Source organism: Neorhizobium sp. T25_13 (assembly GCF_002968675.1).
Taxonomy (GTDB): Bacteria; Pseudomonadota; Alphaproteobacteria; order Rhizobiales; family Rhizobiaceae; genus Neorhizobium; species Neorhizobium tomejilense.
The window spans coordinates 1-57,501 of sequence record NZ_PVBI01000008.1; the positions used below are offsets into that span (position 1 = coordinate 1).

General features: G+C 61.8%; 49 protein-coding genes (1 of these 49 only partly in view). 18 read left to right on the forward strand and 31 right to left on the reverse strand.

What is annotated here, in order from left to right:
- Positions 1-285 precede the first annotated feature (285 nt).
- From C5J22_RS19185 to C5J22_RS19205, 4 genes are all read right to left on the reverse strand, one after another.
- Positions 286-1,338, reverse strand: a complete 1,053-nt coding sequence (locus C5J22_RS19185; RefSeq protein WP_105439527.1) for a sugar phosphate isomerase/epimerase — start codon at positions 1,336-1,338, stop codon at positions 286-288.
- A gap of 212 nt (positions 1,339-1,550) precedes the next feature.
- Entirely contained in the window at positions 1,551-2,501 is a 951-nt protein-coding gene (locus tag C5J22_RS19195) for a substrate-binding domain-containing protein (RefSeq protein WP_046634539.1), read from the reverse strand.
- A gap of 112 nt (positions 2,502-2,613) precedes the next feature.
- A complete protein-coding gene (locus C5J22_RS19200) occupies positions 2,614-3,615 on the reverse strand; it encodes an ABC transporter permease (RefSeq protein ID WP_105419680.1) in 1,002 nt (333 codons plus the stop codon).
- On the reverse strand, positions 3,615-5,138 hold the full coding sequence (locus C5J22_RS19205; protein ID WP_105439528.1) for a sugar ABC transporter ATP-binding protein: 1,524 nt from the start codon (positions 5,136-5,138) through the stop codon (positions 3,615-3,617). Before C5J22_RS19205 ends, C5J22_RS19200 begins: the two co-directional genes overlap by 1 nt.
- Positions 5,139-5,651: 513 nt before the next feature.
- Between C5J22_RS19205 and C5J22_RS31295 the strand changes: the two genes are divergently transcribed.
- Positions 5,652-9,824, forward strand: a complete 4,173-nt coding sequence (locus C5J22_RS31295) for a peptidoglycan-binding protein (protein ID WP_172746710.1) — start codon at positions 5,652-5,654, stop codon at positions 9,822-9,824.
- Between the two features lie 133 nt (positions 9,825-9,957).
- On the opposite strand, the gene xylA is transcribed toward C5J22_RS31295, so the two are convergent.
- The 5 genes from xylA to C5J22_RS19235 form a co-directional block, all read right to left on the reverse strand.
- Entirely contained in the window at positions 9,958-11,268 is a 1,311-nt protein-coding gene (gene xylA, locus C5J22_RS19215; protein ID WP_105439529.1) for a xylose isomerase, read from the reverse strand.
- Between the two features lie 197 nt (positions 11,269-11,465).
- The gene (gene xylB / locus C5J22_RS19220; RefSeq protein ID WP_105439530.1) at positions 11,466-12,920 is read right to left on the reverse strand and encodes a xylulokinase; all 1,455 of its coding nucleotides are present in this window, start codon (positions 12,918-12,920) and stop codon (positions 11,466-11,468) included.
- Positions 12,921-12,945: 25 nt separating this feature from the next.
- The gene (locus C5J22_RS19225; RefSeq protein ID WP_105439531.1) at positions 12,946-13,986 is read right to left on the reverse strand and encodes a LacI family DNA-binding transcriptional regulator; all 1,041 of its coding nucleotides are present in this window, start codon (positions 13,984-13,986) and stop codon (positions 12,946-12,948) included.
- 144 nt (positions 13,987-14,130) lie between these two features.
- A complete protein-coding gene (locus C5J22_RS19230; protein ID WP_105439532.1) occupies positions 14,131-15,723 on the reverse strand; it encodes a DHA2 family efflux MFS transporter permease subunit in 1,593 nt (530 codons plus the stop codon).
- A 21-nt stretch (positions 15,724-15,744) separates the two neighbouring features.
- Entirely contained in the window at positions 15,745-16,959 is a 1,215-nt protein-coding gene (locus C5J22_RS19235) for an HlyD family secretion protein (RefSeq protein WP_105439533.1), read from the reverse strand.
- Positions 16,960-17,094: 135 nt separating this feature from the next.
- On the opposite strand from C5J22_RS19235, the gene C5J22_RS19240 reads away from it, so the two are divergent.
- The 4 genes from C5J22_RS19240 to C5J22_RS19255 all read left to right on the forward strand — a co-directional run bounded on the left by C5J22_RS19240 (position 17,095) and on the right by C5J22_RS19255 (position 19,382).
- On the forward strand, positions 17,095-17,796 hold the full coding sequence (locus C5J22_RS19240; RefSeq protein WP_105439534.1) for a TetR/AcrR family transcriptional regulator: 702 nt from the start codon (positions 17,095-17,097) through the stop codon (positions 17,794-17,796).
- 98 nt (positions 17,797-17,894) lie between these two features.
- Complete coding sequence (locus C5J22_RS19245) at positions 17,895-18,662, forward strand: TerC family protein (protein WP_105439760.1); 768 nt, start codon at positions 17,895-17,897, stop codon at positions 18,660-18,662.
- 73 nt (positions 18,663-18,735) lie between these two features.
- A complete protein-coding gene (locus C5J22_RS19250) occupies positions 18,736-19,023 on the forward strand; it encodes a DUF6516 family protein (RefSeq protein ID WP_105439535.1) in 288 nt (95 codons plus the stop codon).
- Positions 19,020-19,382: a hypothetical protein gene (locus C5J22_RS19255; protein ID WP_172724028.1), complete on the forward strand. Its 363-nt coding sequence runs from the start codon at positions 19,020-19,022 to the stop codon at positions 19,380-19,382. Before C5J22_RS19250 ends, C5J22_RS19255 begins: the two co-directional genes overlap by 4 nt.
- A gap of 38 nt (positions 19,383-19,420) precedes the next feature.
- Here the strand turns inward: C5J22_RS19255 and C5J22_RS19260 are convergent, their stop codons facing one another.
- Entirely contained in the window at positions 19,421-19,963 is a 543-nt protein-coding gene (locus tag C5J22_RS19260; RefSeq protein WP_105439536.1) for a glutathione peroxidase, read from the reverse strand.
- A 206-nt stretch (positions 19,964-20,169) separates the two neighbouring features.
- Between C5J22_RS19260 and C5J22_RS19265 the strand changes: the two genes are divergently transcribed.
- From C5J22_RS19265 to lysS, 3 genes are all read left to right on the forward strand, one after another.
- The gene (locus C5J22_RS19265; protein WP_105439537.1) at positions 20,170-21,942 is read left to right on the forward strand and encodes an SLC13 family permease; all 1,773 of its coding nucleotides are present in this window, start codon (positions 20,170-20,172) and stop codon (positions 21,940-21,942) included.
- A 129-nt stretch (positions 21,943-22,071) separates the two neighbouring features.
- Positions 22,072-23,529 (forward strand): glutamate--tRNA ligase, encoded by a 1,458-nt coding sequence (gene gltX / locus C5J22_RS19270; protein ID WP_105439538.1) that lies wholly within the window; start codon positions 22,072-22,074, stop codon positions 23,527-23,529.
- 180 nt (positions 23,530-23,709) lie between these two features.
- Positions 23,710-25,206: a lysine--tRNA ligase gene (gene lysS / locus C5J22_RS19275; protein WP_105439539.1), complete on the forward strand. Its 1,497-nt coding sequence runs from the start codon at positions 23,710-23,712 to the stop codon at positions 25,204-25,206.
- Between the two features lie 132 nt (positions 25,207-25,338).
- Here the strand turns inward: lysS and C5J22_RS19280 are convergent, their stop codons facing one another.
- Positions 25,339-26,715, reverse strand: a complete 1,377-nt coding sequence (locus tag C5J22_RS19280) for a hypothetical protein (RefSeq protein ID WP_105439540.1) — start codon at positions 26,713-26,715, stop codon at positions 25,339-25,341.
- A 218-nt stretch (positions 26,716-26,933) separates the two neighbouring features.
- Here C5J22_RS19280 and C5J22_RS19285 point away from each other — a divergent pair, with 218 nt between their 5' ends.
- Positions 26,934-27,335 (forward strand): MarR family winged helix-turn-helix transcriptional regulator, encoded by a 402-nt coding sequence (locus tag C5J22_RS19285; RefSeq protein ID WP_105439541.1) that lies wholly within the window; start codon positions 26,934-26,936, stop codon positions 27,333-27,335.
- Between the two features lie 76 nt (positions 27,336-27,411).
- A complete protein-coding gene (locus C5J22_RS19290; RefSeq protein ID WP_105439542.1) occupies positions 27,412-28,707 on the forward strand; it encodes an MFS transporter in 1,296 nt (431 codons plus the stop codon).
- A 110-nt stretch (positions 28,708-28,817) separates the two neighbouring features.
- On the opposite strand, the gene tal is transcribed toward C5J22_RS19290, so the two are convergent.
- On the reverse strand, positions 28,818-29,783 hold the full coding sequence (tal, locus tag C5J22_RS19295; RefSeq protein ID WP_105439543.1) for a transaldolase: 966 nt from the start codon (positions 29,781-29,783) through the stop codon (positions 28,818-28,820).
- A 234-nt stretch (positions 29,784-30,017) separates the two neighbouring features.
- Here tal and C5J22_RS19300 point away from each other — a divergent pair, with 234 nt between their 5' ends.
- Positions 30,018-30,971: a sugar-binding transcriptional regulator gene (locus C5J22_RS19300; protein ID WP_371412651.1), complete on the forward strand. Its 954-nt coding sequence runs from the start codon at positions 30,018-30,020 to the stop codon at positions 30,969-30,971.
- Between the two features lie 41 nt (positions 30,972-31,012).
- Here the strand turns inward: C5J22_RS19300 and C5J22_RS19305 are convergent, their stop codons facing one another.
- The 3 genes from C5J22_RS19305 to C5J22_RS19315 all read right to left on the reverse strand — a co-directional run bounded on the left by C5J22_RS19305 (position 31,013) and on the right by C5J22_RS19315 (position 32,935).
- On the reverse strand, positions 31,013-31,261 hold the full coding sequence (locus C5J22_RS19305) for a PilZ domain-containing protein (protein ID WP_105400081.1): 249 nt from the start codon (positions 31,259-31,261) through the stop codon (positions 31,013-31,015).
- A gap of 162 nt (positions 31,262-31,423) precedes the next feature.
- On the reverse strand, positions 31,424-32,305 hold the full coding sequence (locus tag C5J22_RS19310) for a bifunctional helix-turn-helix domain-containing protein/methylated-DNA--[protein]-cysteine S-methyltransferase (RefSeq protein ID WP_105439545.1): 882 nt from the start codon (positions 32,303-32,305) through the stop codon (positions 31,424-31,426).
- A 147-nt stretch (positions 32,306-32,452) separates the two neighbouring features.
- A complete protein-coding gene (locus C5J22_RS19315) occupies positions 32,453-32,935 on the reverse strand; it encodes a DUF2244 domain-containing protein (protein ID WP_105419718.1) in 483 nt (160 codons plus the stop codon).
- Positions 32,936-32,971: 36 nt separating this feature from the next.
- On the opposite strand from C5J22_RS19315, the gene nth reads away from it, so the two are divergent.
- Entirely contained in the window at positions 32,972-33,775 is an 804-nt protein-coding gene (nth, locus tag C5J22_RS19320) for an endonuclease III (RefSeq protein ID WP_105439546.1), read from the forward strand.
- Between the two features lie 33 nt (positions 33,776-33,808).
- Here nth and C5J22_RS19325 read toward each other — a convergent pair whose 3' ends face one another.
- Entirely contained in the window at positions 33,809-34,522 is a 714-nt protein-coding gene (locus C5J22_RS19325) for a sulfate transporter family protein (RefSeq protein WP_105439547.1), read from the reverse strand.
- A gap of 192 nt (positions 34,523-34,714) precedes the next feature.
- Here C5J22_RS19325 and C5J22_RS19330 point away from each other — a divergent pair, with 192 nt between their 5' ends.
- The 3 genes from C5J22_RS19330 to C5J22_RS19340 all read left to right on the forward strand — a co-directional run bounded on the left by C5J22_RS19330 (position 34,715) and on the right by C5J22_RS19340 (position 38,141).
- On the forward strand, positions 34,715-35,182 hold the full coding sequence (locus C5J22_RS19330) for a carboxymuconolactone decarboxylase family protein (RefSeq protein WP_105439548.1): 468 nt from the start codon (positions 34,715-34,717) through the stop codon (positions 35,180-35,182).
- A complete protein-coding gene (locus C5J22_RS19335; protein WP_105439549.1) occupies positions 35,182-36,039 on the forward strand; it encodes a sigma-70 family RNA polymerase sigma factor in 858 nt (285 codons plus the stop codon). Before C5J22_RS19330 ends, C5J22_RS19335 begins: the two co-directional genes overlap by 1 nt.
- A gap of 347 nt (positions 36,040-36,386) precedes the next feature.
- Positions 36,387-38,141, forward strand: coding sequence for a penicillin-binding protein 2 (locus C5J22_RS19340; protein ID WP_105439550.1), 1,755 nt, complete (start codon positions 36,387-36,389; stop codon positions 38,139-38,141).
- A gap of 69 nt (positions 38,142-38,210) precedes the next feature.
- Here the strand turns inward: C5J22_RS19340 and C5J22_RS19345 are convergent, their stop codons facing one another.
- From C5J22_RS19345 to C5J22_RS19400, 12 genes are all read right to left on the reverse strand, one after another.
- Entirely contained in the window at positions 38,211-39,803 is a 1,593-nt protein-coding gene (locus C5J22_RS19345) for an FGGY-family carbohydrate kinase (protein WP_105439551.1), read from the reverse strand.
- A 48-nt stretch (positions 39,804-39,851) separates the two neighbouring features.
- Positions 39,852-40,568, reverse strand: a complete 717-nt coding sequence (locus C5J22_RS19350) for an HAD family phosphatase (RefSeq protein ID WP_105439552.1) — start codon at positions 40,566-40,568, stop codon at positions 39,852-39,854.
- 6 nt (positions 40,569-40,574) lie between these two features.
- A complete protein-coding gene (locus C5J22_RS19355; protein WP_105439553.1) occupies positions 40,575-42,056 on the reverse strand; it encodes a mannitol dehydrogenase family protein in 1,482 nt (493 codons plus the stop codon).
- A 23-nt stretch (positions 42,057-42,079) separates the two neighbouring features.
- Positions 42,080-43,084, reverse strand: coding sequence for an ABC transporter ATP-binding protein (locus C5J22_RS19360; protein WP_105439554.1), 1,005 nt, complete (start codon positions 43,082-43,084; stop codon positions 42,080-42,082).
- A gap of 11 nt (positions 43,085-43,095) precedes the next feature.
- Positions 43,096-43,920: a carbohydrate ABC transporter permease gene (locus C5J22_RS19365; RefSeq protein ID WP_105400072.1), complete on the reverse strand. Its 825-nt coding sequence runs from the start codon at positions 43,918-43,920 to the stop codon at positions 43,096-43,098.
- A 9-nt stretch (positions 43,921-43,929) separates the two neighbouring features.
- On the reverse strand, positions 43,930-44,802 hold the full coding sequence (locus C5J22_RS19370; RefSeq protein WP_105400071.1) for a carbohydrate ABC transporter permease: 873 nt from the start codon (positions 44,800-44,802) through the stop codon (positions 43,930-43,932).
- Positions 44,803-45,020: 218 nt separating this feature from the next.
- The gene (locus C5J22_RS19375; RefSeq protein WP_046634479.1) at positions 45,021-46,346 is read right to left on the reverse strand and encodes a sugar ABC transporter substrate-binding protein; all 1,326 of its coding nucleotides are present in this window, start codon (positions 46,344-46,346) and stop codon (positions 45,021-45,023) included.
- A 146-nt stretch (positions 46,347-46,492) separates the two neighbouring features.
- Positions 46,493-47,446, reverse strand: a complete 954-nt coding sequence (locus tag C5J22_RS19380; protein ID WP_046668339.1) for a sugar-binding transcriptional regulator — start codon at positions 47,444-47,446, stop codon at positions 46,493-46,495.
- Positions 47,447-47,573: 127 nt separating this feature from the next.
- On the reverse strand, positions 47,574-48,143 hold the full coding sequence (locus C5J22_RS19385) for a Fic family protein (protein WP_105439555.1): 570 nt from the start codon (positions 48,141-48,143) through the stop codon (positions 47,574-47,576).
- A complete protein-coding gene (locus C5J22_RS19390; RefSeq protein WP_105400068.1) occupies positions 48,140-48,334 on the reverse strand; it encodes a hypothetical protein in 195 nt (64 codons plus the stop codon). Before C5J22_RS19390 ends, C5J22_RS19385 begins: the two co-directional genes overlap by 4 nt.
- A gap of 114 nt (positions 48,335-48,448) precedes the next feature.
- Positions 48,449-50,296 (reverse strand): ABC transporter ATP-binding protein, encoded by a 1,848-nt coding sequence (locus tag C5J22_RS19395; RefSeq protein ID WP_105439556.1) that lies wholly within the window; start codon positions 50,294-50,296, stop codon positions 48,449-48,451.
- 16 nt (positions 50,297-50,312) lie between these two features.
- Complete coding sequence (locus tag C5J22_RS19400) at positions 50,313-51,476, reverse strand: M20 aminoacylase family protein (RefSeq protein WP_105439557.1); 1,164 nt, start codon at positions 51,474-51,476, stop codon at positions 50,313-50,315.
- A 325-nt stretch (positions 51,477-51,801) separates the two neighbouring features.
- Here C5J22_RS19400 and C5J22_RS19405 point away from each other — a divergent pair, with 325 nt between their 5' ends.
- The 3 genes from C5J22_RS19405 to C5J22_RS19415 all read left to right on the forward strand — a co-directional run bounded on the left by C5J22_RS19405 (position 51,802) and on the right by C5J22_RS19415 (position 55,518).
- Positions 51,802-53,511, forward strand: a complete 1,710-nt coding sequence (locus tag C5J22_RS19405) for a peptide ABC transporter substrate-binding protein (RefSeq protein WP_105439558.1) — start codon at positions 51,802-51,804, stop codon at positions 53,509-53,511.
- 77 nt (positions 53,512-53,588) lie between these two features.
- Complete coding sequence (locus tag C5J22_RS19410) at positions 53,589-54,599, forward strand: ABC transporter permease (protein ID WP_046634464.1); 1,011 nt, start codon at positions 53,589-53,591, stop codon at positions 54,597-54,599.
- A complete protein-coding gene (locus C5J22_RS19415) occupies positions 54,592-55,518 on the forward strand; it encodes an ABC transporter permease (RefSeq protein WP_046668344.1) in 927 nt (308 codons plus the stop codon). Before C5J22_RS19410 ends, C5J22_RS19415 begins: the two co-directional genes overlap by 8 nt.
- Positions 55,519-55,879: 361 nt before the next feature.
- On the opposite strand, the gene C5J22_RS19420 is transcribed toward C5J22_RS19415, so the two are convergent.
- The 3 genes from C5J22_RS19420 to C5J22_RS19430 all read right to left on the reverse strand — a co-directional run.
- Positions 55,880-56,821, reverse strand: a complete 942-nt coding sequence (locus C5J22_RS19420; protein ID WP_245437366.1) for a sensor histidine kinase — start codon at positions 56,819-56,821, stop codon at positions 55,880-55,882.
- A gap of 163 nt (positions 56,822-56,984) precedes the next feature.
- Positions 56,985-57,149 (reverse strand): DUF1328 domain-containing protein, encoded by a 165-nt coding sequence (locus C5J22_RS19425; protein ID WP_105400063.1) that lies wholly within the window; start codon positions 57,147-57,149, stop codon positions 56,985-56,987.
- Positions 57,150-57,230: 81 nt separating this feature from the next.
- Positions 57,231-57,501: the final stretch of a response regulator gene (locus C5J22_RS19430; protein ID WP_105400062.1), read on the reverse strand. The gene runs 524 nt beyond the window's last position; the window shows 271 of its 795 coding nt (coding positions 525-795); the start codon falls outside the window, past its right edge; its stop codon occupies positions 57,231-57,233.

The following is a 57,501-nucleotide window of genomic DNA, read 5'->3' on the forward strand; positions in this document are numbered from 1 at the left end:
GCCCCGATGAACGCCCCCGCCCCGCCGCCGACCATGCCAAGCCGGATGCGCGGCTCCCGCGCCTGTTCGTCCTTGCCTTCGATTGCCATCTATCTCTCCTGAAAAATTGCCTGCAGTGGAATGCCCCTCATCCGCCCTGCCGGGCACCTTCTCCCCGCTTGCGGGGAGAAGGACGCAAGACGCCGCCTCCCGGTCCCTCAACGGCCTCGTGGGGCACGTCCCCTCTCCCCGTTTTGACGGGGAGAGGGTGAGGGTGAGGGGCAATGCCCCGGCGCGCGTTATCGCTCAAAGCCCGAGCATCCGCCTATTCGCCGCCTCGTCCGTTCCGCCGCTGGCAAAGTCGTCGAATGCCTTTTCCGTGACGCGGATGATGTGCGCCTTCACGAATTCAGCCCCTTCACGGGCTCCGTCCTCGGAGTTCTTCAGCGCGCATTCCCATTCGACCACGGCCCAGCCGTCGAAATCGTTGGCGGCCATTTTCGAGAAGATCGAACCGAAGTCCACCTGGCCGTCGCCGGGCGAGCGGAAGCGGCCGGCGCGGCCGACCCAGCCCTGGTAGCCGCCGTAAACACCCTGCCGGCCGGTCGGGTTGAATTCCGCGTCCTTGACGTGGAACATCTTGATCCGGTCCTTGTAGATGTCGATGTTGTCGAGATAGTCGAGGCATTGCAGCACGTAATGCGACGGGTCGTAGAGCATGTTGGCGCGCGGATGGTTCTTCACCCGCTCCAGGAACATCTCGAAGGTGACGCCGTCATGCAGGTCTTCGCCGGGATGGATCTCGTAACATACGTCGACGCCGCAGGAATCGGCATGGTCGAGGATCGGCGTCCAGCGCTTGGCGAGCTCGTCGAAGGCGGTCTCGACCAGGCCGGCCGGGCGTTGCGGCCACGGGTAGATGAACGGCCAGGCGAGCGCGCCGGAAAAGGTCGCATGCGCCTTGATGCCGAGATGTTTCGACGCCGTCAGCGCCATTTTCACCTGCTCGACCGCCCAGGCCTGGCGTGCCTTCGGATTGCCGCGCACTTCGGGTGCGGCAAACCCGTCGAAGGCTTCGTCATAGGCCGGATGCACGGCGACGAGCTGGCCCTGGAGATGGGTGGAAAGCTCCGTCACCTCGACGCCGTTCGCCCGCGCCACGCCGGCAAATTCGTCGCAATAATCCTTGGAGGAGGCAGCTTTTTTGAGGTCGATGAGTTGGCCGGCCCAGGTCGGCACCTGCACGCCGACATAACCCTTGTCCGCCGCCCATTTGGTGATCCCGTCCCAGCTATTGAACGGTGCCGCATCGCCCGCGAACTGGCCGAGAAAGATGGCCGGGCCCTTGATCGTCTTCATGATGTTTCCTCTTCGGCTATGTGCAGTTGGTCGGGAACAACCCTCGCCCCTCATTCCTGTGCTTGTCACAGGAATCCAGCCACGGCGCGTCTGCGCCGTGAGAAGAGTCTTTAGCACCCAAGGACTTGGGTGCGCTGGATCCCTGTGCCAAGCACAGGGATGAGGGAGACTGAGGCTGACGGCGCCCGCCAAAACGGGCGCCGCGTTGGTTATCAGAACGGCGAATCCGGGAAGTAGAAGTTCTTGGCATTGTCCTTCGTCACCAGCGTGGCGTCGAGGATGTAGGTGCCGCTGACCGGGACCTTGTCGTAGAAATTGCCGGCGGTGAGTTCCATGGCGGTCGCCACCATTGCCGGCGGATAGAGCACGTCGACCGGGATCATCTTGTCGCCGTCCATGACCTTCTTGACCATGTCCTTGGAGCCCGCGCCGCCGACCACATACTTGATGTCCGTGCGCTTGGACTGAGCGATGGCTTCGAGAACGCCGACGGCCATGTCGTCGTCCTGGCACCACACGACGTCGATCTTCTGGTGCTTGGTCAGGAAGTCCTGCATGACCTTGAACGCGTCGTCGCGGTTCCAGTTGCCGAACTGGCGATCGAGCACCTTCACCTTGGAGCCGGCAATGCCCTTGTCGAAACCGTCCTGGCGCTGCTGGTCGATCGGGATCGGCAGGCCGCGGATGACGACGACCTGCGCGTCCGGCGTGGTCTTCTTGATGTATTCGCCGGCGACCTGGCCGAGCGCCGGGTTGTTGCCGGCAACGTAGAGGTCACGGATGGTGCTGTCGTTGACGGAGGGCGCGCGGTCGACGAGTGCTACGAACGTACCCTTGTCCTTGACCTGCTGGATGGCGTTGACGAGCGGATCCGGATCGGACGGCAGGATGACCAGCGCGTCGAGACCCTGGACCGCGAGATCCTGCACGGCGTTCGCCTGGCTTGCCGCGTCCGGCGAGGTCTTGACGATGACGTTGAGGCCCGGATGCTCCTTCATCAGCAGCTTGGCGACGCGTTCGGCATGGAACACGACGCCGGCAGTCCAGCCATGGTCGGCGGCCGGAATGGAAACGCCGATCGTCACCTTCTTGTCCTGTGCGAAGGCGGTGCCGGCGAGAAGCGCCAGCGACGCCACGGCCAGTCCCAAAATTTGTCTGCGCATTGTTTCTCTCTCCCACAATATCAGGGTCTTTAATATTTCAGGACCGGGCGCGACCCATCAGCCCGGTCAGTTCTCGTTGGCCTGCTTTCGCGGGCTAATCCGCTTCAGCGGCCTACCTCCGCATCAGCGACCTTTGGACCAGCATGGCGATGATGATGATCGCGCCCTGGATGGCGCCGATCAGGTATTCGCTGACGAAGTTGGACAACAGCATGATGTTGCCGACGATTTCCAGAATGAAGGCGCCGCAGATCGTGCCCCAGATGCGGCCGACCCCGCCCCGCAGCGCCGTGCCGCCGACGACGACGGCGGTAATCGCCTGCAGTTCCCAGAAGCTGCCGGTCGTGGCGGATGTCGAGCCGAGGCGCGGCACGTAGAGCAGCACAGCGACAGCGACGCAGAGCCCTTGGATGACATAGGTGACGGTGCGCACCCGGTTGATCGAAATGCCGGAATAACGCGCGACGTCCTCGTTCGAGCCGACCGCGGTGACATGCCGGCCGTAGCGGGTGCGATAGAGCACGAAGGCGGCGATGGCGGCGGTGACGAAGATGACGATGATCGGGATCGGCACGCCGACGAATGAGCCGGAATAGACCGGCCGGTAGAGCGCCAGAATATCGCGATCGCGCACGGTGATGGCACCGCCCTGGCTGAGCCAGGTGGTGAGGCCGCGATAGATGCCCATCGTGCCGAGCGTGGCGATGAAGGGTTCGATCCGGCCGACAGTGGTGATCAGGCCGTTGGCGAGCCCGCAGACGGCGCCGATCGCGATCGCCAGCGCCATCCCGGCAACCAGCGCCAGCGCCGGGTCGGCGACCGTTCCCGAGTTCAGGAACAAGATCATCAGGCTGGCGACGAAGGCGAGCATCGCGCCGACCGAAAGATCGAGCCCGCCCGAAGTGATCACATAGGTCGCACCGAGAGCGATGACGGCGATGAAGGAACTGCGCGTCACGACGTTCAGAAGGTTGGCGGACGTCATGAAGTTCGGGTTGGCGAAGTAGCCGAGCACCAGGAGAAGGGCGAGCGCGATGAACGGCGCGATCGCCGCCATGTCCCAGTCCTTGGAGGTCTTCGGTGCCTTGGCCGGCTCTGTAGCGACATTCGCCATCACGCGGCCTCCTCTTTGTTGACGCCTGTCGCCAGCACGACGATTTCGTTTTCGTTCATATGGTCCCCCGTCACCTCGCCGACGATCCGGCCGGAGCGCATGACGAGGATGCGGTCGCAGATACCGATCAGTTCCGGCATTTCGGAGGAGACGACGATGATCGAACGCCCCTCCTCTGCCAGTTTGGCGATAAATTTGTAGATCTGTTCCTTGTTGCCGATATCGATGCCGCGCGTCGGCTCGTCGATGATGACGATCGACGGATCGAGCAGCATCATCTTGGCGAGCAGCAGTTTCTGCTGATTGCCGCCGGAAAGCTGGCCGGCGAGGATGTCCTTGCGGCCGGTGCGAATGTCGAAATCGCGGATCGCCTTGTCGAGCGCCTCGCTTTCGCGCTTGCGGTCGATCTGGAGCGCGCCGATGAACTTGCCGAGCGAGGCGAGCGTCAGGTTGACGATCAGGTCCTTGGTGAGCAGCAGGCCCTTGCCCTTGCGGTCTTCGGACAGGTAGACGATGCCGGCCTTGAGGCTCGCATGCACGTCCCTGAAATTGACCGGCTTGCCGAGATGGCGGACCGTGCCGCGGCTGGTGCGAAGGCCGACCATGCCCTCCATCAGCTCGGTGCGGCCGGCACCGACGAGGCCGGCGAAACCGAGGATCTCGCCCTTTTTCAACTGGAACGAGGCATCCTGCGCATAACCGGGAACGTTGAGATGCTCGACTTCGAGCACCGTCTCGCGCGCCTCGGCCGCGTGACGGTCCGGATAGAGTTTTGCGACGTCGCGACCGACCATCAGCCGCGCCATGTCGGCCGGCTGCAGCTCGCTGACGTCATGGCTGGCGACGAGCTTTCCGTCGCGTAAGACCGTCACCCGGTCGGCAATCTCCTTCACCTCGGGCAGGCGGTGGGAAATGTAAAGAACGCCGACGCCCTTGGCGCGGATCTGCCGGATGACCTTCAGCAACGCGTCGGTCTCGTGCGGCGTCAGCGACGCAGTCGGCTCGTCAAAGATGACGATCCGGTGCGGCACGAGCAGCACGCGGGCGATCTGCACCAGCTGGCGCTGGGCGATCGACAGGCGGCTGACGATGGTGTTCGGATCGATGTCGCTGCCGAGACCACGGACAGCCTTGGCTGCACCTTCGTTCATGGCGCGGTCGTCGATGAAGACGCCCTTGTGCAGCTCGCGGCCGAGATAGATGTTCTGGGCGACGGTCAGGTCCGGCGCCAGCAGGATTTCCTGGTGCACCAGCACGATGCCGCGATGTTCCGCATCGACCGGGCCGGAAAAGGTGACGGCCTCGCCGTCTATCCTCATCTCGCCGCGGGTCGGCGGCTGATTACCGGCAATGATCTTCATCAAGGTGGACTTGCCGGCGCCGTTCTCGCCGATGATCGCGTGGACCTCGCCGGCCCGCACGTTGAGATTGATGTCCTTGAGGACCTCGACGATGCCGAATGTCTTGGAAAGGCCGGCCGCTTCGAAGAGCGGCACGGCGGGGCTCGCCTCCACAGAACTCATCGCACAGCACCCATGACCATCGGGCAACGCACGGCCCGACAGCGAACCGCTGCGTTACCGACAGCACGCCTGTATATGATAATCTGCACCCAAGCTCCTCCCATGAGAACGCTAGCCCAGATTCTGAGGTACGTAAAGCAGATTTGCCGTAAACCAAGCGGGAAAGGTTCGTGCAAATCATCTTCCGGTTGGCGTTTGGTACTCAATCGTAAGAATGCTGCGGTTCCGGCCGGCTACGGCACTTAATGTGAGATTCCTTAAAGCGATTTCCGGCGCTTAACGCCCTCAGATGCGGAAATAACCTTTTGTGATATTTGCGATTTGCTGATGAAGATCCCCGAAGAGAGTCATTTTATTCACAGCGACGATTCTCACATTAAGTGCCACGCTATCTCATTGAAACTATTGCAGCGAGAGTCTTACGGTTAAATGCAAACAACTGCTGACGGATGTACCAAAGGCTAAACCATTTGGTGAAGTTTCGCAGCAAGTTGATCTACGTTAAATTTGCTCATGAGAACCAGGGATTTTCTGTCAATTGTTCTGCTGTGGGCCATCAACGTCACCCCCCTGCATGCGCAGGTGAATGGGCAGGACCTGATGCGGCTTGGGGTTGAGCTGCTCGGGGGTGCTGCGCAAGGACCCGACCGGGATAATCGACGTCTTGACGCGCCTAGCAACTCCTCCCAGCAGGATGAGAACGTTCGATCGCCTGCGGTTGCTGAGATACAGCGACGATTGAATGCGCTCGGCTACCCGGTTGGAACCGCCGATGGCGAAACAGGTCCACGTACCCGGCAGGCGATCGCGAATTTCCAGCGTGACAATGGCCTGCCACCGACCGGCCTAGCAGACGATAGGCTTCGCTCCGCGCTTCGCGTTGCCCAGCCGTCGGGTTCTCCGGCAACGACATCGCGTGACGTCGGAAACCCGAGGCCGAGCTTTGATTGCCGTGCAGCCAGCCAGGCGACCGAGCACGCAATCTGCTCGTCGCAGCTTCTCGCTGAGCTCGATCGCAGACTGGTGAATATCTACACGGCGGCGGTGGCTTCCGGAATCACGCATGCCGGAGCGCAGGCCGAATGGATCTCCCGCCGCAACCGTTGCAAATCTGATACTGCCTGCATTGAGAACGCTTACAGGGAGCGGTTGTCGATACTTGGTGCGAACAACGGTGGACTTGTGCAAGCTCCGGCAGTCGCGCGATCGAATACGTTCACGCTTCTCGAAGGTTTCGACCTTCCTTACGGCGACTATCGTTCAGGCCTCACCGATCCGTCTCTGGCGGGCATCGGATCCCAATCCTGCCAACAGATCTGTGCCGCTGACGCACAATGCCGTGGATTTACATATAACCAAAGAGGCAATGTCTGCATCCTCAAGAACGCCGTCAATCAGCGTTCTCGATTTGCCGGCGCTGTTTCCGGTATCAAAAACATAGGCAGCCCGACAGGCGTGGGAGGCAGTGAGGAATTCGCAAAACCCGGCATTTTGCCCGGTCCCGCCGATTTTGTGCACATGGCGTTGATGTCCGACGCCGATGCTTATCTTGAGCAGGCAGGCGCAACCGGAGTTGCCTACATACGCGCCACGGGAACAGAGGCCCAGTGCCGCGAACTCTACCAAGTCCAACGCGGCGACGAGTTCGCCCGCCGCGATTATCTTGCGCAGTCTGCCATCCTTGCGCGCCAGGTCATTGCTTCGCTGCCGGCGCGATCGCGCCGCTTTTCCATTTCCGTCGAAGCGCAATATACGCTCGGCCAATACGATTTTGACCGCCAGGGTTTTCCAGTTCTCACTTCCCAGAACGCTCGGCCTCCCATTCTGGAGGCTGGAACCGTAGCGCTGCTCCAGCAAAAACGCCCGCCATCCTGTTTGAGCGGCCTTGGTGGTTTCGATTTCGATAGTCAAAATTTTCCGAATTTCATTGACCCCAGCGCAGAGCATGCCGCGGTTGAAAACATCGATTTCCTTCCCATGCCGGAAAGAGAGGCGCGCCTGCTCCGTGATGCCGGGGTGGCAAAGGTTCTGCTCAGGGCAGCGATGACAGTCGAACCACGCCTTCAGGGGCGTGGCCCTCTAAGGGGTCAGATCACGGCGGTTGCCGCACACGACCCGGTCGATGGCCGCCTGATTCACACGTGGGATATCGATAGCGCCCTCCCAACTGCCGCACCGGATGAGCAAGGCACATCATGGACAGGCGAGCTGATGGCGTCGCTCATCGGTCCAATCCTCGAACCAAACCTCGATCGGCAAGCGTTCGACGGTGCTGCGACACAATACTTCAGCCGCTACATGCAGACTATCCTGGCCGGCAATCTTCCGCCTCAATCGCCTTTGCCAATCGAGGCGATGCGTGGACGCCAAGCCGAGGTAGTCACCGCCCTCAATCGTGATCGGCTGCGGGCCGCGCTTCGACAAGGCTCGACCAGAGTTCCGATCAACGTCACGATCGATGAAATGATCAGCCCGTTCTTCGAGGAAGGCAGAGGGATATATTTCAACAAGCTGGAGAACAGCCCGCAGAATGGAGGCGAAGCGCCGCTTTCAAGCGTCAATCTTTCCGACCGGGATTTGCCCCTCTATCGCCAGCTGTCGTTTCTGCGGCCCTGGCGAAATTCCCGGGATGCGGGGTTCAGAGAATTCATTGTTGCCGGGCAGCCTATCCCGATTTCGCTCGAGCTTGACCGGATCGTCAGTCTTGAGCCGGTTGCCATGGGGATAGAGGCCGCCGCCGCCCGCGGGCTGGTCGGTTACAACTCCTCAGGCCGGCGGGATAATGTGAATGTTCGCTGGGACCTGTCGGTGAGCGAAGTGCGTTTCGAAAAGGGCGCCGTCATTATCAGCGCTTCGTTGCGCGGTCTTTCCTATCGATGGGCGAGCGACAACCGGGGGATCGCCAGCTTTGCACCGGACACCTTTACCACAGTCGCGGCCTTACGCGGACAGATCGAAGCGGCGCTTCCGGCTCGGGCAACGGTCGCCAATATCGCGCCACCGCCGGCCGGTGCTCCCTACGGCGCTGAAATGATGGATCTGCTGCAGTTGCGCTATCAGCCTGCGACGGTAAACAACCAGATCGTCCAGCGAATGATGATCACACGCTTCGCCTATGAGGCATCCAGCGCAAAAAAACCTCCTCTCTGGGGCAGTTTCTTCCGCGACATCACCAAGTGGCCCGAGGCGACGGAATATACGAATCGTCTTGCGGAGTTTCGCGCCTGGTCGGAGGCACGTGCGGCGGCGCTTCCAGCAACCTTGACGATCTCTTTGCCCTTGTCCGAAACAGCTGATGGCAAGTTTGCACCGTTCGAAAGCCGAGGCCGGCATCCCTATGACAACTCCTGCCGTTCGTCTCTCTCCAGGCCGGGGAAGGAACAAAGCGAGAAGGATGTATCAGCCGCCAAGATATGCGAATTTCTGAACACGGCATGGCAACTGCCTGAGCCACAGCTCTTCCACCGCAGCCAAGGCGGCTCCTCCGAGCGGGGCAACAACTGTGCCGCTGATCCGTATTGCACCTCGATGCGGGATGCGCGGATTGCGATGAAGCTGCCGCTTCAGAGCCAAGATTTTATCGAAATCGATCGTCTGCCCCAGCTCGATGCCGCTCACCGGCGGATGCAGGGCAAGCTTGCGATCGAGATCGACGTCAAGCCTACCGGCGTCGCCGTTTCCCCCGTTTTGCCGGAAAGCGTTTGGGGAGCTGCATTAAAAACTGCTTTCGAGTTCGACAAATTGCAAGGTTTGAACATCGTCCGCCTGGATGACGATGCGGCGCCTTCAACGCAAGTCCTCATCTACAAGGCATCCGCCGTGGCAGCCCGGCTCGTCGATCTGAGCACAGGGGCAGTGGTTTCGGAACTTGTGCTTGCAACCATATCGAGGCCCCCGCTCGACAAGATTACCATCGCTGATTCCAAGCTGAGGGGACTTGATCTGCTCGAGATCCGCCTAGGCATGTCGTTTGACGACGCGGATAAACTCATTCGCGAACATATGTCGGTGAGCAAGGTGCTGACTGCCGACCGCAAGAGGCAGCTCGGTTCGATAAGCGGCGATCTTCTGCCTTATACATCCGGCCGGATCTACGCTTCGTCCGCCAATAACGAACTTATTGCTATCTTCGACGAACCGCCGGCATCTCCTGGACGAGTTCTGGGGATCTGGCGGATTCTGCGTCTACCGCAGGGCAGCACCAATGCGGCAACGGTCAAGGCCACACTTGTGGAGCGATATGGTGAACCCAGAGCCGTCCAGGAGGTCTCGCTTCCAATGATGCACAAGGGCGTCGCGTTCCTGTGGACCGACTACGCCGATCCGGGCTGCAGGGTAATCGATTTCGGTTTTCAGGCCAATCTCTGGCAGGACGAGAACAACGCGAGCTGGCTGCCGCCCTTCATGCCTCGGCCCCTGTTTCCAATTCTCGCGCATCCCATAACATTTGGCGTCGGCACCGGAGATAAGCTGCGCCAGCGCCCGCTTTCCGAATTCTGCCCACCTTTCCTGGGGGTGCGTTACGCGACCCACGACGGCCGCAATGCGGATTCACCCGCGGCGGACGAACTCGTCAGTTGGCTGAGCGACCACCGGAGTTATGCCAAATCGTATTATGAAAGCCGCACCGCCCCCGTTGCCGCCCCCTCGGCGCAGGAGATAACCGGACCAAAGATAAAGTTCTAGTGTCCGTTTGATGTTTGGATATGCCGCACCGTAACCGTTCGATCTCTAACGCCGCTCGGGGCACGTCCCCTCTCCCCGCAAGCGGGGAGAGGTTAGGGTGAGGGGCAGCGCGAGCCCATCAAAAGCAAAGGTGTCAAACGTAACGATTGACGACGTTTTCCAGGTATTCTTGGCGGCCGGACTTCGGTTCCGGGTTGATGTCCTGCTTTTCGACCCAGGAGGCGATGTCGTCGAGCTTGTATTCGCCGCGCAGCATCTTGCTGTATTCGGGGCTATCCCACTTCTCGTAGCGGGCATCGAGCGGCGCCTTCAATGCACCGTCGTCGAGCATCTTCGCCGCCGCCTTGATGCCGCGGGCGCAGCAGTCCATGCCGCCGATATGGCCGATCAGCAGATCTTCCGGATCGAGCGACTGGCGGCGCAGTTTCGCGTCGAAATTGGTGCCGCCGTTGTGGAAGCCGCCACCGGCGAGCACGTGGTAGTAGGCGAGCGCCATTTCCGGCACGTTGTTGGGGAACTGGTCGGTATCCCAACCGGACTGCATGTCGTTGCGGTTCATGTCGATCGAACCGAAAATGCCGAAGGCATTCGCCATGGCAATTTCGTGTTCGAAGGAATGGCCGGCAAGGATCGCATGGCCCTGCTCGATATTGACCTTTACCTCTTTCTCAAGTCCATTCTTCTGCAGGAAGGCATAAACGGTCGAGACGTCGTAGTCGTACTGATGCTTGGTCGGCTCCTGCGGCTTCGGCTCGATCAGGATCGTACCTTCGAAACCGATCTTGTACTTGTATTCGACCACCAGATTGAGGAAGCGGCCCATCTGGTCGAGTTCGCGCGACAGGTCGGTGTTGAGCAGCGTCTCGTAACCTTCGCGGCCGCCCCAGAGCACGTAGTTGGAACCGCCGAGGCGCTTGGTGGCGTCGAGGCAGGTCTTTACCGTCGCAGCGGCAAACGCAAAGACGTCCGGATCCGGATTGGTGGCGGCACCCGACATGTAGCGGCGGTTTGAGAAGAGGTTCGCCGTGCCCCAGAGAAGCTTGACGCCGGTCGCGGCCTGCTTCTTCTCGAAATAGTCGACGATCTCGTTGAGGTTCTTCGTGTTCTCGGCGAAGTTATTGCCTTCCGGACGCACGTCGGCATCGTGGAAGCAGTAGAAGGGCGAACCGAGCAGCTGGAAGAATTCGAAGGCGACATCGGCCTTCATCTTCGCCGCTTCCATCGTGTCGGAGAACCACGGGCGCTGGAAGGTCTGGCCGCCGAAGGGGTCACCGCCCGGCCAGGTGAATGTGTGCCAGTAGGCGACGGCAAAGCGAAGGTGATCCTCCATGCGCTTGCCGGCGACGATCTCGTCCGGATTGTAGTGGCGGAAGGCGAGCGGATTGGTGCTGTCCGGGCCTTCGTATTTGATCTTCTGGATGTCTCCGAAAAAGCCTGTGCTCATGGTCGTTTCCTCCTATCGAGTATTGAGAGCGACAAAGATCCCCTTCTGCCTGCCGGCATCTCCCCCACAAGGGGGAGAACGCTGGTGGCACCGCCCTGCCTAATCGGAAAAGCGGAATTCGGGGCAATAAAGCCCCTCCCCCTTGTGGGGAGGGGTTGGGGAGGGGTCTTTCAACGCACCTCTACGTGTAAGCATATTCAATGCGCCAGCGACCTGATCGCCGGATAGAGCGTCCGGTACCGGGCGTATGCGGTGTCGTATGCTTCCGAGAGTGATCCGACCGGCTCGATGGTCTCGTCGGTCTTCGGTGCCGAGCAGACGGAAAGCGGGTCGGCGCCGGTGGCAGCGATGAGGCCGAGGCGTGCGGCGCCGAAGGCAGCTCCGAAATCGCCGTCGGCCGGAATATCCACCGGCACGCCGAGAGACGTGGCGATCGACTGCAGCCAGTAGCGCGAGCGCGAACCGCCGCCGATGGCGGTAACGCGGGAAATCGAGGTGCCGGCGGATTTCAAGGCTTCGAGATTGTCCCTGATCGCAAAGGTCACCCCTTCGAGCACCGCCTGGGTCAGCACCGACCGGCTGCTTTCGTGTTCGAGGCCGATGAAGGCGCCGCGGATGGCCGCATCGTTATGCGGCGTGCGCTCGCCGGAAAGATAGGGCAGGAAGGTGACGTTGGAGGGAGCCTTCAGCGTATCGCCGAGTTCCTGGGTAAGCTCGGCGGCGGTCTTGCCGGTGATGAGCGAATGCCAGTTGAGCGCGTCGGTCGCCGACAGGATGACGCCCATCTGGTGCCAGGTTTTCGGCAGTGCGTGGCAGAAGGCATGTACCGCGCTTTCCGGCTTCGGCAGGTAGGAGGAGTTGGCGGCAAACAGCACGCCGGATGTGCCGAGCGAGACGAAGGCCTGGCCTTCCGCGACGGTGCCCATGCCGCAGGCGGACGCCGCATTGTCCCCTGCCCCGCCGGCAATCACGACGCCCTCGCCCATGCCCCATTTGTAGGAGAGTTCGCCGCGCAGCTTGCCCGCCTCTTCGGTGCCCTCGACCAGCGACGGCATCTGGCTTTCGGTAAGGCCCGTCGCGGCGAGCAGTTCGGACGACCATTTGCGGGCGCCGGTATCGAGCCAGGACGTGCCGGCCGAATCCGACATTTCGGAGATGTGCTCGCCGGTCAGCCAGAGGCGCAGGTAATCCTTCGGAAGCAGCACCTTGGCGACTTTGGCGAAGACGTCAGGCTCGTTTTTCGCGACCCAGACGAGCTTCGGGGCGGTGAAGCCCGGGAAGACGATATTGCCGGTGAGCTTGCGGAAGATGGGGTTCGCATCGAGGGCTGCGGCTTCCTGATGCGAACGGGTGTCGTTCCAGAGGATGCAGGGGCGCAGCACCTTGTCTTCGCTGTCCAGCAGCGTCGCACCGTGCATTTGGCCGGAAAGGCCGATGCCCTTCACGGCCGCCAGCTCCTTCGGGAATTTTGCGTTGAGGCCAGCGACCGCTTCTTCGGTGGCGCGTATCCAGTGGGCCGGATCCTGCTCCGACCAGCCGGAATGCGGACGTGAAACATCGAGCGAGCCGCTCGCCGAACCGATGATCTTCTGATCGCCGTCGATCAGCATCGCCTTGACGCCCGAGGTGCCGAGATCGAGACCGAGATACATGGTGTTTCTCCTAATGCTCCGCCCTTCAGGGCAGATTGTCTTTCAAGAATATGTCGATACGGATGCGTTCCTGGGCGGCGAGCACCGGCAGTCCGTCCGCCTTGGCCTTCAGCACGCGGATCGCGCTTCTGACCTCGTGGCCCGCGTCCTGGTTCAGAACCGCGTCGATGACACCGTTTGAAAGTGCTGCGCGGGTCGAGGCGGTGAGTTCGTGGGCGATGACGAGCGGCCGGCGGGGGCCGTGCGCCATCTGCAGCGCGCGGATCAGACCGCGGTTGCCGGCACCGAGACTGTAGATGCCGGCAATGTCCGCATTGCGGCGCAGCGCCTCCGCGACCATCGTCTCGGAGAGCGCCGGATCGTCGCGGCCTTCGAGGACGGGCAGGATATGGACGTTCGGATAGGCGTTTGCGATGACGGTCGAAAACCCTTCCAGCCGCTCGCGGTGGTCGCGCACCAGCATGGAGCCGGCAAGCACCGCGACGGTCGCCCCTCGTTCGCCCATGAGCGGGCCGCTGAGGAACCGTCCCATCAGGCTGCCGGCAGTGCGCCCGGCGGCTATATTGTCGATGCCCGCATAATGATCGCGCGAGGACTCCGGCAGGTCCGACACGAGCGTCACCATCGGGATGCCGGCCTCGCTCAGGCGTCGGGCGGCCGCACGGACTTCCGGCGCGTCGATGGCGACGAAGGCGACCCCAGCCGGCTTTTCGGCAAGCACCGCCTCGAGTGATGCGACCAGCGCGCCCGGATCGAAGGGCGGCACGTCGACAATGCGGATGTCGGTGCGCTCCGAGCTGGAGCGGGCAACGGCGCCACGGACTTCCTCATGCAAGCCGATCATGAAGGAGTTGTCGTTGGCCGGCAGGATGAAGACGAAGGAATAGGTCCGGCTTTTCGCAAGATTGGCGGCGGCGAGATCGCGCACGTAACCGAGCGAAATGATCGCATCCTCGACCTTGCCGCGGGTGACGGAACGCACGCCCGGCCGGCCGTTGAGAACCCGGTCGACAGTCGCAAGGCTGACGCCGGCGATCTTCGCGATGTCGTGGACTGTGGGCTTCATGAATTCCTCCGCCGACCGTGTTAGCGGAAATTCTGAGGTACGTAAATCAAAATTTGAGGTACGTGTTTCACGCAAGCTCGAACACCCAAAGAAAAAGGCCGTCACTCGCGTGGCGGCCCCCTTCCCGGCGGTGGAATGCTGCAATCAATGCCCGCCGCCACCGGCGCCCGCGGGGCGGGCCGGCTTGGCGATCAGGAAGACGAAGAAGATCAGGCTGCCGAACAGCCCCGTCAGGATGAAGAAGACATCCATGAAGGAAAGCAGCAGAGCCTGCTGAGTGATGATGCCGGAGAGCCTCTGGAGCGCCACGGCGCTGCCGTCGAGGCCGAAGGAATTGTAGTTGGCGCCGACGCTGTCCAGCCAGTTGAGCGCTGCCGGATTGCCGTAGTTGACGTGCTCGGAAAGCCGGGCGTAGTGCTCGTCGGAACGCTGGGTCAGCGCCGTGTTGATGACGGCAAGGCCGACCGCACCGCCAAGATTGCGGGTCAGGTTGAAAAGGCCGGACGCGCCCTGGATGCGTTGCGGCGCGAGCGTCCCGAGCGCGATATTGCTGATCGGCACCATGCACATCATCATCCCGAACCCGCGCAGGATCTGCGGCAGCAGCAGTTCGTAGAAATCCCAATCGGCGGTGATGCCGGTCATCAGCCAGGTACCAGCCGCAAACGAGCCGAAACCGACCGCCATCAGGATGCGCAGGTCGACACTGTTCGACAGCCGTCCGACGAGCGGTGCCGAGACGAACATCGCGATGCCGGAAACGAACATCGTCTCCCCGATCATCAGCGAATCGTAATGGCGGATGCGCCCGAGATAGAGCGGATAGAGATAGGTGAGCCCATAAAGCCCGACGCCCATGATGAACGAGAACAGCGAACCGAAGGCGAAATTGGCGTTGCCGAATGCCCTGAGATCGACGATCGGGAACTCGACCTTGAAGGCACGCCAGAAGAACACCACGGCGCCGATGACGATGAAGACGGTGCCTATGACGATCTTGTCGTCGCTGAACCAGTCCTTGTTGTTGCCTTCTTCCAGAACGTATTCCAGCGCGCCGAGGAAGACCGCCATGGAGGCGAGCCCCCACCAGTCGAACTTCTTCATCAGCTTAAGCTGCGGCTTATCGAAGTCGATCAGCGTGAAGGTGACGACGGTGACGATGATACCGGGGATGACGTTGACCAGGAACAGCCAGTGCCAGGAGAAGGAATTGGAAAGGTAACCGCCGACCGTCGGACCGATCGTCGGGGCGAGCGTGGCGACGAGGCCGATGATCGGCGACACGATGCTGCGCTTCGACGGCGGGAAAATGGTGAAGGCCGCCGCGAAGACGGACGGGATCATGCCGCCGCCGATGAAGCCCTGGATGGCGCGATAGACGATCATCTCGTCGATATTCGTGGCAGTGGCGCAAAGGATGCTGGCCAGCGTGAAACCCGCCGCGCACATGGAGAACAGGATGCGCGTCGACATGATGCGGGCAAGCGTTCCCGACAGCGGGATCATGATCACTTCGGCGATCAGGTAGGAGGTCTGCACCCAGGCGATTTCATCCGAGCCGGCGGAAAGGCCGGCCTGGATTTCCGCGAGCGAGGCCGAGACGATCTGGATGTCGAGGATCGACATGAACATGCCGAAGACCATCGCGAAGAAGGCGATGAGCTTGCGTCTGTCCATCGGCTGGTCGGCCGGCATCGCAATAGGGGGCGGACCCGCCGTGGCCGTTGCTCCTGCCATGGCCGCTCTCCTTGGTTCTCTTTACTTGGCAGCGACAGCGCTGATGCCGGGCGCGGTCCGGGTATCGACGTCGACGACGACGCTCAAGCCGGCACGAAGGCGCTGGCGTTCGAGGTCTTCCTTCGGGATCGAGATGCGAACCGGAACGCGCTGCACGACCTTGGTGAAGTTGCCGGTCGCATTTTCCGGCGGCAGCATCGAGAAGACGGCACCGGAAGCCGGCGCGATCGACACCACAGTGCCTGTGATGTTGTGATCCTCGTAGGCATCCACATGCACGCGAACCTTGGAACCCGGCTGCAGGTTGCCGAGCTGGGTTTCCTTGAAATTCGCCTCGATATAGAGCTCGGTCAGCGGCACCAGCGACGCGAGCCGCTTGCCGGTCGAGACGAGATCGCCCGTCTGGACCGAGAGGTTGCCGATGACGCCGTCATAAGGCGCCTTCAGGACCGTGAAGTTCAGATCGCGCTGGGCCTGGTCTCGGGCGAGATCCTGGGTATGGATCGTATTGACCGCCTCGTCGCGCTGGGCACGCAGGAGGCCGATATTGGCCTGGGCCGACGCGACCGCCGCCTGGCCGGCGACGAGATTGGCGCGGGCCTGTTCAAGCGCAATCTCCGCATTGTCGAGCGCCGCGGCGGTGCCGACCGCACTTGCCTGCAGGCTCGTCGCGCGCTTCTGGGTGATCTCGGCACCGCGAACCGCGGCTTCGAGAGCACCCTGCTGGGCCTGGGCCTGCTTCAGCGCCGCTTCGCCGCCGACGATCTGCGCGTCGATGCGGGAGACAGCGAGTTTGGCGGATTCGATAGCCGTCTGTGCCTTGCGAAGTGCAAGCTGATAATCGCCGTCGTCGAGCGTGACGAGCGGTTCGCCCGCCTTGACGGCCTGGTTCTCGACAACATTGACCTTGGCGACATAACCGGACACCTTTGGCGAGATCACCGCGATATCGCCTTCGACATACGCGTCGTCGGTGGAAACCAGGAACCGACCATCGATCCACCAGTTGTAACCATACCAGCCAGCGCCACCGAGGAGGGCAAGCGCGATGACAGGCAACAGCAGACTGCGGCGTTTCTTCTTTTCAGGCGCCTTGGCGACCGCGGGAACCGCAATCGCCTCGGCCGTCGCGGGCTGTTCCGCAGCCGGCGAGTCCTTAAGGGCCTCAACCTTGGCAAGGCCAGCGTTTTCCGTCGTCACGGCGCGCAGTGCGCCGGAATTCTGAGAGGACGTCATCTTGTATCTACCGTCTTGGGAGCGTCTTATTCCATCGAACCGATCGGTTCAGCGAGCTTGACATAGACCCATCGATGACACATATCAAGGGCAATCGAACCGCTCGGTTCGAAAAGGTTAAAAAAGGGCATCGAAATGGCCAGGCAGACAAGGAAACTGGAAAGGTGTGATCCGGTTCCCGCCGGACGTTTCGCAGCGGGCGAGGACCCGGCGAAACGGGAGCAGATTATCGACGGGGCGAAAAGCGTCTTCATGAAGCTCGGCTTCGACGCGGCAAGCATGAACGACATCACCCGCGAGGCAGGTGTTTCGAAAGGGACGATCTACGTCTACTTCCAGAACAAGGAAGACCTGTTCGGCGCGATTATCGCCCGTGAGCGCGAACGGATTACGCTGCGCATGCGCGACATCCTTGCAGGCAGCGAGGAGGTCGAGGACGGCCTCTACCGCTTCGGCATGGGTTTTGCGACGCACATCACCGCATCGCAGGTGATCGAGGCGATGCGTACGGTGATCGGCGTCGTTGATCGCCTGCCGAGCCTCTGTCGGCATTTTTTCAATTCGCCGACCCAGAACGTCCGCACCGTGCTTGAGGATTTCATCCGGCGCCACGTGGAGCTCGGCAATCTCAAGGTGGAAGATACGGATCTCGCAGCCCGTCAATTCGTCGACATGGTAAGCGGCACCTTCTTCAAGCTGCGCCTTTTCGGCGATCTCGACGACGTACCGCCGTTCAGCGAGATCGACCATGTCGTTACGGGCGCGATCCGTGTGTTCATGGCAGCCTACGGCGTCCATGACAATTCCGTGACCGCGAAAACGAAAGAACATGCCTGATTTCAGGAGGTTGTAGCGCAACCTCCTCTTGTCTTCCGCTCATCAGTCCTTAAATCGGTCAGGCAATTACGCCTTGAGATTGAAAGAAGGGAATGTTGATGCAGGATATCGTCGTGCTGGTTCAGGATCCGGCCGCCTGGGTGGCGCTTGTCACCCTCGTCGTCATGGAAGTCGTGCTCGGCATCGACAACCTCATCTTCATCTCCATCCTCACCAACAAGCTGCCGCCCGAAAACCGTGAGCGTGCCCGCAAGATCGGCATCGGCCTGGCGCTCGTCATGCGTCTCGCCCTGCTCGGTACCGTCGCTTGGATCGTCCAGCTCACCAACCCCCTCTTCGAGGCCTTCGGCCACGGCTTCTCGTGGAAGGACCTGATCCTGATCGCCGGCGGCCTTTTCCTCGTCTGGAAGGCGACCAAGGAAATCCACCACTCCGTCGATGTCGACGACCACAGGGAAGACCTGGTCGGCGCCGGCAAGGAAGTGGTCAGGATGAGCTTTGCGTCTGCGATCGGCCAGATCCTGCTGCTCGACCTGGTCTTTTCGATCGACAGTATCATCACCGCCGTCGGCATGACCCCGCACCTGCCGATCATGGTGGTCGCCGTCATCGCCGCCGTCACCGTGATGCTGATCGCCGCCACCCCGCTTGCAAACTTCATCGAGAAAAACCCGACCATCGTCATGCTGGCCCTCGCCTTCCTGCTGATGATCGGCGGCACCCTGATCGTCGAGGGTTTTGGCGTGCACGTGCCCAAGGGCTACATCTACGCCGCCATGGCCTTCTCCGCCGGCGTCGAGGTACTCAACATGGTGGCGCGCAACGCCCGCAAGAAGAAGAAGGCGGGCGGGCAGACGCTGCACTGATGGTGGCGTTTCCTTCCATCAAGTCGAGCATCACCTTGATGCCATATTCAGCATATGCTAGATAAAGCATCAAATGGCGCAAGCGACCCTAATCATGGATCGGAAATTTCATCTGGACGATGGAAGGATCATCCAGATGAAAGTCTGGCAGCTTCCCGATCCCAACGCGGAACGTCCACATGGATTGAAATATTCGCTTTTCTTCGGACGCCCGGGAGAGCGAATTATTGGCTACGACAACGAAGCTGGCAAAGGCGATCATCGCCATTATAGCGATCAAGAGGAACCCTATCGTTTCGAGAGCCTCGAACGGATGATCGGGGATTTCGAAGACGATGTGCGCCGGGAGTTGAAGGTATGAGCGAAGTTCGGATCCACGTTTCTAATATGGACGCGTTTTTCGAAAACGCGACAAGGGCTGGAGCGCGGATCGACGCCGGCGATTTCAGCCTGCAGCCGGGCGAGATCGCCTTCGAAAGCATGGATCTTCTCTTAAAGGTGCTGACCGCCAATCGCTGGCGGCTTCTGCGCGCCCTGAAAGCGGCTGGCACCTCCTCGATCCGCCAGCTCGCTCACTCCCTGAAGCGGGATTATCGCGGGGTCCATGCCGACGTGGTCGCCCTGGCCGAGGTCGGTCTAATCGAAAAGACCGCGGAGGGTCTGGTCAAGGTTCCCTGGGATCGCATCACGGCAGAAATGGCGATCACTGAAGCGGCCTAGTTGGAAGGCAAAGAATTGCTCCGGCTCTGCCGGGCCACTCAGTTCTTCGCCAGTTCCCGTTCGACCGCGTCGATCAGCCGGCTGTCCTGCGCATCGACATCGGGCGCGAAGCGGGCCTTGATCTCGCCGTCGCGGCCGATCAGGAATTTTTCGAAATTCCAGACGATCTCACCGTCTTCGACTTCCATGCCGAATCCCCGCAGCTTTTCCTTCATCGGGCCGTCGCCGGTGGTCGGCACGCCGGAGCCGGTGAGGCCCTGGTAGAGCGGGTGCTTGTCTTCGCCCTTGACGGAGATCTTCGAGAAGATCGGGAATTTTACATCGTAAGTGAGCTGGCAGAATTCGACGATCTCGGCGTCGGTGCCGGGCTCCTGGCCCTTGAAGTTGTTGGCCGGGAAGGCGGTGATGACGAAACCATCGCCGCGTTTGTCTTCGTAGAGTTTTTCGAGGCCTTCATACTGCTTGGTCAGGCCGCATTTCGAGGCGACGTTGACGACCAGCATCACCTTGCCTTTGTATTCGGCAAGCGTCGTCTCGCGGCCATCGGCCAGCTTCACCGGCACGTTCAAAACATCAGTCATCGACAAATCTCCATTCAAAACAATTCAATAGCCCCACGGCCATACCCTAGCGAAGCGACCTGCGTTGTCCAGTGGACAGGGTCCCTCTTGCGCCCACTGCGCTGGAACTTTAAGCCTCACCACATTGATCGGCTGCGCGACCGCACCATCTCCATCCTTCTGCCAGCGGTGATTCTCCCGCTGGACCTCTCGACGTCAAGGGCGGCATGACCACTCAGCAGATCCTCGCGTTTTCCGTCATCGCCATCATGATGGCGGTCTTTATCTGGGATCGGTTCCGCTACGATGTCGTCGCCTGCTGCGCGCTGGTGCTGGCCGTCGCGCTCGGCGTCGTGCCGGTCGGCAGGGCGTTTTCCGGCTTCTCGGACGACATCGTCATCATCGTCGGCAGCGCCCTGGTGGTCAGCGCCGGCGTGGCGCGGTCGGGCATCGTCGATACCGCCATCAAGAAATTCTTCCCGAACCTCAACACGCTGCACGCCCAGCTCGCGCTACTGATGATCGTCGTGGCGGTGCTTTCCGCCTTCATCAAGAATATCGGTGCTCTGGCGATCATGATGCCGGTCGCCTTCCAGTTCGCCCGGAAATCGGGGGCCTCCCCGTCGAAATACCTGATGCCTATGGCTTTCGCCGCCCTGCTCGGCGGGCTGATGACCCAGATCGGCACTTCGCCGAACATCGTCGTCTCGCGGCTGCGCGAAGAGCTGACCGGCACGTCTTTCACGATGTTCGACTTCACGCCGATGGGGGCGATCCTGACCGTCGTCGGCATCACTTTCCTGCTCTTCTTTCACTGGCTGGTGCCAAGCCGCACCCGGGAGAACAGCTCGATCGAAGAGGCGGTGGAGATCACCAACTACACGTCAGAGGTCTCCCTGACCGCCGACTCGACGATGCTGGGAAAACCGCTCAGCGACCTTCTGAGGCATGCCGACGGCGAAGTGCTGGCCACTGCCGTTTTGCGCGGGACGTCCCGCATGTCGCCCTTTCCGGACCTGACGTTGCGCGAAGGCGACGTAGTGATGCTGGAAGGCCCTTCGAAGGCGCTCGACCGGATCGTCTCCGGCGGCAGGCTGAAACTGTCCGGAAAACCGCTGAAGGAAAAAGGCCAGGCACAGACGGACGTGATCTCGGTCGAGGCGATCATCACCCAGGAATCGTCGCTTAAAGGTCTGTCCGCCAAGGAACTGGCGCTCTCCTATACGCGCGGCATCAATCTTCTGGCGATCAGTCGGGGCGGCGAACGGTTGACACAGCGGTTGGGCGAGCTGACGTTGATGGCCGGCGACGTGCTGGTGCTGCAGGGCAGCCGCAGGAACCTGCCCGCAGTGCTGCAGGATTTTTCCCTGCTGCCGCTCGCCCAGCGTGAAATCCTGCTTGGGACACAGCGGCGTGCCTTCATTCCACTGGTCATTCTGGCGCTTGCCATGGCCGCGACCGCAGTTGGCATCGCCCCGGTTCCCGTCGCCTTCTTCACCGCCGCCCTCGGCATGGTCGTCTTCCGGGCGATCCCGCTCAACGACTTCTACAAGTCTGTCGACGGGCCGATCCTCGTCATGCTGGCGGCGTTGATCCCCGTTTCGGATTCGCTGAGGACGACCGGCGGCAGCGAGCTGATCGCAGGCTGGCTCGGCCAGGTGGCCGCGACGCTTCCGGCCTGGGGTGCCCTGGGGCTGATCCTTGTCACTGCCATGGCGGTGACGCCGTTCCTTAACAATGCCGCGACGGTGCTCGTCATGGGGCCGATCGCCGCGAGCTTCGCCACCAGTCTCGGCTTTCGGCCGGAGGCGTTCCTGATGGCGGTGGCGATCGGCGCCGGCTGCGATTTCCTCACCCCCGTCGGCCACCAATGCAACACGCTGGTCTTCGGCCCCGGCGGCTATAAGTTCTCCGACTATCCGCGCCTCGGCCTGCCGCTTTCTTTCCTGATCATCCTCGTCAGTGTGCCGGCGCTGCTCTATGTCTGGCCGGTGAGGTAGGGCTGCGGCCAAGTACCTTGACGCCAAAAACCTTGACGCTTGCGGCTGAATATGGCCTAAGCCTGCGCCAATCCGCATTTCAAAAACAGGCTTGGCGCCTTCCCGGCCGCCACAGATAGAGCATTCTTCATGATCGCCACGAAGCCCCGCGTCCGCATCGCCCCCTCGCCGACCGGCGAGCCGCATGTCGGCACCGCCTATATCGCGCTCTTCAACTATCTCTTCGCCAAGAAACATGGCGGCGAATTCATCCTGCGCATCGAGGATACCGACGCGACGCGCTCGACGCAAGAATTCGAGCAGAAGGTTCTGGACGCGCTGCGCTGGACGGGCCTGACCTGGGCCGAAGGCCCGGATGTCGGCGGACCCTACGGTCCTTACCGCCAGTCCGACCGCAAGGACATGTACCAGCCCTATGCCCAGCAACTGCTCGACAAGGGCCACGCCTTCCGCTGCTTCTGCACGCCGGAACGTCTGGAGCAGATGCGCGAGGGCCAGCGCGCTAGCGGCAAGCCGCCGAAATACGATGGTCTTTGCCTGAACCTGACGGCCGAGGAAGTGACCTCCAAGATGGCGGCCGGCGAAGGCTCGGTCATCCGCATGAAGATCCCGACCGAAGGCTCCTGCGACTTCCATGACGGCGTTTACGGCGACGTCTCGATCCCGTGGGATTCGGTCGACATGCAGGTGCTGATCAAGGGCGACGGCATGCCGACCTATCACATGGCCAACGTCATCGACGACCATCTGATGAAGATCACCCACGTGGCGCGCGGCGAGGAATGGCTGGCATCGGTGCCGAAGCACATCCTGCTCTATCGTTATTTCGAGTGGGAACAGCCGGTGTTCATGCATCTCTCCCTGATGCGCAACGCCGACAAGTCGAAGCTGTCGAAGCGCAAGAACCCGACCTCGATCTCCTATTATTCCGCGCTCGGCTACCTGCCGGAAGCGCTGATGAACTTTTTGGGCCTGTTCTTCATCCAGATCGCCGAAGGCGAAGAGATGCTGACCATGGACGAGCTCATCGAGAAGTTCGATCCGGACAACCTCTCCAAGGCCGGCGCGATCTTCGACATCCAGAAGCTCGACTGGCTGAACGGCCGCTGGCTGCGCGAAAAGCTGTCTCCGGAGGAGTTCATCGCGCGGACGCTCGAATGGGCGATGGAAAACCAGCGCCTGACCGAAGGGTTGAAACTGTCGCAGAGCCGAATTTCCAGGCTCGGCGAGCTGCCGAACCTTGCCGGCTTCCTCCTGTCAAACGATGTCGGCCTGACGCCTGCTTCGTTTGCTGGCCTGAAGACGAGCCCGGCGGAAACGCTGGAGATCATCAATACGGTGCAGGCGGATTTCGAAAAGATGCTCGAGTTCAACACCGAAACGATCGACGCCGAGCTGCGCGCCATTTCCGACCGTCTCGGCAAGAAACTGCGCGTCGTCACCCCGCCGCTGTTCGTCGCCATGTCGGGTTCGTCCCGTTCACTGCCGCTGTTCGACTCGATGGCGTTGCTCGGCCGCTCGGTGGTTCGCCAGCGGCTGAAGGTGGCTGCAGGAGTAGTGGCCTCGATGGTAGGCGACGGAAAGTAAAGGTATACGCGACGGGTCCCCTCCCCCTTGTGGGGAGGGTTAGGGAGGGGCCTTTCTTCCTGAGTTCAAGAAAACCCCTCCCCGTCGCTTCGCTCCGACCTTCCCCACAAGGGGGAGGGTTACGCCGAGCCAGCCGCACCGGCGAAACAACATAAACCTGCCCGAAGAAGGCGAAACACGATGACCGAGAACACCACCGAAACCGCCCTCTCCTCCGATGCCACCCAGGTGCGCGCCCAAAAACTCGCTCTGCTTCGCGAAAAGATCGGCGACGTCTATCCGGCGCATTTCCACCGGACGATGACAAATGCGGAACTGGCCGAGAAATACAAGAACCTGGAAGCGGACGTCGAGACGCAGGATATCGTCACCGTCGCCGGCCGGGTCTATTCCTCGCGCAATTCCGGCATGTTCATGGATATCCATGACGCGTCCGGCAAGGTGCAGATCTTCTCCCACAAGGACACCACGCCGCAGGAAGCCCGTGACCTGTTGCCGATGGTCGATATCGGCGACATCATCGGCGTGACAGGCGTCGTGCGCCGCACCAAGCGCGGCGAGCTGACCATCAACGCCCAAAACATCACCATGCTCACCAAGTCGCTGCTCCCCATGCCGGAGAAGTGGCACGGCCTGTCGGATATCGAGCTGCGCTACCGCAAGCGCCATCTCGACATCATGACCAACGAAGAGTCCAAGCTCCGATTCCAGCAGCGCAGCCGCATCGTCTCGGGCATCCGCCGCTTCATGGAAAACGACGGCTTCATGGAAGTTGAGACCCCGATGCTGCAGGCGATCTACGGCGGCGCCACCGCGGAACCGTTCAAGACCCACCACAACACGCTGAAGCTCGACATGTATCTGCGCATCGCGCCGGAACTGTTCCTGAAGCGCACGCTGGTCTCGGGCCTGACCGACAAGGTGTTCGAGATCAACCGCAACTTCAGGAACGAAGGCGTCTCCACCCGGCACAATCCTGAATTCACGATGATGGAGTGCTACTGGGCCTATGCCGACTACGAGGACATGATGGACCTCGTCGAGCGCATGTTCTCGACGCTCGCCATGACCATCCACGGCACGACCGAAGTGAAGTTCGGCGACAAGGAACTGTCCTTCAAGGGCCCGTTCAAGCGCGTGCCGATGCCCGATGCCGTCAAGGAAGCGACCGGCATCGATTTCTTGAGCATGAAGACCGACGAGGAAGCCCGCACCGCCGCCAAGGCCGCCGGCTTTGCTGTCGAGAAGGATTGGACCTGGGGCGAATGCCTCGCCTTCATCTTCGAGGAAAAGGTCGAGGGCACGCTGATCCAGCCGAGCCACGTGACGCATTTCCCGAAGGATATCTCGCCGTTTGCCAAGGAAGTGCCGGGCGAACCGCGCCTCGTCGAACGTTTTGAAACCTATTGCAACGCCTGGGAACTGGGCAACGCCTTCTCCGAGCTCAACGACCCGGAAGAGCAGCGCAAGCGCATGGTCGAACAGCTCGAACAGGCGCATGCCCGCGGCGAAAAGGACAAGCAGCTCGATGACGAGTTCCTCGATGCGATCGACCAGGGCATGCCGCCCGCCGGCGGCCTCGGCATCGGCGTCGACCGCCTCGTCATGCTCCTGACGGACTCACCGTCGATCCGCGATGTGATCCTGTTCCCGGCGAGACGCGCCAAGGCGGATTGATAGGGTTCGCCTCCGCCACCACGGCCGTCATCCTCGGGCTCGACCCGAGGATCCCACCGGCTGGGCACTGCGGATGCTGGATTCTCGGGTCGAGCCCGAGGATGACGACGGAGAGCCCGGTTTACTCCCCTCTCAATGCACGACCTTCTGAGCCGGATCCTTCGCATCCGAAGCCGACGCCGCCTGGGCGGGTTTCGCGGGTGCAACTGGCGCCGGTTGGCCCCTGAGCTTTGCGAGCCATTCGGCGCCGGCGGCGTCCGCGTCCGTGGCGCCGGCGGTCTTGGCCGGAGCCGCTTCGGCATGCGCCGTTTCCGGCGGCTTGGCGTCGGAGCGAACGGCGTCGCCATCGGTCTGCTTCGACCAGCGCTTGCCGCCTTCAGCAGACGTGCGGGGCGCGGGCGCGGGTTCCGATGCCTTGGCGGCGACCGGGGCTGCAGCGGGTTTTTCCTGCTCCCCGCTGCCGGAGAACATGCCCATTATCGAGGCGAGAAAACCGCCCTCTTCCTTTTTCGGTTCGGCGGATGCGACCTGCGCGGGCGCTGCCGGCTTCTGGTTGCCCTGGCCCTGATTGGGGCCCTGATGGGCAACGGACTTGTTCGGTGCTGCGGGCGCCGGATGCGCGGCGGCGGCCGGGGCAGCGTGGGCGGCCGCAGCCGGGGCGGCATGGGTTTCAGAAGCGGCAGGATTGCCAGCGGGTTCATGGCCTTGCGCGGGGGCTTCCTGCCCGGAGCCGAAGATCATGCCGGTGACGGAACTGAAGAAGCCGCCGCTTTCCTTGGCCGCGACCTCGCCGCCATGCCCCTCGGCGGGAGCGCCGTGAGCGTCCGCAGGGGCGCCATGACTATTGGCGACCGGTTCGCCGTGGCCAGCAGGTGCGCTCGGCGCGCCGTGACCGTCAGCCTTCGGCTTCTGGCCGTGTTCGCCTTCCGGCGTGGCGACGACCGGGCCGACGCAATCGGCGTGGTCGGTCAGCCGGGCTGTAAGCGCCTCGACATCCTCGAGCGGCAGGTCGATGCGCATTCCGTAATATTCGCCGTTCGAATTGGCGGTACCATCGAGGTAATATGCTGAATAGGGCTGAGCGTCGGTGCCTTCGGGCGCCTTCTTGGGGTCCGGGATATAGACGACCTGGGCACCGATCGCACGGCCGCGCATCTGGGCGCGATCGCGGGGGCCCGCCTTGTCGATTATCGCCACCTGGACGAGATCGGCCTTTTCCTTCTCCTGGACAGCCTTGGCGACACGCAAGGCCGTCCGGATGCGCGCTAGCCCGTCACCGGCCTCGTCGCTCACCACATATTTGCGGATCCAGTAACGCTGGTCCCGCTTGATCTTGACCGTTTCGAGCGCGGTACATTCCAGCCCGTTGATCTCCAGATAGGAGGGGCCGAGGATCTTGTCTGCGCCGATGAGCACAGCCGCCGCGCCGCTGCCACCGCCGAGCACGACGATACTGCCCATGAGGATGAAGACGAGCTTCTTGGAAAACCGGAACTTCAGACCCTTCACTTGCCGAACTCCGGCATGCTCAACTCCATTTTTACGCAGAACAACAGGATGGAATAGTGCCGGGATAGTCGCCTATTCTTGTTGAGGAAGCTTTAAGCCGCAGGGTTCTTTTCGCCCTCCGGAGGTCTTTCTCGCAGACGGCGTGCTTCATTCCGGAACGGCCCTGCTTTTGATGCATCCCTCTTGCGCAAATCGAACCGCGGGTATATACCCGCTCCATGCCGAATGATACCTGCCACTGCATTCTGCTGCGCAAGGCCTCCCGAAAGGTCTCGTCCTACTACGACGAGGCCCTGGCGCCGCTCGGCGTCAACATCGGGCAGTTCAGCCTGCTGCGCAACATCAACCGGCTGGCGCCGATCTCGCTGACCGATCTCGCCGCCCAGGTGGAATTGGACCGGTCGACGGTCGGCCGCAATGCCAAAGTGCTGGAACGCATGGGTCTGGTGGCGATCGGCCATGGCGAGGATCAGCGGGAAGCGATGCTGACCGTCGCGCCGCAGGGCCATGCGATCTTGAAACAGGGCGCGCCGCTCTGGGACGGCGTCCAGGACGAAATCGAGGCCCGGCTTGGGGCCGAGAAAACCAGACAACTGCAGGAACTGCTTGCAGCCCTCTGATTTTTTACCAGAAGCGGGTATATACCCGATTTTTATCACGCTGCCGGTGCGGCAACGACCAGGAAAGGGACAGACCATGATCTCCAATCGCGCCGCCCAATGGATGGCGGCCAGAAATCTGCATTATGGATGGGTGGTCGCCATCACCACGTTCCTGACCATGCTGGCGACCGCCGGCGCCATGGGCTCGGCCGGCGTGATGATCCAGCCGCTGCATCAGGAGTTCGGCTGGGATATCGCCGACATCTCTTCGGCCATGGCCGTCCGCCTGGTGCTTTTCGGCCTTCTCGGACCGTTCGCCGCCGCCTTCATGAACCATTTCGGCGTCCGCCAGGTGGTCACCTTTGCCCTGGCTCTGATCATGAGCGGCATTGTCCTGTCGTTGTTCATGACCCAGGTCTGGCAGCTCGTGGCGCTCTGGGGCGTGGTGATCGGCGTCGGCACCGGAATGACCGCGCTGGTCCTCGGCGCAACGGTCGCGACTCGCTGGTTTTCCAAGAGCCGCGGCCTTGTCGTCGGCCTCATGACCGCCAGCAACGCCACTGGCCAGCTCGTCTTCCTGCCGCTGCTCGCCGCCATGACGGAAGCCTATGGCTGGCGCACAGCGCTCACCTTTACGGTCGTCGTCATCTCCGCCGCGATGTTGCTGGTCCTGCTCCTGATGCGCGACTATCCGTCCGATGTCGGCCTGCCGGCCTATGGCGAGACCGCGGTGACGCCGGCGCCGAAGCAGGACCACAAGTTCCTGGCGACGCTCTATTCGCCGATCGGCGCACTCCGCCACGCCTCGAAGAGCGGCACCTTCTGGGTCCTGTTCGGCACGTTCTTCGTCTGCGGCCTCTCGACAAACGGGCTTATCCAGACCCACTGGATCTCGATCTGCGGCGATTTCGGCATGGCAGCTGTCACCGCCGCCAGCACGCTCGCTGTAATCGGCATCTTCGACTTCTTCGGAACCATCTTCGCCGGCTGGCTGTCGGACCGCTACGACAATCGCTGGCTGCTGTTCTGGTTCTACGGCCTGCGCGGCCTGTCGCTGGTCTACCTGTCCCTCTCCGGCTTCAGCTTCGTCGAGCTGTCGGTCTTCGCGATCTTCTACGGCCTCGACTGGGTGGCGACCGTGCCGCCGACCGTAAAGCTCGCCGCTGCCGAATTCGGCCGCGAACGGGCCGGACTGATCTTCGGCTGGGTGTTTGCCGGCCATCAGATCGGCGCGGCCACCGCTGCCTTCGGTGCCGGGTTCCTCAAGAGCGACTTCAACACCTATATGCCGGCCCTGCAGATCGCCGGCGTGATGTGCATGATCGCCGCGGTTTCCGTCCTGCTGCTGCGCAAGCCGGGTACTGCCAAGCTGGTGCCGCAGCCGGCCTGATCTTCTCTCCGCCTGCCGGTGAGCTTGCCCCTCATCCGGCCGCCGCGAATGAATACAGAAAGGCCCGTCGCGAGACGGGCCTTTCTTCATGCCGGCGGTGGAAGCTGGTATCAGGCGGCGGCGAGGGTCAGTTCCTTCTTGACCATCTGGCGCAGCGACGCGAGGTCCTTGGCGAAGGCACGGATGCCTTCGGAGAGTTTTTCGGTCGCCATGGCGTCCTCGTTCATCATCCAGCGGAAGGACTTCTCGTCGAGCGACTGCAACGGCTCCGCATTGAAGGTTTCCGGCACGAGCTTGCGCTCCAGCTTGCCGGTGTCCTTGTCGAGCTCGTCGAGCAGCGCCGGGCTGATCGTCAGGCGGTCGCAGCCGGCCAGCGCTTCGATTTCGCCGGCATTGCGGAAGGAGGCGCCCATGACGATCGTCTTGATGCCGTTCGCCTTGTAGTAATTGTAGATGGCACGCACCGACACGACGCCCGGATCGGTCTCGGCGGCGTAGTCCTGGCCGGTCGACTTCTTGTACCAGTCGAGAATGCGGCCGACGAAGGGCGAGATCAGGAACACTTTGGCTTCGGCGCAGGCGATTGCCTGGGCCTGGGAGAACAGAAGCGTCAGGTTGCAGTCGATGCCTTCCTTCTGCAGCACTTCCGCGGCGCGGATGCCTTCCCAGGTGGAGGCGAGCTTGATGAGGATGCGGTCACGCTCGATGCCGCGCTCCTTGTAGGAGGCGATGATCTGGCGGGCCTTGGCAATCGACGCTTCGGTGTCGAAGGAAAGGTCGGCATCGACTTCGGTCGAAACGCGGCCCGGGACCAGCTCGGACAGGGCGGCACCGACGGTGATCGCCAGGCGGTCGGCCACGGCGGACACGACGGCATCCGGAGTGCCGGACTGCTTGCGGCCCCAGGCGATCGCTTCCCGGACCTTGTCGGCGAAGATGGGCGTGCCGAGCGCCTTCAGGACGATGGTCGGGTTGGTGGTGCAATCCACGGGCTTCAGGCGGGCGACCGCCTCGATGTCGCCGGTATCGGCAACGACCGTGGTCATGGAACGAAGCTGCTCTAGTTTAGACGTCATCCGAATATTCCTCGATATATGGAGAACTAAACGCCTGTTGCGCGATTTGGCTCCTCCGGCGCGTTGGTAAGAACTATCCCCCGCCCGCGGTTAAAAAGTCAAGACATTTGTCCTTCGGAATTGACATATGTGTCAGTTGGAACAAGTATCATCTCGCTTGTCCATGATCGTCCCGGAGGCCCGTTGGCTAGGCTCAGACGCGAGACCCATACCGCCTATTCCGAAGCCGCTTCCATGAGGCTGCGGGCGGCGTGGCTTTATTATAACCAGGGATTGACGCAGAAAGATGTCGCCGAACGGCTGGGCTTGAGCCGCTCGACGGTGATCCGCCTGCTCGACGAGGCCATGAAGCGCTCCGAGGTGCAGATTTGGATCAGCGAGGGCATCGATACCTGCGTCGAGCTGGCGATCCGGCTGGAAAAGGCTTACGGCCTCGACGAGGCCGTGGTCGTGCCCGCCCCGCGCGACAACAGCGCTGCGGCGCTCGCCAGCTCGGTCGGGCTGGCGCTCGGGCAATTCCTCTCCGAAGTGGTGCAGGACGACATGACCATCGGCGTCGGCTGGGGCCGCACGATGACCGCCTCGCTCGGCAGCTTTCGCCCGCCGCGGCGGAAGAACTGCAAGGTCGTATCGCTGCTCGGCGGCATCGTCGCCGTACACCAGACCAATCCGATCGATTACACCTGGCGTTTCGCGGGGCAGCTCGGTGCCGAGTGTTACATGTTCCTCGCCCCGCTTCTGGTCGACTCGGTCAAGACCAAAAGGGCGCTGATCGAGGAATGCGGGCTGAAGACGATCTACGACCTTGCCGAAAACCTCGATCTCGCGGTGGTGAGCTGCGGCGACATCGGCCCGCATTCCACCTCGCTGTCGGAAGGGTTCATCTCCAAGGCGGAGCTCGACCGGCTGATCGCCGCCGGCTGCATCTGCGACACGATGTTCAACTTTCTCGACGAGGAAGGCCGCTCCGTGGATCACAAGCTGAACGAGCGGGTGATGTCGGTGGATCTCGATACGCTGAAAAAGGCCCGGCACATCGTGCTGTCATCGGGTGGCGCGCACCGGGCGGTAGCGATCCGCGCAACGATCCGCAGGATCGGGTGCCATACGCTGATCACCGATGAGACTGCGGCCAAGGAATTGTTGCGGCTGAACGAACCCTCCGAGAGCGCACAGGGGGCGGCCTGACCCCTGGCTGTACCACTGGCTGCGCTTGAACGGACGGGCAATCAGGCAGCGGTCAGGAACTCTACTCCGAGGGAATTGATCCGCCGCCAGCGGACTTCGCATTCGAAACGTCGGCCATCCGACAGGGCGAGGCCGAAGCTTTCCGGCACGGACAGGGCATTCTCGATCTTGATCAACGCGCCGCCGGCCGAGATTTCCTTGACGATGCAGTCGAAGGCCGAATGATCGCCATTGAAGATGATCTTGGCGCCTAGAAAGCTTTTCGATCTCTGGTATTTGCGCTCATGCACCTGACCGCGTCCTTCGACGATTACTTCAGTAATCGCTTATATTACCCAATCGGCAATCCCGCAATCCTCAGAGGCCGTCCATGACTTTTGCAGGCGGCTTGGTATATGCCTGCTCGCGGGCCGGCAATGGAACCTGAACGCTGAACTCAAGCGTTCGGCCCCTTACGCGTTTCCCGCTTCCCAGCCCAGGATCGCCCGCTTGCGCGTCAGCCCCCAGTGATATCCGGTCAGCGCGCCGCTTTTGCCGAGTGCCCGGTGGCAGGGCACCACGAAGGAGATCGGGTTGGCTCCAACAGCCGCACCCACCGCGCGGCTGGCGGTCGGCTGGCCGATGTCGTTGGCGACGTCGGAATAGGTGACAGCCTTGCCGAAGGGGATTTTCAACAGGCTCTGCCAGACGCGCACCTGGAAATCGGTGCCAATCAGCACGACCTTCAGCGGCCGGTCGCAGGACCAGTTCGCACGGTCGAAGACGCGGCCGACATAAGGCGCCGTCATCTCCTGGTCGGGAACGTATTCGGCATTCGGCCAGCGGCGCATCATGTCGTCGAGCGCGGCCCGTTCATGGCCGAGATCGGCAAAGGCAAGGCCCGAGAGGCCGCGATCCGTCGCCATCACCAGTGCCTCGCCGAAGGGCGACGGGTGGAAACCGTAGCGGATCGTCAGGCCGCCGCCGCGCGCCTTCCATTCGCCGGGCGACATCGCCTCATGGGTGACGAACAGGTCGTGAAGGCGGCCGGGACCGGACAAGCCGAGCTCGTAGGAGGCTTCGAGCAGCGGCAGTTCCTCCTTGCCGAGCAGGCGCTTGGCATGATCGAGGGTCACGGCCTGAAGGAAAGCCTTGGGCGACAACCCGGCCCACCGGGTGAATACTTTCTGGAGCTGGGTCGGCGACTGGCCGAGCTCGGAGGCAATCGCCTCCAGCGACGGCTGGTCGCGATAATCGAGCGTGATCATCTCGATGACGCGGCGGACGGTTTCGTAGTCGGAACCATCGGGCGTTACGTCGATAGGCGGCGAATCGATCTGGGCGAGAGCGTTCATGATCTATCTCCTCTGCAGCGCCGCGCACCGGCCAACCTGGACCTTGGGCGCGCAAAAATCGCTGTGCAACTGGTATGCTGCTTAGATGCGCCTTCGGCTTGACCGAAACCACCCGTTTCTTGCCCTATTGCAGGTTTTCCAACCCGCTTAAACCCGCTGCTTCACGGTTGCCAGGGCTCCCCTGAAGGCCTTGGCGAAACTTTCCCGGTCGTCCGGATTGAGGAAGGAGCCGATATCGGTGCCGCGCCCCTCGCCCGTCACAGACATGGACGTGATGCCGAACTCCTCGTGACGGCGGACGTTGAAGCGCGCCCATAACGGATTGAAACGGTGCTCCACCACACGCCCCACCGGCGAGAATTTCCGGATCGACAGGTTGCTGCGCGAGACAGTCACTTCCTCGCGCGCCCGGCCCGAGCGATAGCTCATCTTCAGGGCGATGTAGAGACCGAGGAAATCGAGCCCGAAGAAGAAGCCGATCGGATAGGCGCCGGTGATCAGGAAAAAGCCGCCATAGAGGAGGCAGATGCCGCCCGTCAGCACAAGCACGACGCGAAAGCCCGTCCTGCCAAGCGAACGGTAGGGCGTCAGTTCGGCTGCGAAAACGGGCTGTTCCTCGGAAACGTCCACGTTGATTTCCCTCCTGCGGGATGCCTATACAGGCATATGGCGACTCCAAAGATCAAATCCAAAACCAGCACCTCGCAAAAGTCAAATCACGCGCCCGAGCGCAAGGCCGCACCCAAAGCCGCACCCAAGCCGAAGCGCTTCAAATCCGCCTATACGAAGGCGGAAATGGAGGAGATTTTTCGCCGCTTTTCGGTGCAGCGGCCGGAGCCGAAGGGCGAACTGGAGCACGTAAACCCCTTCACGCTTGTGGTGGCGGTGGCACTGTCCGCCCAGGCGACCGATGCGGGCGTCAACAAGGCGACGCGGGCGCTGTTCAAAGTCGCCGATACGCCCGAAAAGATGCTCGCGCTGGGTGAAGAAGGCGTCACCCAGTATATCAAGACCATCGGGCTCTACCGCAACAAGGCGAAGAACGTGATCGCGCTCTGTCGCATGCTGATCGACGAGTTCGGTAGCCAAGTGCCGAAAACGCGCGAAGAGCTGATCCGCCTGCCGGGCGTCGGCCGCAAGACGGCGAATGTGGTGATGTCGATGGCCTTCGGCGTGCCGACGCTGGCGGTCGATACACACGTCTTCCGCATCGCCAACCGGCTCTTGATGGCGCCGGGAAAGACACCCGACGAGGTCGAGGAGAACCTCTTGAAGGTGATCCCCGACCAGTATCTCTTCCACGCCCACCACTGGCTAATCCTGCACGGTCGTTATTGCTGCAAGGCGCGAAAACCGGAATGCGAGCGCTGCGTGATCGCCGATCTCTGTCGCTCGCCGGAAAAGACCGTCGATGTGCCGGCACCGCTTGTGGAATTGCCGCAGCAGCTCATTGGCGAGCCCGTCGAGTAAAGTGGCGATTGCCCCTCCCTCAGCCCTGCCCGCCTAAAGCTTGAAGCCGGGATCGCGCTTCGAGATAGCCTGGTGGAGATGTACCATCAGGCCCGCGGCAAACAGCGGCGTCAGCAGGTTGACGATCGGCACCGCCAGGAAACACGCGATCAGAAGGCCAGCCAGGAACACGGTGGAGGAATGTTTGGCGCGGAAGGCGCGTGCTTCCGCAGGCGTGCGAAACCGCATCGCCGCGAACTCGAAAAATTCCCGGCCGAGCAGATAGCCGTTCACCATGAAGAAGGCGATCAGGTTGATGCCGGGGATGAACAGCAGGAAAAGGGCCACGATATTGCCGATGATGACGACGCCCAGAAACTGGATCGAGCCGATGATCGCCTGGGCGAGCGGCATCGCCTTGCCGGGCGTATCGGTCGGATAATCGCGCTTTTCGACCACTTCGGCGACATCATCGAGGAACAGGCCGGCGATCAGCGCCGTGATCGGCGCGATCAGCAGAGCGAGCGCCAGCGCCAGCCCGATGCCGGCAGCGATCGCCGCAAACAGGGTGAGCCAACCCGCCCAATCCGGCAGGTCCGGGAAAAAGGCCGCGAACCATGGCCAGGCATAAAGGATGAAGATCTCGCGAAGCGCGAACCAGATGCCGATCAGCACGAGGGCGGTGAGACCCAGCGTCTTCCAGAACACGGAACGGGTTTCGGGTGCAAAAAGGTTGGCGAGCGAAAGGCGTCCGGCGTCGAGGATCATCGGCGTCTCCAGGTTGGCGGAGGAGATGTAGGTGGGAGGGAGCGGCGGAGCAAGGAGGAGTGAGATGGCGGATATAGGAGAAGCGACCGCAGCCGGCTCTCAGCTCAGATATTCAAGAAAAATCTCGCGGGCATGTCACATGGGCGGATCCTGTCTCGTCATGATGTCGTAACCAACAGAAGGAAACGAACCATGAGTGCCAAACTTAACCCTTTCGCCACCGCTCCCTCGCTGATGAAGGCCTGGATGGGTGTGTCCGCCGATGTTGCCGAAAGCCTTGAGCATAGCCTCATCGAACTCGTAAAAATCCGCTCCTCGCAGATCAACGGCTGCGCCAACTGCATCAATATGCACACGATCGAAGCCCGGGCGCGGGGCGAGAGCGAGCAGCGCATCTACCTGCTGTCCGCCTGGCGTGAAGCTCCATGCTATTCCGATCGCGAGCGCGCTGCGCTAGGTTGGACCGAAGCCCTGACCCGGCTGTCCGAAGGTCATTCGTCCCAAAGCGGCTATGAGGCCCTGAAGGCCGAGTTCACGGAGGAGGAACAGGTGAAACTGACTTTGATGATCAATGTCATCAACGGCTGGAACCGCCTGGCGGTTGGCTTTGGCCTGTGGAACAACGCCGCGGGTGCCAAGACCGCCCAGGCAGCCGCCTGATGCAGGGTCTCGACCATTCGGACGCAGCAGCCAGCTTCGACCCGCTGCGTCCGAAGCTCATGCGCGTCGCCTACCGCATGCTCGGATCCGTATCCGACGCCGAGGACATGGTGCAGGAGGCCTTCATCCGCTGGATGAAGGCCAATCGCCAAGAGATACGCGAAACGGAGGCGTTCCTGCGCCGCACCGTAACGCGGCTCTGCCTCGATCAGCTGAAATCGGCGCGGCGACAGCGCGAGACCTATATCGGCCCCTGGCTTCCCGATCCGGTCATGGAAGAGGAAAAGGAAGAGGACGTCACCTTGCCGCTGATGCTGGCGCTCGAACGCCTTTCACCGCTCGAACGCGCGGCCTTCCTGCTGCACGACGTTTTCGGGCTGGGATTCGAGGAAGTCGCAACCACCATCGAGCGTGACATGGCCGCCTGCCGCCAGCTTGCTGCCCGCGCGCGCACCCATGTTCGCGAGGCGAGAACTCGTTTCCAGGTCGACAAAAAACGGGGCGTCGAGCTTGCCGAGGCCTTCTTCGCCGCCTCGCGCAGCGGCGACATGACAGCGCTGGGTGCCATGTTGGCGGCAGACGTCAGCGTTCATGCCGACGGTGGCGGCAAGCGCCCTGCGGCCACGGAGCCCGTTCTCGGCTTCGAGGCGGTGATGAAAGTGCACGCCTATCTCGCGGATCAGTTTCAGAAGAACGGCTCCACACTCGTTCGCGCCGGGTTCGTCAACGGATTGCCGGGCTTCGTCACGATGGAGGCCGACGGCGAGCTGCAGACGACCGCACTCGATATCGAGGACGGGAAGATCACGGCCATCTATATCGTGCGCAATCCCGACAAGCTGAGGCATCTGCATTAGCCTTTGCAAGGAGCCTCCGGAGTACCGAGCCCGCTCCTTCCCCCGCAACTCGTCCCGATGCCGCACCATCGCCTTCCCTGCTTCGAACAGGTTGCCGTGTGCTCCACCCACAACCGCGCAGACGAGAGAGATGGCGATGGCACGTCCAATCCCGACAAGCGTCGGTTAACCTTCCGCGCGCACTCGAATACAACTTTAATTGTATATTAATACAACTTTAAACATCTCCGCCACGCCAGAAACTCTCCTGTTGGCTTCCGGTTCAACCGCGTGCAGGCTGCAATCCAGCGGCTGACGAACCGCTCGACCGTTGCCTTCGGCTGACATGTTTTTTGGATTTGTTCGGAATGATCTCTTTTGTCGTCCGGCTGAGAAGCCGTGCACATTTCATCGTTAGGAGCAATGTCGGTGCGAAAAATGCGACCTTCATGGGCGCAAGCGCGCGCCGGAAGAAAGACGCAAGGCAGAGGCTCGGAATTCTGATCGCCGGCTTCCTTGCAGTCTATTTCATCGTCGGCGCGCGCCTCGTCCAATACGGTCTTGCCGAACCGGCCGCGACGGGAGCAATTTCCAGTAGTCCCGTCGCATCCAGGCCGGACATCGTCGACCGCAACGGAGCGCTGCTGGCCACCGACCTCAACATGACCTCGCTCTACGCCGACCCGCGCCGGATCGTCGATGCGGACGAGGTCGTCGAAAAGCTTGCCTTCGTCATCCCCAACCTCGACTGGAGCGAAACTCACAAGAAGCTGAGATCGCAGACCGCATTCCAGTGGCTGAAGCGGCAACTCACCCCGAAACAGCAGGCGGATATCCTGGCGCTCGGCATTCCCGGCATCGGATTCAGACCGGAGAAACGTCGGTTCTATCCAGGCGGCGCGACCGCCTCTCACATCGTCGGCCATGTGAATGTCGACAACCAGGGCCTCGCCGGGATGGAGCGATATCTGGATCAGCAGGGCCTTGGCGACCTTCGCCTGGCCGGGCTGACCGGCGGGGTCCCGCTCGAACCCGTCAGGCTGTCCATCGATCTCCGCGTCCAGAATATCGTCCGCCAGGTCGTCGCGAACGCGATGACCGCCTATAGGGCCGAGGCTGCGGGCGCCGTTGTTCTCGATGTCGATACCGGCGAGGTTCTGGCGATGGCATCGGTGCCCGACTACGACCCGAACGAACCGTCCCGGATGCTGCCTGACGGCAGTGTCGACAAGGACTATGAAAAGGGCTGGTTCAACCGGATAAGCAATGCCACGTTCGAGATGGGCTCGACGTTCAAGAGCTTCACGCTGGCGATGGGGCTGGACGAAGGCAAGATCACCCTGAATTCCGTCGTTGATGCGTCCCGGCCGATCCGCATGGGCGGTTTCACCATCAAGGACTTCCGCGGAAAGAACCGGCCGCTGACGATCTCCGAAGTCTTCCAGTATTCATCGAATATCGGCACCGCGGCGGTCGCGGACAAGGTCGGCATCGAGGGCCATCAGCAGTTCCTCACCAAGCTCGGGCTCCTCTCCAGGATGGAAACCGAATTGCCGGGCGTGGCAACGCCAACCCAGCCGAGGACATGGAAGAAGATCAACTCGGTCACCATCTCGTTCGGCCATGGCGTGGCAACCACGCCGCTGCAGACGGCGGTTGCCGCCGCCGCTCTGATCAATGGAGGTACTCTTGTTCCTCCCACGTTTCTTCCCCGCTCCCGGGAAGAGGCCGAACAGGTTGCCCGCCCGGTGATAAAGCAGGGCACCAGCGCCGATATGCGCTACCTGTTCACCTGGAACGGCTTGAAGGGCTCCGGACGCGGCGCCCAGGTCGAAGGTTTCCAGGTCGGCGGCAAGACGGGCACGGCCGACAAGGTGATCAACGGACGTTATGCCAAGGATATCAATTTCAACGCCTTCGTCGCAGCCTTCCCGATGGACAGGCCCAAATACATCGTGCTTTCGATAATCGATGCTCCGCAGACAGGCGAACACGGCGGACGCACGGCGGCATCAACAGCAGCCCCGATGATCAAGGAAATCATCGGCCGATCAGCGCCGCTGCTCGGCGTACAGCCCCGTTTCGGATCTTCGGGCGCCCCAAACCTGCTGATGAATTATTAGACTGCGGTGTCTCGACGGTTGCGGTGGCGGCGAATGCGCTGAAGCGTCCGATCTTGCCGGGCATCCTCCCTACCCCATCCCCCGCAATTCCTCCCGATGCCGGACCATCGCCAGGAACCGGCGGTAATCCAGCCCGTACTGCTCGGCCCGTGTCGGGTCCGGCAGCAGCTCCGTCCCCCCGCCGTCCATCGCCTGTCCTGCTTCGAACAGCGAGCCGAACACGCTGCCGGCAACCGCGGCCGCCATCGCCGTGCCGAGCAGCACTGCGTCCCGGTTCTCCGGGATCACCACCTTGCGGCCGGTGACGTCGGCGTAGAGTTCGACCAGCAGCGGGTTGTTGACGTGGCCGCCGGTGACATGGAGGGTTTCAAAGCGATAGCCGTAGCCCGAAAGCGCATCGAGAATGTGCCTGATGCCAAGCGCGATCGAGACACAGGTGCGCCAGTAGAGGCGGCAGAGGCCGTCGAAGGAGGTGTCGAGCGTCAGGCCGCTGATGACGCCGGTCGCGTGCGGGTCGGCAAGCGGCGAGCGGTTGCCGTGGAAATCCGGCAGGACGTGGAGGTTCGGGGCGATATCGCCGTCGGCCTCGCTGCGCAACTCTCCGACGCGGGCGATGATGCGGCCATGCAGTTCCGCCGTCGGTTCGCCGCCGGCGGCGTGCATCATCACGATATGATCGAGCAGCGCACCCGCCGCCGATTGACCACCTTCTACCAGCCAATGGCCCGGCAGGATCGCCTCGTAATAGGGTCCCCAGAGGCTGCGGCCGGGTTTGGAATCTTTCGTGAAGGCGACGATGCAGCTCGACGTGCCGCCGATCAGCGCCACGCTGGTTTCGAGCTTCGAGCCACCCGAGGCGCCACCCGACACCCCGCCGAGCACGCCGAAGGCGCCGGCATAGGCGTCGATCATGCCGGGGGCCACCTGCACCTTCGTGTCGAGGCCGAGCCCATCGGCCGCCTGCCGGCTGAGGCTTCCCAGACTTGTCCCGACGGCTATCGTCTCGTCCGGCAGGCCGCCCTTTTCGAGCAGGTCTTCGAGGCCCGCGAGCGCCAGGTAATCGGCACTCCAGCCGGGGTTTTCGTGGGCGAGATAGTTCCACTTTGCAGTCAGCGTGCAGCGGGAACGGGCGGGCGAGCCGGTCGCTTTCCAGGTCAGGAAATCCGCGAGGTCGAAGAGATAACCCGCCCTCGCCCAGCTTTGCGGCAGATACTGTTTCAGCCACATCAGCTTCGGCATTTCCATCTCCGGCGACAGCGAGCCGCCGGAAAATTCGAGCACCTTATGGCCGGTGGCGGAAAGCTGGTCGGCTTGTTTGATCGCCCGATGGTCGAGCCAGACAATGGTGTCCTGATTGGCCTTGCCGGTCGTGGATACCGTGAGCGGCCTGCCGTCTCGGTCGCGGGCGACGAGCGAGCAGGTGGCATCGAAGCCGATCGCGGCGATGCGGTCGGCAGCGATGCCCGCCTCCGCCATCGCCTCTCTGACGGCGCGGCAGGTAGCCGCCCAGATATCCTCGGAATCGTGCTCGGCATGGTTTTGCCTGGGGCGGAACATCGCGATCGGATGCTTGGCCTTGGCAAGCAGGCGCCCGCTGCGATCAAAGACGCCGGCGCGGGCGCTGCCCGTGCCGATATCGACCGCAACGAGGTGATCACGCATCCGGATTCGTTTCCTGTCCCTTGTCGCCCTGCAGTTCCAAGGATCGCACTAAAGCACGGTCGAAGAAACGGAGCCGCTGCGACCCTCTATATGTTTTTGGACAAGGTGGATCAAATCCGGCATGGCGTCAAACACGACTTCCGGCGAAAGCGCGTCGATCTGCTCCCGGTAGCCGGGAACGCTGGCATGCGAACCGCCGACGAAGGCAAAGACCGACATGCCGGCGCTGTGGCCCGCCTGAATACCGGCGGGACTGTCCTCGATGACGATGCAGTTTTTGGGATCGGCGCTCATTTCGCTGGCCGCATGCAGGAAGAGATCCGGCGCCGGCTTGCCCTTTTCCACCATCGTGGCGGAAAAGATGTTCGGCTCCAGCTTGTCGATCAGGCCGGTCAGCGACAGGGACAGGCGGATGCGCTCCGGCTGGCTGGAGGACGCCACGCAGCGACGGAAACCTAACGTGTCCAAGGTCTCGGCAATGCCCGGCATCGGCTGCAGTTCGGCGCGGAAGCGGGCATAGAGATCGTGGCGCATGTCTTCGAGAAACGTATCGTCGGCCTCGACGCCGAATTCCTCGCGCATCGTCTTGGTGACGGTGCCGAGACTGCGGCCGAGAAAGCGGCGATAGGCCTCCGCCGCGTCCATCTCGACCCCCTTGCGGCGCAGCGCATCGACCAGCACGCGCACGGAAACCGGCTCGCTGTCGACGAGAACCCCGTCGCAATCGAAGATCACCAGTGGTCCCGCCGACTGTTGCACGTCCATCACCCGCTATTTGACGAGCTTGCCGTCGAGATAGAGCTCGAGCGTCTTTGCCGTCCCCTGCTCCCAGAGCGTCTTCAGCGCATGCGCAAAGCGGGTGCGGAACAGCTCGGATTTCGCAACGTCGCCGAAGATATCGCCAAGCGCAAGGAAGGCGTCCGGGTTATCCTTGGCTTTCAGCGCCGCGGCGTTCAGGCGGTCGGCGCTGGCGTCGTTGAAGACGATCTCCTTGCCGCTGTCGGAGGTGCCCGCGAAATAGCGGCACCACAGCGCCGAGACCAGCGACAGGCCAATGATGTCCTGCCCCTTGGCGAGCCGGTCGGCGGTCGAGGGCAGGATGAATTTCGGTTGGCGGTTGGAGCCGTCCTGCGCCAGCCTGGGGATGGTATCGCCGATCTTCGGGTTGGAGAACCGCCGCTCGATCAGCTTGTAGTAGTCGACGAGATTGGTATCCGGCACCGGGGGGATGACCGGAATGATCTCGTCCTTCTCCAGCTTTTCCAGAAAGCCGCGGATCAGCCTGTGCTCCATCGCCTCGTGCACGAAATGGATGTCGAGAAGGGCGGCCGGATAGGCAATGGCCGCGTGACCGCCGTTGAGGATGCGTATCTTCATCAGTTCGTAGGGTGCCACGTCCGGTACGAACTGGACGCCGACCTCTTCCAGCCGCGGACGGCCTGCAGGGAACTTGTCCTCCATGACCCACTGCTTGAATTCCTCGCAGAACACCGGCCAATTGTCGTCGATGCCGAAATCGTTCTTGAGGATGTCGATCTCGCGTTGGCCGGTTGCCGGCGTGATGCGGTCGACCATCGAGCTGGGAAAGGCGACGTTCTCGTGAATCCAATGGGCGAAGTCCGGATCGGAAAGCCGGGCAAGCCCGATGATCGCGTTCTCCGTCACCTCGCCGTTTCCGGGAATGTTGTCGCAGGACATGATGGTGAAGGGTGTGACGCCGCGTGCCTTGCGCTCCTTGAGGCCGGCGAGGATCAGGCCGAAGACGGTCTTCGGGCTCGAAGGGTTCCGGCCGTCCTCGGCGATTGCCGGGTGGGCGGGATTGAACCGACCGGAAGCGTCGATGAAATACCCGCCTTCGGTGATCGTCATCGAAACGATACGGATCTTCGGGTCTGCCAGCGTCTCGATCAGGATCGCGACATCGCCGGGGGCGATGATGTCGATCATCGGCGCGGTGATGCGGGCGGCGGTCTTGTTATTGTCCTGCTCGACGACGGTGGTCAGGAAATCCTGCGCCTTCAGCTTGTCGCGCATGGCGCCGTCGGACGGCATCACGCCGGCGCCGATGATTGCCCAGTCATGTGCCTTGCCGGTGTTGAACAGGTCGTCGAGATAGATCGCCTGGTGGGCGCGGTGGAAATTGCCGACGCCGAAATGCACGATGCCGGCAGTCAGGCCCTTGGGATCATAGGCCGGCACCGCGGCGGTGGCCGCAGCGTCCTTCAAGCTCGCCAGCGAAAGCTTCACAGTCATTGTCTTTACTCCGATATGGCCGGTCAGGCCTTCAGGGCGAGGCCCTTGTCGTCGAACCGATGCAGCTTGGCCTCATCGGGCGTCATGTAGACCGTGTCACCGTGATAGGCGCCGAATTCCCCGTCGCAGCGCGCGGTGATCTGGCCGATGCCCTCGACATCGAGATGCAGGAACGTATCGGCGCCGAGATGTTCGGCGACCTTCACCGTGCCGCGCCAGATGCCGCTGTCCTTGGAAAGGTTCAAGTGTTCCGGCCGGATGCCGGCGGTTTTGGCATTCTTCGACTGCGCATAGGCACCGTCGACGAAGTTCATGTGCGGCGAGCCGATGAAGCCAGCGACGAACAGGTTGCGCGGACTCCTGTAAAGATCGAGCGGCGAACCGACCTGCTCGATATTGCCGCGGTTCAGCACCACGATCTTGTCGGCCATGGTCATCGCTTCGACCTGGTCGTGGGTGACGTAGACCATCGTCGTCTTGAGCTGGTGGTGCAGGTCGCTGATCTCCAGCCGCATCGTGCCGCGCAATGCGGCATCGAGGTTGGAAAGCGGCTCGTCGAACAGGAAGGCCGAAGGCTCCCGGACGATCGCCCGGCCGATCGCGACGCGCTGGCGCTGGCCACCGGAGAGCTGCGAGGGCCGCCGTTCGAGATAGTCGGTGAGGTTCAGCACGCGGGCCGCATCCGTCACCTTCTTGTCGATCGCGGATTTCTCCATCTTCGCCATCTTCAACGGGAAGGCGATGTTGTTGCGCACGCTCATATGCGGATAGAGCGCGTAGGACTGGAACACCATCGCCAGGCCGCGTTCAGCGGGGGCAGACTGGGTGACGTCCTTGCCGTCGATCAGGATATGTCCGCCGCTGACATCTTCCAGCCCTGCAATCAGGCGCAGCAGCGTGGACTTGCCGCAGCCCGATGGGCCGACGAAGACGACGAACTCGCCGTCATTGATTTCGAGATCGATCGACGGAATGACCTTGGCCTCGCCGAACACTTTCGACACTTTTTGGAGCGTGATGCTGCCCATGTCCGTTTTCCTTACTTAACCGCGCCAAACGTGAGGCCGCGAACGAGTTGTTTCTGTGAGAACCAGCCGAGGATGAGGATCGGTGCGATCGCCATGGTCGAGGCGGCCGAAAGCTTCGCCCAGAACAGGCCTTGCGGGCTGGAGAACGAGGCGATGAAGGCCGTCAGCGGCGCCGCATTGGTGGTCGACAGCCGGATCGTCCAGAACGACTCGTTCCAGGCGAGGATGATGTTGAGGAGCAGCGTCGAGGCAATGCCCGGCACCGCCATCGGCGTCAGCACGTAGACGATCTCCTGCCAGAGCCCCGCCCCGTCCATCCGCGCCGCTTCCAGGATTTCGCCCGGGATTTCGCGGAAGTAGGTGTAGAGCATCCACACCACGATCGGCAGGTTGATCAGCGTCAGCATGACGGTCAGGCCGATGCGGCTGTCGAGCAGGCCGAAATCGCGAAACAGAAGGTAGATCGGCACCAGAACCGCGACCGCCGGCATCATCTTGGTGGAGAGCATCCACATCAGGATGTCCTTGGTCCGCTTGGTCGGCGAGAAGGCCATGGCCCAGGCTGATGGGATCGCGATGATCAGCGCCAGGATGGTGGAGCCGACCGACAGGATCACCGAGTTCATGAACGGCTTCAGGTAATCGCGCTGGGTCTGGACGGTGATGTAGTTCTCGAACGTGCCGGACGGCCACAGGCTGAAACCCGCGATCGCTTCCGGCTCGGTCTTGATGCTGGTGATGATCGTATAGAGGATCGGGAAGAAGATGATCAGCGCGACGATCCAGGCGGCGGCGGTGGCGGTGACCTTGTGTCTTGTCGTAACATTGCGTGCCATGATCTTCTCCTACCGGTCCAGGTTCTTGCCGACGGCGCGCATCAGGAAGAAGGCGACGATATTGGCGAGCACGACTGCGATAATGCCGCCTGCCGAGGCGCCGCCGACATCGTAGCCGAGGAGCGCCGTGCGGTAGATCAGGAAGGCGAGGTTGGTGGAGGCGTAACCGGGGCCGCCATTGGTGGTGACCAGGATTTCCGCATAGACGCCGAGCAGGAAGATCGTCTGGATGAGGATGACGACGGTGATCGACCGGGCGAGATGCGGCAGCACGAGATAGACGAACCGGTTGAGGAAATTGGCGCCGTCCATCTCCGCCGCTTCCTTCTGCTCGCCGTCGAGCGACTGCAGCGCGGTGAGCAGGATGAGCGTTGCGAACGGCAGCCACTGCCAGGCGACAATGACGACGATCGAAAACAGCGGATATTGCGCGAACCAGTCGACCGGCCGGAGCCCGAAGAACCTCGAGATATCGGCAAACACCCCGTAGCTCGGATTCATGATCATGTTCTTCCAGACGAGCGCCGCAACCGGCGGCATCACGAAGAAGGGCGAGATGATCAGGATGCGGACGATACCCTGCCCGAAGATCGGCTGGTCGAGGAGGAGTGCGATGGCGATACCGCCGATGACGGTGATCAGCAGCACCCCGCCGACGATGACCAGCGTGTTCCAGATCGACTGGAAGAAGGCGGGGTCGGTATAGAAGAACTCGTAGTTGAACAGACCCGTGAAGCTGACATTGGACGGATCGAGCAGATTGTAGTTCTGGAACGAGAACCACAGCGTCATCGCCAGCGGTACGATCATCCAGACGAGAAGAAGCAGAACGGAGGGCGCCATCATCAGGCGCGCCAACGTCTTGGTGTTTTGCGTTGCCATATCGACGCCCTCCCATGGAACGTGGTCGTTCCAGTTATCCCGCGCCTTTTTCTTTTGGGGAAGGAGACCGACGCAGGATGCAGGTTTTTGTTGTTGTCTGGTTGTTATCCGGATTGTCCTGCCTGATCGCTGGCCCGTCTCAAACCCTCAAGGCGGATGATCTCGGCAAAGATCCGGCTGTCCGGCGCAGGATTGCCGGACAGCCGTGGCTCTGGAGCTTACTTCGGATAACCGGCGCGCTTCATTTCGCGCGTCGTAGCCGTCTGGGCCTGGGCAAGCGCATCGGCGACCGTGGACTGGCCGGCGACGACCGCCGAGAACAGCTGGCCGACATTGGTGCCGATCGCCTGGAATTCAGGGATCGCCACGAACTGGCCACCGGTATAGGGCACCGGCTTGACGGTCGGCTTGGTGATATCGGCAGCGCCCATCGCAGCAAGGGTCGGGGCTGCGAAGGCGGCGGCCTTCTGATAGTCCGCGTTGTTGTAGAGCGAGGTGCGGGTGCCCGGAGGAACGTTGGCCCAGCCTTCCTTGGCGGCGACGAGCTGGGTATACTCCTTGCTGGTTGCCCAGGAGATGAACTTCTGCGCCGAGTCAGCCTTCTTCGAAGAGTTCGGAACCGCGAGGTTCCACGACCACAGCCAGTTGCCATGGTTCTTCATCTCGCCCTTCACCGGGAAGAGCGCATAACCCACCTTGTCGGCAACCTTGGAATCCTTCGGGTTGGAAACGAAGGAGGCAGCCACGGTGGCGTCCATCCACATGCCGCATTTGCCCTGCTGGAACAGCGTCAGGTTTTCGTTGAAGCCGTTCGAGGATGCGCCGGACGGGCCGGCATCCTTCATCAGGTCCACATAGAACTGCAGGGCTGCCTTCCATTCCGGCTGGTCGAACTGCGGCGTCCACTTTTCGTCGAACCAGCGGCCGCCAAACGAGTTGGTGAGCGCCGTGATGAACGCCATGTTCTCGCCCCAGCCGGCCTTGCCGCGCAGGCAGATGCCGTTCACGTCGGTCTTGCGGTCGGTGATCTTGCGAGCCGCATCGCCGATGAATTCCCAGGTCGGGTTTTCCGGCATCTTGAGGCCGGCCTTCTCGAACAGGTCCTTGCGATACATGATCATCGCCGACTCGCCGTAGAACGGCGCGGCATAGAGCTTGCCGTTGACGGTCAGACCGCCCTTGATCGCCGGCAGGATGTCGTTGGTGTCGTATTTGTCGCCGAGCTTGTTCAGCTCGAGCAGCCAGCCCTGCTTGGCCCAGATCGGAACTTCGTAATTGCCGATCGTCAGGATGTCGTACTGGCCGCCCTTGGTGGCGATGTCGGTGGTGACACGCTCGCGCAGCACGTTTTCTTCCAGCGTGACCCAGTTGATCTGGATATCCGGGTTCGCCTTGGTGAACTCGGAAGTCAGGCCCTGCATGCGGACCATGTCGCCGTTGTTGACAGTCGCGATGGTGAGGGTTTCAGCCGAAGCCGCGGTGGAGAAAAGGCCGGCAAGCGCCAGCGCCGAGCAGGCGCCCAGCAAAATCGTCTTCAATGTCATATCTTCCTCCCAGAAGATGAGTAACGAGCATTCGCTTTGCTCATGGGCAATTACCCACATAATGGCGGAGGAAGTCAATCACCAATCGTCGCTGCAATGCAGCAGATATTGGTTATCTTATTGATTTCGTTACATGTAATTTTTGCTCAGCGACCGAGCAATTGCTCCGCAGTCGCCTCGTCGGTGATCACGCCGTTAATGATATTGCCCTTGAGCGCGGCGGAAATCGCCTGGAACTTCCTGCGTCCCTGCGCCAGACCGATGACGGAGGAGGTCTCCCGCGAGGGGATCGGCACGCTGGCGACGCGATCGTTGATGGAATTGGCGAGAAGCCGGCCCTGGTTGTCATAGACCCAGCCGCAGATCTCGCCGGCCGCGCCTTCCCGAACGAGCTTTTGCATTTCCTCCTTGCCGAGGAAGCCGTCGACGCAGAGTGGCCCGTCGGGCCCAAGTTCGCCGATGCCGACGAAGGTAACGTCCGCCTGAGCCCCAAGTTCGAGCGTCGAGCGCACCAGCGCCTGGTCGTGCAGGGTCTCGCGCTCCTCGGCGGAGGAACAGAGAACCGGCAGCGGCATCGGAAAATGCCGCGCCTTGATGGCATCCGCCATCGAGAAGATGACGTTGTAGAAGGCGGCCGATCCGTCCGGCCCGATATTGCCGGTCAGCGACACGATACGGTGCTGCGGGCACTCCATCGGCGGCAGTTGGTCGACGGCAGCCTTCAGCGTCCGGCCCGTGCCGACCGCGATGACGATCGGGTCCGGGCGCTTCAGCCAGCGTTCAATCTCGGCGGCGCCGGCTTCTGCAATCCCGACGGTGCTGGAGCCCCCCACCGGATCGCTCGGCACCACTTCGACATGCTTGAGGTCGTATTTCTTGCGCAACGCCTCGGCGAGTTCCAGGCAGGCTGCAATCGGATGGTCGAGGCGCACCTTGATCAGCCGTTCGGCAACCGCGAGCGACACCAGCCGCTGGGCCGACTGCCGCGAAATGCTCATGGCCGCGGCGATCTCGTCCTGGGTTCGCCCCGCGACGTAGTAGAGCCAGCCGGCCCGCGCCGCATCGTCGAGCCGCCCTTGCGTATCAGACCGTTTTGCCATGGCAGAAATTCTCCTCCACCTGTTGCTGCCATGGTTTCGGACGGTCTGTCAAACGGTTGGAAGAACGGGGCGGAGCAACGCAACCTTTATAATATAGCTTGAGGGGCACCTCGTGACGACTACTCCCTCACGCCATGCGCAGTGCATTGTCTATCACCTGCCCCATGAGATCGTATCGGGCGCGATGAGCCTCTTTCGACGCCTCCAGCCATCCGAGCGCATCGATCTTGGTCAGGTCGAGCGAATGGCCTGCCCGCTCCGAAAGCTGTTTCAGATATTGCAGCTGGGTGCGACCGTTTCCTTCACGAAAAGGATGGACATAATTTACGTCGCCGATGATCCGGGCAGCCTCGGCCGCAAATACCGATCGCTCCAGAAATCGCAGAAAATCGGATTTCACGATGCGGCGGTAAACATCTGCCATACCAATTTCGATATATTGCCGGAACTGGAATTGGCTCTCGCCCTTGGAAATTTCGACGGTGCGGATCTGTCCCGCCCATTCATAGATATCCTGGAAGAGATGGCGGTGGATTGCCTTCAGGTGCTTGAGATCGAAGTCGCCTGGTGGAATGCCTTCGCGGGCTCGCATGGTCGCGATTTCGCGCTCGTGATAGTCGAGCTTGTCAGCGTCGGTTAGGCCGAGCTTGTTTCGGAGAACACCAGTCCCTGGATAGACATAAGGGTCGTCGCTCATTCAGCCGCTTGCTGTGCAGCGGCGGCACGGGCTCGCTCAAGAATATAAGCCCTCTGGCGTTCCGGCGACCAACCCTCGCGGTCGAACATTTCGAACATCGCGATCTGCTCCGCATCGAGGGGATTGCCCTCGATCATTTGGAGGTGCGCCGCTTCAAGCGTGCGTTGCCGGATCGTGTCCTTGTCGCTCATGTGAGAAAATATCCTCATATCAAGACGGCAAACCGCCCGGATTTCTGACATTACAAAAATACCAGAAATCCGGGCGACCGGCAAATTCAGCGATCAATCACAGCGTGGAAACCCTCACGCCACCTGCACCACATGCCCCGCACTCACCTCGCGGTACTCCCGCTTTGGCGGCACGTAGTTGACCGGGCGGATCGGGCTCTTGATCTCGTCGGTCGACATGTTGCGCTTGATCCGCCGGCGGGACGGGTCCGGAATCGGCACGGCGGACATCAGCTTCCGCGTATAAGGATGCTGCGGGTTTTCGAACACTGCCGCACGAGGGCCGATCTCGACGATCTCGCCGAGATACATGACCGCGACGCGATGGCTGACCCGCTCCACCACCGCCATGTCATGGCTGATGAATAGGAAGGCCAGATTGAGGCTCTGCTGCAGGTCGAGGAGCAGGTTGCAGACCTGCGCCTTGATCGACACGTCGAGCGCCGAGACCGCTTCGTCGGCGACGATGATCTTCGGGTCGAGCATCAGCGCGCGGGCGATCGCGACGCGCTGGCGCTGGCCGCCGGAAAACTCGTGCGGGAAGCGCTTCATCATGTCGGCAGAAAGGCCGACCTTCTCCATCAGGCTCGCCGCCTTGTCGCGGGCCTGTTGTTTGGTCCCGAGGCCGTGCTCGATATAGGGCTCCATGACCGCCGAGCCGACGCTCATGCGCGGGTTCAGCGAGGCGAACGGATCCTGGAAGACCATCTGGATCGACCGGCGCATCTGGCGCAGCGTCGGTTGGTCGAGCTTCATGACCTCATAGCCGTCGAGGGTGACCTCGCCGCTGGTCGGCGTGATCAGGCGGGTGACGGAGCGGCCGGTGGTGGACTTGCCGCAACCCGATTCGCCAACCAGCGACAGCGTCTCGCCCGGGAACAGATCGAAGGAGACCTTTTCGACCGCATGCACCGCGCCGGATTTGCGGCCGAACAGGCCGGAATGGATGTCGAACCGGGTAGTCAGATCCCTGACGTCCAGGATCGGCGTCTTGCCCTTGCCGACCGTGTCGGTGACGTCGGCAAGCAGCATCTGTTCGCCGGTCTTGATATCGACGATCGGGAAACGCAACGGCAGCTTGCGCTCGCCCATCGAGCCGAGACGCGGCACGGCGGACAGAAGTGCGCGGGTATAGGGATGCTGGCCGCGGTGGAAGATGTCGCTGGTCTCGCCCGTCTCCACCGCATCGCCGCGATACATGACGATGGTGCGGTCGGCGACTTCGGCCACCACGCCCATGTCATGGGTGATGAAGAGGACCGACATGCCCTCCTCTTCCTGCAGCACCTTGATGAGGTCGAGGATCTGGCCCTGGATGGTGACGTCGAGCGCGGTGGTCGGCTCGTCGGCGATCAGCAGCTTCGGCCTGGCAGCGAGCGCCATGGCGATCATAACGCGCTGGCGCATGCCGCCGGAAAACTGGTGCGGATATTCGTCGAAACGCGACGAGGCGTTGGGGATACGCACCTTTTCGAGCAGGCGGATGACTTCCTTCTTCGCATCGGCATTGCTGATGTCGGTATGGACCGTCAGCGCCTCGGCGATCTGCTTGCCGATCGGGAAGATCGGGTTGAGCGAGGTCATCGGCTCCTGGAAGATCATCGAGATGTCTTTGCCGCGGACGCGGCGCATCTGCTCTTCCTGCAGCGAAAGCAGTTCGCGGCCGTTGAGGAAGACCTGGCCTTCGATCCTGCTCGAATTCTTCGGCAGCAGCCGCATGATCGACAGCGAAGTGACGCTCTTGCCCGAGCCCGATTCGCCGACGATCGCCACCGTCTCGCGCGGTGCCACGTCGAACGAGATGTTGCGCACCACGGTGCGCCATTCGTCGTTCACCCGGAACGAGGTTGAAAGATTGCGGACCGACAGGACAGGGGTCACCGAACCACCGCCCTGTTCCATGGAAGTGCCGGAAAGCAGCATGGAAATCTCCTTCGGATCAGGCGGCGAGCGCGGTTTCGGCGAGCGTGACCCAGTAGCTGACGCCAAAGGGAATTGCTTCGTCGTTGAAATCGTAGGCTGCGTTGTGGAGGCTGGCGGTATCGCCATTGCCGATGAAGATGAAGGCGCCCGGGCGCTTCTCCAGCATGTAGGAAAAATCTTCGGCACCCATATGCGGCGCCATGCCGGTCTGCACGGCCTTGGGACCGGCAACCTTGGCCGCGACCTCGACCGCGAAATCCGTCTCGTTGTCGTGGTTGAAGGTGACCGGATAACCGCGGCGATACATGATATCGGCCGTCGCGCCATGGGCGATCGCGGTCGATTGCGCCACTTCGCTCAGGCGTTTCTCGGCAAAATCGCGGGTTTCCGGCAGCAGTGTGCGCACCGTTCCGGCCATCTTGACATAGGCGGGGATGACGTTGCTGGCCTCGCCGCCATGGATCGAGGCGACGGTGACGACGAGCGACTTCAGGGGGTCGGTCTCGCGTGAGACGATCGACTGCAGCGCCAGCACGATATGCGAGGAGATCAGGATCGGATCGATCGAATTGTGCGGCTGCGCGGCATGGCTGCCGCGGCCGTGGACGGTGATCTCGAACGTGTCGGCCGCCGCCATGATGCCGCCCTTGCGGGTGGCGAAACTGCCGACCGGGAGGCGCGGCTCGTTATGCATGCCGTAGACTTCCTTGATGCCGAACTTCTCCATCATGCCGTCGTTGATCATCGCCAGCGCGCCCGCGCCGCCCTCTTCCGCCGGCTGGAAAATCACCGCGACCGAACCTTTGAAATTGCGGGTCTCGGCAAGGTATTGAGCCGCGCCGAGCAGCATGGCGGTATGGCCGTCATGGCCGCAGGAATGCGCCTTGCCGGGCGTCTTGGAAGCCCAGGGTTTGCCGGAGGTTTCGAGGATCGGCAGCGCGTCCATGTCGGCGCGGAAACCGATCACCGGACCATCGCCCTGGCTGCCCTTGATGATGCCGACGACGCCGGTCCTGCCGATGCCGGTCTCGACGACGTCGCAACCGAATGCCTTCAGCTTCTCGGCGACGAATTTCGAGGTCTCGTGAACGTCGTAGAGCAGCTCCGGATTCTCGTGAAGATGGCGCCGCCATTCGGCGACCTGATCCTGCATTTCCGCGACGCGATTGATGACTGGCATTACGTAGACCTCATTGTTTTCTTGCTGTTTCCCACTCTGGTCGGAGCGGATATTGCGACGCGAAGACACGATTTTGCAAGCTTCAATTTTCCGGCTTGAACGGAAAATAGGCCTATGCTTAGATGGCTCAAAATTTGATCATGCTCGCCAAAAGCAGCAGGATGAAACTTGTTCTTGAAGTAGTTTCGGAGGAGGAACGGACAAGAAATACGCTGCGAAGTCAATAAGTTGAGGAAGGCGACTTCGCAGTCCCGAGGCATAAAAAGCCGGCTTGACCGGCATGCCCAACCACAACTCATAAGAGAACGATAAGGGGAATAGCAGCATGAAAAACCTCAAACTTCTTCTGGCCGGCACAGTAGCCGCCCTGGCCTTCGCAGGCTCGGCCGCCTACGCGGCCCCCGGCACTGACGGGGATCTGAAGATCCTGTTCTGGCAGGCCGTTTCGACAATGAACCCCTACCTCTCCGGCGGCACCAAGGAAGTCTACGCGTCCTCGATGGTGATCGAACCGCTCGCCCGCTACGACGAAAAGGGCGGGCTCGTGCCGACGCTGGTCACCGAGATTCCGACCGTCGAAAACGGTGGCGTCGCCAAGGACCTGATGAGCATGACCTGGAAGATCAAGCCAGGGGTCAAGTGGTCGGACGGCACGCCTTTTACGGCTGACGACGTCATCTTCACCTGGAAATACTGCATCGCGCCGGACGGCGGTTGCGCCCAGGCCGCCCAGTACGAGGGCGTCAAGAGCGTCGAGGCGCCCGATCCGCAGACGGTCAAGATCACATTCACCGAACCGAAGCCCTATCCCTACAGCGCCTTCGTCGGCGCGCAGTCGCCGGTCATCCAGAAGAAGCAGTTCGAAAACTGCGTCGGCGCCAAGGCCCCGGGCTGCACCTCGGCCAATTTCGGCCCGATCGGCACCGGTCCTTTCGTCGTCAAGGAATTCAAGCCGAACGACGTCATCACGCTGACCGCCAACACGAACTACCGCGATGCGGCAAAGCCGGCCTTCGCGTCGGTCACCCTCAAGGGTGGCGGTGATGCTGCGTCGGCCGCGCGCGCCGTTCTCGAGACCGGCGAATATGACTATGCCTGGAACATGCAGGTAGAGCCGGAAATCCTCGCCAAGATGGTTGCCGCCGGCAAGGGCAAGTTGGTGACGTCCTTCGGCACGCAGGTCGAACGTATCAACCTCAACCACTATAATGCCGATCCGTCGCTTGGCGCAAAGCGCTCCACCAAGGACGCTGGCCCGCATCCGTCGCTCTCCGACCCGGCAGTCCGCCGCGCACTTTCGCTTGCCATCGACCGCGACATCATCGTCGAGGCCGGTTACGGCGCAGCCGGCAAGGCGACCTGCAACATCGTGCCCGCACCGGCAGCAGTCGCTTCCACCAAGAACGACAGCTGGTGCCTGAAGCAGGACATCGCCGCCGCCAACAAGCTGCTTGACGATGCCGGCTGGAAGAAGGGCCCGGATGGCATCCGCGCCAAGAACGGCGTGAAGCTCTCCTACCTCTACGCCACCTCCACCAACTCGGTTCGCCAGGCGACCCAGGAACTGGTGAAGGACATGTGGTCGCAGATCGGCGTCGGCGCCGAATTGCGCAATGCCAGCGCCTCGGTCTTCTTCGGCGGCGATCCGGCAAGCCCGGACACCTTCCAGAAGTTCTATGCCGACGTCGAAATGTACACCAACAACTTCGACGGCACCGACCCGGAAAAGTATCTCGCAGAATGGCTGTGCGACAAGGTGCCTAGCCCGGCGAACGGCTGGCAGGGCCAGAACATTCCGCGTTACTGCAACCCGGCCTATGACAAGCTGCTCGGCGAGCTTTCGAAGACCGCCGAGCTCGATAAGCGCTCAACGCTTGCCAAGCAGCTCAACGACATGCTGACCGAGGAAGGCGCGCATATCCCGCTCGTCCACCGCGGCAGCGTCTCCTCGCATTCTCTCAAGCTCGCCGGCGTAAAGATGAATGCGTGGGATAGCGAACTGTGGAACGTCGCCGACTGGTCGCGCGCGAAGTAATGCCGATCGCCGGGCCTGCCCCTGAGGCAGGCCCGGCGCCCGCATTTTCTTCTCCGTGCTAGTCTGGAGACTTATGCATGTTCACATACACTTTGCGGCGATTGCTCTTCGCAATCCCGACGCTGCTGATTATCAGCTTCGTCATTTTCGCGCTGCTTGATCTTGCACCCAACGATCCCACCGGCGACCTGCCGTTGACGATCCCGCCGGAGGTCCGCGAACAGATCCGTGCATCGCTCGGCCTCGATCAGCCATTCTTCTTCCGCTACCTCTATTGGCTGCAGCAATTCTTCATCAACGAACCACTCAACATCATCGAACGCATGACCGGTTGGCAGTTCGGCGACGGGAACCGCATGCGGGTGCTTTCCTGGGCGACCAGAAGCCCGGTGGTCGACCTGATTGTCCAGCGCCTGCCCCAGACGCTGTGGGTCGTCGGTCTCGCCTATGTGTTCGGAGTGTTGATCGCCGTTCCGATTGGCGTCATCTCCGCCTATAAGCAGTATTCGATCTTCGACCAGATCGGCACATTCGTGTCGATGGTCGGTTATTCGGTACCGACCTTCTTCACCGGCGTGCTGCTGGTGGTGATCTTCTCCTCGTATCTACAATGGTTCCCGTCGGTCTATGATACCAACCTTGTCGTTACCGACTTCTCGAGCTTCGTCCAGCAGATCAAGCAGATGGCCTTGCCGGTGGCGGTGCTGTCGCTCTTCAACGCGTCGCAGATCACCCGCTTCGTGCGGGCCTCGATGCTGGACAACCTGCACCAGGACTACGTGCGCACGGCGCGAGCCAAGGGCGTCAAGGAAAAGTCGGTTCTGCTCATCCACGTTTTGCGCAACAGCCTGATCCCGGTCGTCACCGTGATCGCGCTCGGCGTGCCGACGATCTTTTCGGGCGCCATCATCACCGAGCAGATCTTTCGCGTGAATGGCCTCGGCCAACTTCTGATCATCGCCGTCCAGGGGGCCGATATCCCGCTCGTCCAGACCCTGACCTTCATCTTCGCGGTGCTGATCGTGCTCTTCAACCTTATCGCCGATGTGCTCTACGGCATTCTTGACCCGAGGATCCGTTATGACTGATGCGACCATCGCAACCGCGCCGCCCGCCAAGGCGGCAACTCCCACCCGATCGGCCCTCGCAGACATCTGGCGCCAGTTCCGTGCCCATAGAGGCGGCGTCGTCGGGCTTATCGTCTTTACCTTCATAGTCCTGGCGGTCTTCGTCGGCCCGTATATCCACCGCGTGGCCCCGAACGCCATCAACATCCGCGACAAGAACCAATGGCCGTCCCTGGCTCATCCGTTCGGTACCGACAACCTGGGCAAGGACATGCTTGCCCAGGTGCTCGCCGGCGGCCGCATCTCGCTTGCGGTCGGCATCACGGCCATGCTGCTGGCGCTCTTCCTCGGGACGCTGGTCGGAGTGGTTTCCGGCTATATCCGCAGGCTCGACGGGCCGCTGATGCGCATCACCGACCTGTTCCTGGCCTTGCCGCTGCTGCCGCTGCTGCTCGTCATCCTGATGCTGTTCCGCGATACGCTGCGGGCTGCATTCGGGCCCGAAACCGGCATCTTCATCCTGATCGTCTTCGTGATCGGGATCACCAGCTGGATGCACACCGCCCGCATCGTGCGCGGCGACGTGCTGGCCGTCAAAAGTCAGGAATTCATCCTGGCGGCGAAATCGAGCGGCATGCGGGAATATCGGATCATCCTCAAGCACATCCTGCCGAACGTGCTAAGCTCGATCATGGTTTCCGCGACATTGGGCATCGCTTCGGCGATCATCACTGAATCGGCGCTGAGCTTCCTCGGTCTCGGCTTTCCCTCGGACTTTCCGACCTGGGGACGGCTTTTGTTCGACGGGGCCAACTTCCTGCAACTCACGCCTTCGCGCGTTTTGTGGCCGGGACTGGCAATCTCCGCCACGGTGCTCAGCGTCAACTACATGGGAGACGCTATCCGCGACGCGCTCGACCCGAGGGCACTCAAGCACTGATCTTGCGGCACCGGCTCGATCCGAATGGCGGCTGCAAAGCCGCCATTTTTCATTCGGCCCCAGCCCAAAACAGCCCCTAAAAAAACTTAGAAAAAAGTTTCGAACCGCCGGAACCTATTTCCAGGGCGCTCGTTATATGAGTGTTCGAAGGCAACCCCCCGTCCCCCGCCCTACAAAGCCTTCGGACATACTCTTCAATCCCCCTCGAAGAGACGAACTGGCTCGGCTCCGTCAAACGGAACCGGGCCAGCTCAGTTTGGTGGGTAGTAATCGTTACGATGGAGCCGGATTTTGGCAAATGCTTTCGTCTCGGGTGGAATCGAAAGCTACTCACTAACGACCAATCACTACCGACTCTCTTTCAGTCCCCGCCGCTCTCCAGCGGGAAGACCAGCCGGTAGCTGATGCGGTCGCTGGAGATGACGTATTGCGCCTTGCCGTTGACGGAGGCCGGAACGACACGTTCCAGCACGGTGCTGCCGAAATGCGCTTTCAGCGAGTCCTCGGTATCTTCGGGACTCCGGCTGGCGTCCAGCACCTCGTCCCAGATCATCTCGAGCGAGTCATGGCCGTTGAGATGCATACGGGTGCAGGTGACGTTGATCACCCTGCCGCTGCGCAAAAGCGAGCCGTGGCTGACCGCGTTGACGATCAGCTCATGCAGCGCCAGTCCGATATGCAGCGAAGCGTTCGGCGTCAGAAGAATATTGTCGCCGTGGACACGCACCAGATGCTTGTTCTCGGGCAGGTATTTTTCCGTCTGCTGCTGCACCAGTTCGAAGAAATAGGCGCCGCGCCAGCTGGAATCGGTGATCAGGTCCTGGCTCTGCGAAAGGGAATAGAGCCGCCCCCGGAACTTGTGCAGAAACAATTCCAGCGAGCCCGAATAACGGGCCGTCTGCAGCGCGATGCTCTGGATGATGGCGAGCAGGTTCTTGGAGCGGTGGCTGACCTCGCGCAGCAGCGCGCGCAACAGCCGCTCGCGGTGACGCTCCTCGGAACGGTCGATGATCGTGGTGACGAAATGCAGGCCGCCATTGGAGAATTCCACCGTCTGGACCCGGAACTCGTAAATCTGCTCGGTGCCGATGGTAATCTCGATATGGCCCTTGCGCCCGGCTTCCGTCATGCCGTCCTTGAGGGTCGCGAGCTTTGCCCCGACCTCCTCGCCGAACAGGCTGACATCTGTGGGTGTCCTGACATGCTCGACAGCCCAGACCTCCGGAAGATGCGTGACGAAGAGGTAGTTCCGGCCGGCGTCCTGGATCATGATGCTGGCGCCGAGATCCACCAGTGCCGGCATGAAAAATTCACGTAACTTGTCATCACTCTGACCAGCCTGCTGCCATGTCAGGGGATGCACCAAATTCCTCACTCCGTCCGCGGGCTAGCTGGGAAAACTGGGCGCCTGCCGAACGCATGGATACCCGCATTTATGAGCATGATTATCCGCCTTTTATAGGACGTCAAACGCGCCGGAACAACCCGACGACCAGCGATATCAGCAGCAGTGCGAGAAAGAGGAAAAACAGGAGCTGGGCGAGACCGGTTGCCGTTCCCGCGATGCCGCTGAAGCCAAGCGCACCGGTGACGATCGCCACGAGCAGGCAGACAAGAGCATAATACAACATGGGTTTTCCTCTTCGGATGCGCCAGAACGCCCACCTGTTGTATATTGTTCCGGCCTGCCGGCCCGACTGCCGCCGATGGGATCAAGCGGCGGCCCTGACGGCTTCGTTGAAGAACAGCGCCTGGCTGATCAAGGCCTTCACCATGTCCGGATTGAACGGCTTGGTGACCAGGAAGGCCGGTTCCGGGCGTTCTCCGGTGAGAAGCCGTTCCGGGAAGGCGGTGATGAAGATCACCGGCACGCTCGAAGACTTCAGGATTTCGTTGACCGCGTCGATCCCGGAGCTGCCGTCGGCAAGCTGGATGTCGGCCAGCACCATTTTCGGGTGCGAAGACTGGAAGAGCGATACCGCT

Bases quoted from the DNA above. Each gene is read 5' to 3' on its own strand.
- C5J22_RS19185 (WP_105439527.1), bottom strand. From the start codon at position 1,338: ATGAAGACGATCAAGGGCCCGGCCATCTTTCTCGGCCAGTTCGCGGGC.
- C5J22_RS19195 (WP_046634539.1), bottom strand. From the start codon at position 2,501: ATGCGCAGACAAATTTTGGGACTGGCCGTGGCGTCGCTGGCGCTTCTC.
- C5J22_RS19200 (WP_105419680.1), bottom strand. From the start codon at position 3,615: ATGGCGAATGTCGCTACAGAGCCGGCCAAGGCACCGAAGACCTCCAAG.
- C5J22_RS19205 (WP_105439528.1), bottom strand. From the start codon at position 5,138: ATGAGTTCTGTGGAGGCGAGCCCCGCCGTGCCGCTCTTCGAAGCGGCC.
- C5J22_RS31295 (WP_172746710.1), top strand. From the start codon at position 5,652: ATGAGAACCAGGGATTTTCTGTCAATTGTTCTGCTGTGGGCCATCAAC.
- xylA (WP_105439529.1), bottom strand. From the start codon at position 11,268: ATGAGCACAGGCTTTTTCGGAGACATCCAGAAGATCAAATACGAAGGC.
- xylB (WP_105439530.1), bottom strand. From the start codon at position 12,920: ATGTATCTCGGTCTCGATCTCGGCACCTCGGGCGTCAAGGCGATGCTG.
- C5J22_RS19225 (WP_105439531.1), bottom strand. From the start codon at position 13,986: ATGAAGCCCACAGTCCACGACATCGCGAAGATCGCCGGCGTCAGCCTT.
- C5J22_RS19230 (WP_105439532.1), bottom strand. From the start codon at position 15,723: ATGGCAGGAGCAACGGCCACGGCGGGTCCGCCCCCTATTGCGATGCCG.
- C5J22_RS19235 (WP_105439533.1), bottom strand. From the start codon at position 16,959: ATGACGTCCTCTCAGAATTCCGGCGCACTGCGCGCCGTGACGACGGAA.
- C5J22_RS19240 (WP_105439534.1), top strand. From the start codon at position 17,095: ATGGCCAGGCAGACAAGGAAACTGGAAAGGTGTGATCCGGTTCCCGCC.
- C5J22_RS19245 (WP_105439760.1), top strand. From the start codon at position 17,895: ATGCAGGATATCGTCGTGCTGGTTCAGGATCCGGCCGCCTGGGTGGCG.
- C5J22_RS19250 (WP_105439535.1), top strand. From the start codon at position 18,736: ATGGCGCAAGCGACCCTAATCATGGATCGGAAATTTCATCTGGACGAT.
- C5J22_RS19255 (WP_172724028.1), top strand. From the start codon at position 19,020: ATGAGCGAAGTTCGGATCCACGTTTCTAATATGGACGCGTTTTTCGAA.
- C5J22_RS19260 (WP_105439536.1), bottom strand. From the start codon at position 19,963: ATGACTGATGTTTTGAACGTGCCGGTGAAGCTGGCCGATGGCCGCGAG.
- C5J22_RS19265 (WP_105439537.1), top strand. From the start codon at position 20,170: ATGACCACTCAGCAGATCCTCGCGTTTTCCGTCATCGCCATCATGATG.
- gltX (WP_105439538.1), top strand. From the start codon at position 22,072: ATGATCGCCACGAAGCCCCGCGTCCGCATCGCCCCCTCGCCGACCGGC.
- lysS (WP_105439539.1), top strand. From the start codon at position 23,710: ATGACCGAGAACACCACCGAAACCGCCCTCTCCTCCGATGCCACCCAG.
- C5J22_RS19285 (WP_105439541.1), top strand. From the start codon at position 26,934: ATGCCGAATGATACCTGCCACTGCATTCTGCTGCGCAAGGCCTCCCGA.
- C5J22_RS19290 (WP_105439542.1), top strand. From the start codon at position 27,412: ATGATCTCCAATCGCGCCGCCCAATGGATGGCGGCCAGAAATCTGCAT.
- tal (WP_105439543.1), bottom strand. From the start codon at position 29,783: ATGACGTCTAAACTAGAGCAGCTTCGTTCCATGACCACGGTCGTTGCC.
- C5J22_RS19300 (WP_371412651.1), top strand. From the start codon at position 30,018: ATGAGGCTGCGGGCGGCGTGGCTTTATTATAACCAGGGATTGACGCAG.
- C5J22_RS19310 (WP_105439545.1), bottom strand. From the start codon at position 32,305: ATGAACGCTCTCGCCCAGATCGATTCGCCGCCTATCGACGTAACGCCC.
- nth (WP_105439546.1), top strand. From the start codon at position 32,972: ATGGCGACTCCAAAGATCAAATCCAAAACCAGCACCTCGCAAAAGTCA.
- C5J22_RS19325 (WP_105439547.1), bottom strand. From the start codon at position 34,522: ATGATCCTCGACGCCGGACGCCTTTCGCTCGCCAACCTTTTTGCACCC.
- C5J22_RS19330 (WP_105439548.1), top strand. From the start codon at position 34,715: ATGAGTGCCAAACTTAACCCTTTCGCCACCGCTCCCTCGCTGATGAAG.
- C5J22_RS19335 (WP_105439549.1), top strand. From the start codon at position 35,182: ATGCAGGGTCTCGACCATTCGGACGCAGCAGCCAGCTTCGACCCGCTG.
- C5J22_RS19340 (WP_105439550.1), top strand. From the start codon at position 36,387: ATGATCTCTTTTGTCGTCCGGCTGAGAAGCCGTGCACATTTCATCGTT.
- C5J22_RS19345 (WP_105439551.1), bottom strand. From the start codon at position 39,803: ATGCGTGATCACCTCGTTGCGGTCGATATCGGCACGGGCAGCGCCCGC.
- C5J22_RS19350 (WP_105439552.1), bottom strand. From the start codon at position 40,568: ATGGACGTGCAACAGTCGGCGGGACCACTGGTGATCTTCGATTGCGAC.
- C5J22_RS19355 (WP_105439553.1), bottom strand. From the start codon at position 42,056: ATGACTGTGAAGCTTTCGCTGGCGAGCTTGAAGGACGCTGCGGCCACC.
- C5J22_RS19360 (WP_105439554.1), bottom strand. From the start codon at position 43,084: ATGGGCAGCATCACGCTCCAAAAAGTGTCGAAAGTGTTCGGCGAGGCC.
- C5J22_RS19365 (WP_105400072.1), bottom strand. From the start codon at position 43,920: ATGGCACGCAATGTTACGACAAGACACAAGGTCACCGCCACCGCCGCC.
- C5J22_RS19370 (WP_105400071.1), bottom strand. From the start codon at position 44,802: ATGGCAACGCAAAACACCAAGACGTTGGCGCGCCTGATGATGGCGCCC.
- C5J22_RS19375 (WP_046634479.1), bottom strand. From the start codon at position 46,346: ATGACATTGAAGACGATTTTGCTGGGCGCCTGCTCGGCGCTGGCGCTT.
- C5J22_RS19380 (WP_046668339.1), bottom strand. From the start codon at position 47,446: ATGGCAAAACGGTCTGATACGCAAGGGCGGCTCGACGATGCGGCGCGG.
- C5J22_RS19385 (WP_105439555.1), bottom strand. From the start codon at position 48,143: ATGAGCGACGACCCTTATGTCTATCCAGGGACTGGTGTTCTCCGAAAC.
- C5J22_RS19390 (WP_105400068.1), bottom strand. From the start codon at position 48,334: ATGAGCGACAAGGACACGATCCGGCAACGCACGCTTGAAGCGGCGCAC.
- C5J22_RS19395 (WP_105439556.1), bottom strand. From the start codon at position 50,296: ATGCTGCTTTCCGGCACTTCCATGGAACAGGGCGGTGGTTCGGTGACC.
- C5J22_RS19400 (WP_105439557.1), bottom strand. From the start codon at position 51,476: ATGCCAGTCATCAATCGCGTCGCGGAAATGCAGGATCAGGTCGCCGAA.
- C5J22_RS19405 (WP_105439558.1), top strand. From the start codon at position 51,802: ATGAAAAACCTCAAACTTCTTCTGGCCGGCACAGTAGCCGCCCTGGCC.
- C5J22_RS19410 (WP_046634464.1), top strand. From the start codon at position 53,589: ATGTTCACATACACTTTGCGGCGATTGCTCTTCGCAATCCCGACGCTG.
- C5J22_RS19415 (WP_046668344.1), top strand. From the start codon at position 54,592: ATGACTGATGCGACCATCGCAACCGCGCCGCCCGCCAAGGCGGCAACT.
- C5J22_RS19420 (WP_245437366.1), bottom strand. From the start codon at position 56,821: ATGCCGGCACTGGTGGATCTCGGCGCCAGCATCATGATCCAGGACGCC.
- C5J22_RS19425 (WP_105400063.1), bottom strand. From the start codon at position 57,149: ATGTTGTATTATGCTCTTGTCTGCCTGCTCGTGGCGATCGTCACCGGT.